This is a genomic window from Streptomyces sp. NPDC002853 (assembly GCF_053591915.1).
Window position 1 is genome coordinate 1 of record NZ_JBSFUS010000005.1, and the last position, 56072, is coordinate 56072.

The 56072-nt window shown below is 70.9% G+C and carries 52 protein-coding genes (1 of these 52 running past the window's edge); 25 read left to right on the forward strand and 27 right to left on the reverse strand.

Annotated elements, in window-relative coordinates; all coding sequences use genetic code 11:
- Positions 1-176: 176 nt before the first annotated feature.
- Positions 177-1073 carry an endonuclease/exonuclease/phosphatase family protein gene (locus ACWD02_RS14330; RefSeq protein WP_451209260.1) on the reverse strand — a complete coding sequence of 299 codons (897 nt, stop codon included), beginning with the start codon at positions 1071-1073 and terminating at the stop codon, positions 177-179.
- Positions 1074-1292: 219 nt separating this feature from the next.
- On the opposite strand from ACWD02_RS14330, the gene ACWD02_RS14335 reads away from it, so the two are divergent.
- On the forward strand, positions 1293-2585 hold the full coding sequence (locus ACWD02_RS14335) for a DUF6986 family protein (protein ID WP_451209263.1): 1293 nt from the start codon (positions 1293-1295) through the stop codon (positions 2583-2585).
- A 75-nt stretch (positions 2586-2660) separates the two neighbouring features.
- Positions 2661-4355: a serine/threonine-protein kinase gene (locus tag ACWD02_RS14340; RefSeq protein WP_451209266.1), complete on the forward strand. Its 1695-nt coding sequence runs from the start codon at positions 2661-2663 to the stop codon at positions 4353-4355.
- Between the two features lie 27 nt (positions 4356-4382).
- Here the strand turns inward: ACWD02_RS14340 and ACWD02_RS14345 are convergent, their stop codons facing one another.
- Positions 4383-5429, reverse strand: a complete 1047-nt coding sequence (locus ACWD02_RS14345) for a LacI family DNA-binding transcriptional regulator (protein WP_451209269.1) — start codon at positions 5427-5429, stop codon at positions 4383-4385.
- Positions 5430-5603: 174 nt separating this feature from the next.
- Here ACWD02_RS14345 and ACWD02_RS14350 point away from each other — a divergent pair, with 174 nt between their 5' ends.
- Positions 5604-6569 carry an ROK family protein gene (locus tag ACWD02_RS14350; RefSeq protein ID WP_451209271.1) on the forward strand — a complete coding sequence of 322 codons (966 nt, stop codon included), beginning with the start codon at positions 5604-5606 and terminating at the stop codon, positions 6567-6569.
- A gap of 154 nt (positions 6570-6723) precedes the next feature.
- Here the strand turns inward: ACWD02_RS14350 and ACWD02_RS14355 are convergent, their stop codons facing one another.
- A complete protein-coding gene (locus ACWD02_RS14355; RefSeq protein WP_451209274.1) occupies positions 6724-8832 on the reverse strand; it encodes an NPCBM/NEW2 domain-containing protein in 2109 nt (702 codons plus the stop codon).
- Positions 8833-9042: 210 nt separating this feature from the next.
- Here ACWD02_RS14355 and ACWD02_RS14360 point away from each other — a divergent pair, with 210 nt between their 5' ends.
- The 4 genes from ACWD02_RS14360 (at position 9043) to ACWD02_RS14375 (ending at position 12526) form a co-directional block, all read left to right on the forward strand.
- Positions 9043-10368, forward strand: a complete 1326-nt coding sequence (locus ACWD02_RS14360; RefSeq protein ID WP_451209277.1) for an ABC transporter substrate-binding protein — start codon at positions 9043-9045, stop codon at positions 10366-10368.
- A gap of 24 nt (positions 10369-10392) precedes the next feature.
- Positions 10393-11307, forward strand: a complete 915-nt coding sequence (locus tag ACWD02_RS14365) for a carbohydrate ABC transporter permease (RefSeq protein WP_451209280.1) — start codon at positions 10393-10395, stop codon at positions 11305-11307.
- Positions 11304-12236, forward strand: coding sequence for a carbohydrate ABC transporter permease (locus tag ACWD02_RS14370; RefSeq protein WP_451209283.1), 933 nt, complete (start codon positions 11304-11306; stop codon positions 12234-12236). Before ACWD02_RS14365 ends, ACWD02_RS14370 begins: the two co-directional genes overlap by 4 nt.
- Positions 12237-12349: 113 nt before the next feature.
- Entirely contained in the window at positions 12350-12526 is a 177-nt protein-coding gene (locus tag ACWD02_RS14375; protein ID WP_451209286.1) for a hypothetical protein, read from the forward strand.
- A gap of 162 nt (positions 12527-12688) precedes the next feature.
- Here ACWD02_RS14375 and ACWD02_RS14380 read toward each other — a convergent pair whose 3' ends face one another.
- Complete coding sequence (locus ACWD02_RS14380; RefSeq protein WP_451209289.1) at positions 12689-13087, reverse strand: STAS domain-containing protein; 399 nt, start codon at positions 13085-13087, stop codon at positions 12689-12691.
- 282 nt (positions 13088-13369) lie between these two features.
- On the opposite strand from ACWD02_RS14380, the gene ACWD02_RS14385 reads away from it, so the two are divergent.
- A complete protein-coding gene (locus ACWD02_RS14385; RefSeq protein ID WP_451209292.1) occupies positions 13370-14413 on the forward strand; it encodes an NUDIX domain-containing protein in 1044 nt (347 codons plus the stop codon).
- 92 nt (positions 14414-14505) lie between these two features.
- Here the strand turns inward: ACWD02_RS14385 and ACWD02_RS14390 are convergent, their stop codons facing one another.
- On the reverse strand, positions 14506-15867 hold the full coding sequence (locus ACWD02_RS14390; RefSeq protein ID WP_451209295.1) for a M20/M25/M40 family metallo-hydrolase: 1362 nt from the start codon (positions 15865-15867) through the stop codon (positions 14506-14508).
- Between the two features lie 135 nt (positions 15868-16002).
- On the opposite strand from ACWD02_RS14390, the gene ACWD02_RS14395 reads away from it, so the two are divergent.
- A complete protein-coding gene (locus tag ACWD02_RS14395) occupies positions 16003-17205 on the forward strand; it encodes a geranylgeranyl reductase family protein (protein ID WP_451209299.1) in 1203 nt (400 codons plus the stop codon).
- Positions 17206-17232: 27 nt separating this feature from the next.
- Here ACWD02_RS14395 and ACWD02_RS14400 read toward each other — a convergent pair whose 3' ends face one another.
- Positions 17233-17724 carry a nitroreductase family deazaflavin-dependent oxidoreductase gene (locus ACWD02_RS14400; protein WP_451209302.1) on the reverse strand — a complete coding sequence of 164 codons (492 nt, stop codon included), beginning with the start codon at positions 17722-17724 and terminating at the stop codon, positions 17233-17235.
- Positions 17725-17898: 174 nt separating this feature from the next.
- On the opposite strand from ACWD02_RS14400, the gene ACWD02_RS14405 reads away from it, so the two are divergent.
- The gene (locus tag ACWD02_RS14405) at positions 17899-18597 is read left to right on the forward strand and encodes a TetR/AcrR family transcriptional regulator (RefSeq protein ID WP_451209303.1); all 699 of its coding nucleotides are present in this window, start codon (positions 17899-17901) and stop codon (positions 18595-18597) included.
- A 22-nt stretch (positions 18598-18619) separates the two neighbouring features.
- On the opposite strand, the gene ACWD02_RS14410 is transcribed toward ACWD02_RS14405, so the two are convergent.
- Positions 18620-19180: an AfsR/SARP family transcriptional regulator gene (locus ACWD02_RS14410; RefSeq protein ID WP_451209305.1), complete on the reverse strand. Its 561-nt coding sequence runs from the start codon at positions 19178-19180 to the stop codon at positions 18620-18622.
- Here ACWD02_RS14410 and ACWD02_RS14415 point away from each other — a divergent pair.
- Both ACWD02_RS14415 and ACWD02_RS14420 read left to right on the forward strand, forming a co-directional pair.
- Positions 19179-20435 (forward strand): sensor histidine kinase, encoded by a 1257-nt coding sequence (locus ACWD02_RS14415; RefSeq protein ID WP_451209308.1) that lies wholly within the window; start codon positions 19179-19181, stop codon positions 20433-20435. The two genes, ACWD02_RS14410 and ACWD02_RS14415, sit on opposite strands and share 2 nt — an antisense overlap.
- The gene (locus ACWD02_RS14420) at positions 20432-21097 is read left to right on the forward strand and encodes a response regulator (RefSeq protein ID WP_451209311.1); all 666 of its coding nucleotides are present in this window, start codon (positions 20432-20434) and stop codon (positions 21095-21097) included. Before ACWD02_RS14415 ends, ACWD02_RS14420 begins: the two co-directional genes overlap by 4 nt.
- On the opposite strand, the gene ACWD02_RS14425 is transcribed toward ACWD02_RS14420, so the two are convergent.
- Entirely contained in the window at positions 21058-21333 is a 276-nt protein-coding gene (locus ACWD02_RS14425) for a DUF6332 family protein (RefSeq protein WP_451209315.1), read from the reverse strand. The genes ACWD02_RS14420 and ACWD02_RS14425 overlap by 40 nt on opposite strands.
- Positions 21334-21408: 75 nt before the next feature.
- Complete coding sequence (locus tag ACWD02_RS14430) at positions 21409-22911, reverse strand: MFS transporter (protein ID WP_451209318.1); 1503 nt, start codon at positions 22909-22911, stop codon at positions 21409-21411.
- Between the two features lie 89 nt (positions 22912-23000).
- On the opposite strand from ACWD02_RS14430, the gene ACWD02_RS14435 reads away from it, so the two are divergent.
- Positions 23001-23468, forward strand: coding sequence for a MarR family winged helix-turn-helix transcriptional regulator (locus ACWD02_RS14435; RefSeq protein WP_451209320.1), 468 nt, complete (start codon positions 23001-23003; stop codon positions 23466-23468).
- A gap of 32 nt (positions 23469-23500) precedes the next feature.
- Here ACWD02_RS14435 and ACWD02_RS14440 read toward each other — a convergent pair whose 3' ends face one another.
- Entirely contained in the window at positions 23501-24229 is a 729-nt protein-coding gene (locus ACWD02_RS14440; protein WP_451209323.1) for a maleylpyruvate isomerase family mycothiol-dependent enzyme, read from the reverse strand.
- A gap of 127 nt (positions 24230-24356) precedes the next feature.
- Entirely contained in the window at positions 24357-25598 is a 1242-nt protein-coding gene (locus ACWD02_RS14445; protein WP_451209326.1) for an MFS transporter, read from the reverse strand.
- 436 nt (positions 25599-26034) lie between these two features.
- Here ACWD02_RS14445 and ACWD02_RS14450 point away from each other — a divergent pair, with 436 nt between their 5' ends.
- On the forward strand, positions 26035-27267 hold the full coding sequence (locus tag ACWD02_RS14450; protein ID WP_451209329.1) for an ROK family protein: 1233 nt from the start codon (positions 26035-26037) through the stop codon (positions 27265-27267).
- A gap of 30 nt (positions 27268-27297) precedes the next feature.
- Here ACWD02_RS14450 and ACWD02_RS14455 read toward each other — a convergent pair whose 3' ends face one another.
- The 4 genes from ACWD02_RS14455 to ACWD02_RS14470 all read right to left on the reverse strand — a co-directional run bounded on the left by ACWD02_RS14455 (position 27298) and on the right by ACWD02_RS14470 (position 30890).
- On the reverse strand, positions 27298-28560 hold the full coding sequence (locus tag ACWD02_RS14455; RefSeq protein ID WP_451209331.1) for an MFS transporter: 1263 nt from the start codon (positions 28558-28560) through the stop codon (positions 27298-27300).
- Positions 28561-28924: 364 nt separating this feature from the next.
- The gene (locus tag ACWD02_RS14460) at positions 28925-29521 is read right to left on the reverse strand and encodes a TetR/AcrR family transcriptional regulator (RefSeq protein WP_451209334.1); all 597 of its coding nucleotides are present in this window, start codon (positions 29519-29521) and stop codon (positions 28925-28927) included.
- 86 nt (positions 29522-29607) lie between these two features.
- Positions 29608-30261 carry a DUF4865 family protein gene (locus ACWD02_RS14465; protein WP_451209336.1) on the reverse strand — a complete coding sequence of 218 codons (654 nt, stop codon included), beginning with the start codon at positions 30259-30261 and terminating at the stop codon, positions 29608-29610.
- A gap of 56 nt (positions 30262-30317) precedes the next feature.
- Complete coding sequence (locus tag ACWD02_RS14470) at positions 30318-30890, reverse strand: TetR/AcrR family transcriptional regulator (protein WP_451209340.1); 573 nt, start codon at positions 30888-30890, stop codon at positions 30318-30320.
- Positions 30891-31143: 253 nt separating this feature from the next.
- Here ACWD02_RS14470 and ACWD02_RS14475 point away from each other — a divergent pair, with 253 nt between their 5' ends.
- From ACWD02_RS14475 to ACWD02_RS14485, 3 genes are read left to right on the forward strand one after another with little or no spacing between them, the layout of a single operon-like run.
- Entirely contained in the window at positions 31144-31443 is a 300-nt protein-coding gene (locus ACWD02_RS14475) for an SHOCT domain-containing protein (protein ID WP_451209343.1), read from the forward strand.
- Positions 31440-32273, forward strand: coding sequence for an ABC transporter ATP-binding protein (locus tag ACWD02_RS14480; RefSeq protein ID WP_451209345.1), 834 nt, complete (start codon positions 31440-31442; stop codon positions 32271-32273). Before ACWD02_RS14475 ends, ACWD02_RS14480 begins: the two co-directional genes overlap by 4 nt.
- Positions 32274-32278: 5 nt before the next feature.
- Positions 32279-34840 carry an ABC transporter permease gene (locus ACWD02_RS14485; protein WP_451210757.1) on the forward strand — a complete coding sequence of 854 codons (2562 nt, stop codon included), beginning with the start codon at positions 32279-32281 and terminating at the stop codon, positions 34838-34840.
- Positions 34841-34878: 38 nt separating this feature from the next.
- Here the strand turns inward: ACWD02_RS14485 and ACWD02_RS14490 are convergent, their stop codons facing one another.
- Positions 34879-35418 (reverse strand): ATP-binding protein, encoded by a 540-nt coding sequence (locus ACWD02_RS14490; RefSeq protein WP_451210760.1) that lies wholly within the window; start codon positions 35416-35418, stop codon positions 34879-34881.
- Between ACWD02_RS14490 and ACWD02_RS14495 the strand changes: the two genes are divergently transcribed.
- Positions 35390-35554 carry a hypothetical protein gene (locus ACWD02_RS14495; protein WP_451210843.1) on the forward strand — a complete coding sequence of 55 codons (165 nt, stop codon included), beginning with the start codon at positions 35390-35392 and terminating at the stop codon, positions 35552-35554. The genes ACWD02_RS14490 and ACWD02_RS14495 overlap by 29 nt on opposite strands.
- Positions 35555-35621: 67 nt before the next feature.
- Here the strand turns inward: ACWD02_RS14495 and ACWD02_RS14500 are convergent, their stop codons facing one another.
- Positions 35622-35951, reverse strand: a complete 330-nt coding sequence (locus tag ACWD02_RS14500) for a hypothetical protein (RefSeq protein WP_451209348.1) — start codon at positions 35949-35951, stop codon at positions 35622-35624.
- Between the two features lie 330 nt (positions 35952-36281).
- On the opposite strand from ACWD02_RS14500, the gene ACWD02_RS14505 reads away from it, so the two are divergent.
- Positions 36282-37376, forward strand: coding sequence for a PLP-dependent cysteine synthase family protein (locus ACWD02_RS14505; RefSeq protein ID WP_451210763.1), 1095 nt, complete (start codon positions 36282-36284; stop codon positions 37374-37376).
- 24 nt (positions 37377-37400) lie between these two features.
- Here ACWD02_RS14505 and ACWD02_RS14510 read toward each other — a convergent pair whose 3' ends face one another.
- Positions 37401-37889: an SRPBCC family protein gene (locus ACWD02_RS14510; protein WP_451209351.1), complete on the reverse strand. Its 489-nt coding sequence runs from the start codon at positions 37887-37889 to the stop codon at positions 37401-37403.
- Positions 37890-37953: 64 nt separating this feature from the next.
- The gene (locus tag ACWD02_RS14515) at positions 37954-38847 is read right to left on the reverse strand and encodes a DeoR/GlpR family DNA-binding transcription regulator (RefSeq protein ID WP_451209354.1); all 894 of its coding nucleotides are present in this window, start codon (positions 38845-38847) and stop codon (positions 37954-37956) included.
- Between the two features lie 205 nt (positions 38848-39052).
- On the opposite strand from ACWD02_RS14515, the gene ACWD02_RS14520 reads away from it, so the two are divergent.
- Positions 39053-41428 (forward strand): hypothetical protein, encoded by a 2376-nt coding sequence (locus tag ACWD02_RS14520; RefSeq protein WP_451209357.1) that lies wholly within the window; start codon positions 39053-39055, stop codon positions 41426-41428.
- Here ACWD02_RS14520 and ACWD02_RS14525 read toward each other — a convergent pair.
- The 4 genes from ACWD02_RS14525 to ACWD02_RS14540 form a co-directional block, all read right to left on the reverse strand.
- Entirely contained in the window at positions 41388-43805 is a 2418-nt protein-coding gene (locus tag ACWD02_RS14525) for a right-handed parallel beta-helix repeat-containing protein (protein WP_451209359.1), read from the reverse strand. The two genes, ACWD02_RS14520 and ACWD02_RS14525, sit on opposite strands and share 41 nt — an antisense overlap.
- Positions 43806-43992: 187 nt before the next feature.
- On the reverse strand, positions 43993-44598 hold the full coding sequence (locus ACWD02_RS14530) for an Rv1733c family protein (protein ID WP_451209360.1): 606 nt from the start codon (positions 44596-44598) through the stop codon (positions 43993-43995).
- 141 nt (positions 44599-44739) lie between these two features.
- Entirely contained in the window at positions 44740-45564 is an 825-nt protein-coding gene (locus ACWD02_RS14535; RefSeq protein ID WP_451209363.1) for an MOSC domain-containing protein, read from the reverse strand.
- A 46-nt stretch (positions 45565-45610) separates the two neighbouring features.
- On the reverse strand, positions 45611-46039 hold the full coding sequence (locus ACWD02_RS14540) for a DUF6643 family protein (protein WP_451209365.1): 429 nt from the start codon (positions 46037-46039) through the stop codon (positions 45611-45613).
- A gap of 293 nt (positions 46040-46332) precedes the next feature.
- On the opposite strand from ACWD02_RS14540, the gene ACWD02_RS14545 reads away from it, so the two are divergent.
- On the forward strand, positions 46333-47634 hold the full coding sequence (locus tag ACWD02_RS14545) for a TerD family protein (protein ID WP_451209368.1): 1302 nt from the start codon (positions 46333-46335) through the stop codon (positions 47632-47634).
- A 1-nt stretch (position 47635) separates the two neighbouring features.
- On the opposite strand, the gene ACWD02_RS14550 is transcribed toward ACWD02_RS14545, so the two are convergent.
- Positions 47636-48811: a glycosyltransferase gene (locus ACWD02_RS14550; RefSeq protein WP_451209371.1), complete on the reverse strand. Its 1176-nt coding sequence runs from the start codon at positions 48809-48811 to the stop codon at positions 47636-47638.
- A 58-nt stretch (positions 48812-48869) separates the two neighbouring features.
- Here ACWD02_RS14550 and ACWD02_RS14555 point away from each other — a divergent pair, with 58 nt between their 5' ends.
- Both ACWD02_RS14555 and ACWD02_RS14560 read left to right on the forward strand, forming a co-directional pair.
- Positions 48870-49655 (forward strand): glutamate racemase, encoded by a 786-nt coding sequence (locus ACWD02_RS14555; protein ID WP_451209374.1) that lies wholly within the window; start codon positions 48870-48872, stop codon positions 49653-49655.
- Positions 49656-49795: 140 nt separating this feature from the next.
- Positions 49796-50350, forward strand: coding sequence for a hypothetical protein (locus tag ACWD02_RS14560; protein ID WP_451209376.1), 555 nt, complete (start codon positions 49796-49798; stop codon positions 50348-50350).
- Here ACWD02_RS14560 and ACWD02_RS14565 read toward each other — a convergent pair.
- Positions 50307-51374, reverse strand: coding sequence for an O-antigen ligase family protein (locus ACWD02_RS14565; RefSeq protein WP_451209379.1), 1068 nt, complete (start codon positions 51372-51374; stop codon positions 50307-50309). The two genes, ACWD02_RS14560 and ACWD02_RS14565, sit on opposite strands and share 44 nt — an antisense overlap.
- 221 nt (positions 51375-51595) lie before the next feature.
- Between ACWD02_RS14565 and lnt the strand changes: the two genes are divergently transcribed.
- Together lnt and ACWD02_RS14575 are read left to right on the forward strand one after the other, a co-directional pair.
- Positions 51596-53212, forward strand: a complete 1617-nt coding sequence (lnt, locus tag ACWD02_RS14570; RefSeq protein ID WP_451209381.1) for an apolipoprotein N-acyltransferase — start codon at positions 51596-51598, stop codon at positions 53210-53212.
- A 10-nt stretch (positions 53213-53222) separates the two neighbouring features.
- The gene (locus tag ACWD02_RS14575; RefSeq protein WP_451209383.1) at positions 53223-53696 is read left to right on the forward strand and encodes an NUDIX hydrolase; all 474 of its coding nucleotides are present in this window, start codon (positions 53223-53225) and stop codon (positions 53694-53696) included.
- Between the two features lie 18 nt (positions 53697-53714).
- Here the strand turns inward: ACWD02_RS14575 and ACWD02_RS14580 are convergent, their stop codons facing one another.
- Both ACWD02_RS14580 and ACWD02_RS14585 read right to left on the reverse strand, forming a co-directional pair.
- Positions 53715-55277: a GMC family oxidoreductase gene (locus tag ACWD02_RS14580; RefSeq protein ID WP_451209386.1), complete on the reverse strand. Its 1563-nt coding sequence runs from the start codon at positions 55275-55277 to the stop codon at positions 53715-53717.
- A 22-nt stretch (positions 55278-55299) separates the two neighbouring features.
- Positions 55300-56072, reverse strand: partial view of an APC family permease gene (locus tag ACWD02_RS14585; protein ID WP_451209389.1) — the 3' end only. It continues 817 nt past the right edge of the window; 773 of the gene's 1590 nt are visible here — the last part of the coding sequence; its start codon lies beyond the right edge, outside the window — the gene reads right to left on this strand; its stop codon occupies positions 55300-55302.

Genomic DNA, 56072 nt, shown 5'->3' on the forward strand with positions numbered 1-56072 from the left:
CCGATCTTCGACCTGGTCGACTACGGCGTGGTCGGCGACCTCTTCGACGTCGTCCCCGCCCTCACCGAAGAGGTCAACACCCGCAAGGGCTGAGCTTCTTCAGGCAGTACAGGCAGCGCAAGAGGCAGTACGAGGCCTTCGCCACCGCACGCAGCGGTGGCGGAGGCCTCGCCGCGTCACAGCGTCAGTGAGGCCTGCACCGGCAGATGGTCGCTCGGGAACTGTCCGTTCTGCGAAAAGGTGTTGATGGCCGCCGAGTGGACCCGCACGTCGGGCGTCGCCAGGATCCAGTCGATCCGGTCGCCGCCCGGCACCAGGGGCCGGTAGCCGTGGAAGGTGGCGTACGCCTTGCTGCGCTCCTCCGCCGCGTCCCAGGTGTCGACGAGACCGGCGCCCAGCATCGTGTCGTAGACCGGATTCTTGTGTGCCGCGACATTGAAGTCGCCCGTGACCAGGAGCGGCAGGGACGGGTCGAGACGGGTGATCCGTTCGGTGATCAGACTCGCGGCACGCGCGCGTGCGTACTGGCTCGCGTTGTCGAGGTGGGTGTTGAGGACGTACAGCTCGGTGTCCGTGCGCAGGTCGTGGAAGCGGACCAGGGTGACCATGCGGATGGAGCCGCCGCCCCAGGTGTTCGACCCGATGACGTCCGGGGTGTCGGAGAGCCAGTAGTGGTCGTACTCGACCGGCGCGAGTCTGCGGGTGTCGTAGAAGACGCTCATGAACTCGTCCCGGCTGCCGCCCGCGCGGCCGGTGCCGATCCAGTCGTAGTGCTGGCCCAGATCCTCGGCGATGTCCCGTACCTGCTGGTAGAGGCCTTCCTGGGTGCCGATGACATGAGGGCGCGCGCGGCGAAGCAGTTCCCGGGTCACCGGGCGGCGGTCGGCCCAGGTGTTGGGCGGCGTGGTGCTCGCGTAGCGGAGGTTGAACGACATGACCTCCAGGCGGCGCCCCGAGCGTTCCACCGCGTGGGCGGGCGATGCGGCCAGCGCGGTGGTGAACAGGGGCACGGCCACCGCGGCGAGCGCGGTCTGCAGGCCGAGGCGGCGCGTTACTCGGGTGTCATTCGGCACGCGGTCTCCTTCAGTGGGTGGCGGTCAGGATGAGGTGCGGGCACGCGAGTGCGGAAGCAGGATCTGAGACATGGGTGAACGGACGAGGTCCGGCAGACGAGAGGGTGTTGACCAGCGGGAAGGTCGCCGGATAACTTCGCCATACGGATTGTTGATTCCGTGAAGCGGAAACATCGAGTGGGCCGAGTGAGTGGTCCCGATCGTGTGGAGGGTGCAGGAATGGGTCAGCAAGAGAAGGTGGCAACGAGCCTCGCGGGCGCGGTCAGCGAGGGCATCAGCGCTTCCCTCGCCCCGGTGGACGCGGAGCTCGAGCGCCGCTACCCCGGCGACCCGGGCACCCGCCAGCCGGTCCACACCGTGTACGTCCCCGGTGAGCTCTTCAACGCCGACACCATCCGTACGTGGGGTGACCAGGCACTGAAGGCCCTCGACGAGCACGCCCCGGACGCCGCGTCCTTCGCGTCCGTCCTCGGTCTCTCGGACGACCTCGCCGCGCCGGTGTACGACCGCGTGCGCGCCAAGCTGGAGCGCGAGCCGATCGAAGACCTGCGCATCGACTTCGAGGACGGCTACAAGGGCGCGGACGAGGACCAGGACGCCGCCCGCGCGGCCCGGCTGATCTCCGAGGCGTACAAGAACGGCACCGCGGCCCCGTACATGGGCATCCGCATGAAGTGCTTCGAGGAGAACGTGCGCGACCGCGCCATCCGCACCCTCGACATCTTCCTGTCGGGCCTCATGGAGGCGGGCGGCCTGCCCGACGGCCTCGTCCTGACCCTGCCCAAGGTCACGTACCCCGAGCAGGTCACCGCGATGGTGCGTCTCCTGGAGGAGTTCGAGAAGGTGCGCGGCCTGGAGCCGGGCCGGATCGGCTTCGAGATCCAGATCGAGACCAGCCAGTCCATCCTCGCCGCTGACGGCACCGCCACCGTGGCCCGCATGATCGGCGCCGCCGAGGGCCGCGCCACCGGTCTGCACTACGGCACCTTCGACTACAGCGCCTGCCTCGGTGTCAGCGCCGCCTACCAGACCAGCGACCACCCGGCCGCCGACCACGCCAAGGCGATCATGCAGGTCGCCGCGGCCGGTACCGGCGTGCGCGTCTCGGACGGCTCCACCAACGTCCTGCCCATCGGCAGCACCGAGAAGGTGCACGACGCCTGGCGGCTGCACTACGGCCTCACGCGCCGCGCCCTGGCCCGCGCCTACTACCAGGGCTGGGACATGCACCCCGGCCACATCCCCACGCGCTACGCCGCCGTGTTCGCCTTCTACCGCGAGGGCTTCGAGCAGGCCGCCGCGCGCCTGTCCGCGTACGCCGCCCACCGCGAGGGCGGCGACGTGGCGGACGAGCCGGCGTCGGCCAAGGCGCTCGCCGGATACCTGCTGCGCGGCCTGGACTGCGGCGCCCTCGACGTCGGCGAGGTCACCCGGCTCACCGGCCTGACGCTGGCCCGCCTGCAGCACTTCTCGGGCCCGCGCCGCGGGGACCTCACGCCGCACGGCAAGTAACTCCCGGCACGTGCTGTCACCCCTGCCCCGTAGTCTGTGAGCCACGCACAGTGGTGTCACAGGAACGGGGCAGCGGTGACTTCGGGGGATCAGGAACAGACCGGCGGTGTGGGCCGCCTGCTCGCCGGGCGCTATCGCGTGACCGCGCAGCTCGGCTGCGGCGGCATGGGCGTCGTGTGGCGCGCCGTCGACGAGGTGCTCGGCCGCGAGGTCGCCGTCAAGGAACTGCGCACGTACACGGACGCGGCCGGGCCCGAACTGGCCGACCTGCGCGTACGGATGCAACGCGAGGCCCGCGCGGCCGCCCGGGTGCGCCACCCCGGAGTGGTCGCCGTGCACGACGTGGCGGAGGTCGACGGACGGCCCCTGATCGTCATGGAGCTGGTCGAAGGGCCTTCTCTGGACGACGTGCTGCGTGAGCGCGGCACCCTCGACGCCCGCGAGGCGGCGGCCATCGGCGCCAAGGTCATGGAGGCGCTCGCCGCCGCCCACCGCGCCGGAGTCCTGCACCGCGACGTCAAGCCCGGCAACATCCTCCTGGAGACCGGTGGCCGCGTCGTCCTGACCGACTTCGGCATCGCCACGATGGACGACCCGGGCGACGGCTCCGCCACCCACCTCACGCGCAGCGGCGAACTCGTCGGCTCCCTGGACTACTTGGCGCCCGAGCGCGCCCAGGGCCAGGACCCGGGCCCCGCATCCGACGTCTGGGCCCTGGGCGCCACCCTGTACGCGGCGGTCGAAGGCGCATCGCCGTTCCGCCGTACGTCGACGTGGTCCACGCTCACCGCGATCGTCACCGACCCGCTTCCCGAGCCGCAGAGGGCCGGGCCCCTGATCCCCGTGCTGCGACAGCTGATGCACAAGGACCCGCGGGTACGCCCGGACGCGGAGCAGGCGGCCCTGATCCTCGCCGACGCGGCCGACGGCGCCGTCACGGCCCCGCCGCGCGAGCCCGCGTCCCGGCCGAGGGAGGCCACCGAGCGCAGCATCCCCAGCGGCCCACCGCCGGGCTTCGGACCGCCGCCCGCCGTCGGGGCGGTGCCCTCCGGGGCCGTGCCGCCGCCCGCCGTCGCGCCCCCTGAGCGTCGCCCGCGCCGCGGCCGGGCGCTGCTCGCCGCGGTGGCCGTGGTCGTCGTCCTCGCGGCGACCGGCGTCACCGTCGCCCTCCTCAACGGCCAGGAGGACGGCGGAAGCCGGGCCGGGCGATCCGCCGCCTCCGGGGAAGTGGCCGAGCCCGCAGACGACAGCAGCCGGGGCGCGCTGGAGGGCACGGAGGCCCCCAAGCCCTCGAAGCAGGGCGACGAGAAGTCCCGCAAGCCGGAGGCGAAGCCCTCCGCGGGCAAGGACGACGACCCCAAGTCCACCGACAGACCGGCGACCCGCCCCAAGCCCACCACCGAGCCCACCGGCGACGGCGGCACGACAGGCGGTGGTTCCGACGGCTCCGGCGGCACCACGGGCGGCGGTGACGATCCGGCCCCCGAAGCCGCGTGCCACGCCGCGGGCGGCGGCAAGTACGACTGCTCGGTCTGGCGTACGGCGACGTCGTACACCGCGTCGGGCGCCGAGGCGGGTGTCCTGAACGCGGGCACGAACTATTTCTACTGCCAGCAGAACCTGGGCCGCCGCGAGACGCACGGCGAGTGGACGAACGTCTGGTGGGCCAGGACGGACGACGACAGCGGCAACAGGGACGTCTTCATCAGCGACGTCTACATCAAGGGCGGCGACAACGACAAGCCGCTGCCCGGCCTCCCCGTCTGCTGACCGCGCCCGCACCCCGGTCGCCGGCCGTCAGCCCGCGGGCGGCAGTTCGCCCGACCCGCGCTGGATGAGCCGCGTCGGGAGTTCGATGCGCTCCGGGGCGTCGGACGCGCCGTCCAGCTGACGGAACAGGCGCTCCGCGGCGGTCCTGCCCAGCTGCGCGGCGTCCTGGGCGACGACGGTCACGCCGGGCTGCAGCAGGTCCGCGAGCTCGATGTCGTCGAAGCCGACGAGGGCCACGGGACGGGTGAGCCCGGCGAGGACGCGCACGACGGTCACCGTCACACGGTTGTTGCCCGCGAAGATCGCCGTGACGGGGTCGGAGCCGCCCAGCATCGTTCTGGTGGCCTGCTCGACGCGGTCCGGGGCGGTGGGGCCGAGCGACATCCACTCGTCCTCGATGTCGATGCCCGCGTCCTCCATGGCGGCGCGGTAGCCGCGCAGGCGCTCTATGGCGGTGTGGATGCGCGGCTGGTCGCCGATGAAGCCGATGCGGCGGTGGCCGTGGGCGATGAGGTGGGCGACGCCGTCGCGGGCGCCGCCGAAGCTGTCGGAGAGCACGACATCGGCGTCGATCTTCCCCGCGGGCCGGTCGACGAAGACGGTCGCGACACCGGCGGCGATCTCCGGCTCCAGGTAGCGGTGGTCGTCACCGGCCGGAATGACGACGAGGCCGTCGACCCGGCGCGCGCACAGCGCGAGCACCAACTCCTGTTCGCGGTCCGGGTCTTCGGCGCTCGAACCGTTGATGAGGAGCGCGCCGTGGGCACGGGCCACTTCCTCCACGGCGCGGCTGAGCGGGCCGTAGAAGGGGTCGGCGAGGTCTTCGAGCACGAGGCCGATGCTGGCCGTGCGGCCCTTGCGCAGGACGCGCGCGCTGTCGTTGCGCCGGAAGCCGAGGGCGTCGATGGCCTCCTGGACGCGGCGTTCGGTGTCCGGGGTGACCCCCGGCTCGCCGTTCACGACGCGGGAAACCGTCTTGAGGCCGACTCCGGCGCGGGCGGCGACGTCCTTCATGGTCGGACGGTTGCCGTAGCGGGGTTCGGGTCGCTCGGGTCGGCTGGCGGTCTCGGCCACGGTGCGCTGTCCTGTCGTCGACGAAGGTGAGCTGAAGTGGTGCTTAAGTGATGTGGCGTCGAGCATAGAACCTGGACAACGTTGTCAGATGCAAGAGAGACTGTCCATCACATTCTCCGGCCTGCCCTTTCACCAGGAGAGCGGCCTGCCCTTTCACCAGGAGATCTGACACTGATGCACACGGACCTCGTCGCCGCAGTCGACATCGGCGGCACCAAGATCGCCGGCGCCCTGGTGGACGGGCGCGGCCGGATCCTGCTGCGCGCCCAGCGGCCCACGCCCGCGCGCGAGGACGGCGACACCGTGATGCGGGCGGTCGAAGAGGTCATCGGCGAGCTCACGCGTTCCCCGATGTGGGGCAGGGCGCGCGCGGTGGGCATCGGCAGCGCGGGGCCCGTGGACGCGTCGGCGGGGACGGTCAGTCCCGTGAACGTCCCCGGGTGGCGCGGCTACCCGCTGGTCGAGCGGGTGCGCGCGGCCACCGGTGGCCTTCCGGTCGAGCTGGTCGGGGACGGCGTCGCGATGACGGCGGCCGAGCACTGGCAGGGCGCGGCCCGCGGGCACGACAACGCGCTGTGTCTGGTGGTGTCCACGGGCGTGGGGGGCGGACTGATCCTCGGGGGCAAGCTGCACCCTGGCCCCACCGGGAACGCGGGGCACATCGGTCACATCAGCGTCGACCTGGACGGTGACCCCTGCCCGTGCGGGGCGCGCGGGTGCGTGGAACGGCTGGCCAGTGGACCCAACATCGCCCGGCGTGCGCTGGAGGGCGGCTGGCGGCCGGGGCCCGACGGCGACACGTCCGCCGCCGCGGTGGCCCTCGCCGCGCGCACCGGGGACCCGGTCGCCGTCGCGTCCTTCGAGCGGGCGGCGCAGGCGCTGGCCGCGGGCATCGCCGCGACGGCGACGCTCGTCGAGATCGACATCGCGGTCATCGGGGGCGGGGTGGGCAAGGCGGGAGATGTGCTCTTCGACCCGCTGCGGCGCTCCCTGAAGGACTACGCCACGCTCTCGTTCGTACGCCAACTGACCGTGGCCCCGGCCTTGATGGGCACGGACGCCGGTCTTGTGGGGGCCGCGGCCGCCGCGCTCAGCCAGGAGGAAAGGAGCGCGGACCTGCGGCCCGCGGTGGGCAGCTGACCGTTCCGGGATCGACAAGGCGCCTTTCGTGTCCACGGGCCGGGTCCGTGACCGCGAGCAAGGCTGGGCGCCACCGGCCGATGTCATGACTGCGGGCCGGGCTGAAGTGCCGTAACCCGGCCCGCAGTTGACGTCCCGTCGCCCGGTCGACGGCTCAGCAGCTGAGAACCGGGTCCGCCCAGTCGGCGTGATCGGAGTCCCTGCCGTCGCCGCCGTCCGTGACGACGAGGCGTACGACCTGGGCGCCGGTCACATCGGCCGAAATCCTCTGTGCGGCATCGGCGTTGGTGAGGACACCGGTGGACGCGGCCCTCTTTCCGTCCGCCCAGATCTCGAAGGTCACCGATCCCTTCGGGTCCTTCTCGTCGTCCACGCCCACCTGCGCGGTGAACCTCTCGCAGGACGCTCCGGTGTAGTACTCGACGGCGCTGTCGGCGTGCACCCCGAGCCCCTTGGTGTGGACGGCCCCGCCGATGGTGAGCGGATTGCCGTCGCCCGCCTCGCTCTCGCCGTTGCTGGTGTCCTTCTCGACCGGGCCCCATCCGTTGACCGTCGACATCCACGGAAGGTCGCTGACCGCCGAGTCGCCCGCGGGCGGCGCCACGACGACATGCGCCGTCAGCGGCAGCTCACTGTCGGCGCGGGTGCCCGCGGGGGAGCGGTAGGTCGTCCTGAGCGTGAGGTCGTACGCTCCCGGGGCCGCGCCCCGCGGTGCGGTCACCGACCATGACGTGCTCAGCGTCTTGTCCGTACGCAGGGAGCTCGCGGTCGAGGGTGATGCGGCCTCGATCCGCCAGCCGGAGGGGCCGGTGAAGGCGGTGGACACCTTCCGCGCGGGGGTGCGGCCGAGGTTGGTGACCTTCGACGTCAGCGTCGCGGTCCTGCCGGCTTCGACCAACGGGTCACCGCCCAGGCCGAGTTCGACCGCGGGCGGGTTCTTGGCCCACTTGCCGTCCGCCGCGACGCGCAGCAGTACGGTGCCGTGCGCGGGGACGGTCGCCGCGATCTTGCCCGCCGTGTTGTAGCTCTTGTGCTTCCACAGGTCCCGCAGCGTGTACGCGTCGGCGTCCGGGAGCCCTATGGCCTTCGCCGACGTGGCGATCGACTGGGCGGTGCCCGTCTCGTTGAAGAGCGCCACAACCCGGCTGCCGTCCTTCATCTCCTTGGCGACCACCCAGCGGCCGTTCTCCGAGGACAGGACCTCGCCCTGCTTGCCCAGCGGGTCCTGGTCGACGGCGATGACTTCCTTGTTGCCGATGATCTCGAAGGTCTCGGGTGTGGCCTTGCGCAGGTCGGAGCCGATGAGCAGGGGCGAGGCCATGATGGACCACATCGAGAAGTGCGTGCGGTACTCGGTGTCCGTCATGCCGCCGTTGCCGACTTCGAGCATGTCCGGGTCGTTCCAGCGGCCCGGGCCCGCGTGCTCGGCGAGCGGCAGGTTCTGCTTCATGATCGACAGCATCGACGACCAGTTGTCGCTGATGTCGCCGGTGGTGCGCCACAGGTGACCGACGTCGGCGGCCCACTCCCAGGGCTTGTTCTCGCCCCACTCGCAGATGCTGTAGACGATGGGGCGGCCGGTGGCCTTCAGCGCGTCGCGCATCGCGACGTACCGCTTCTTGGCGTCGACGCCTTGGTTGTTGCAGTTGTCGTACTTGAGGTAGTCCACGCCCCAGTCGGCGAACTGCCGCGCGTCGCTGACCTCATGGCCGAGCGCGCCCGGGAAGCCGATGTCGCTGCAGGTCTTGGTGCCCGCGCTGGTGTAGATGCCGAGCTTGAGTCCCTTGGCGTGCACGTAGTCGGCAACTGCCTTGATCCCGTTGGGAAATCGCTTGGGGTCTGGTACCAGCTTGCCGTTCGCGTCCCGCTCGGGAAGCGCCCAGCAGTCGTCGAGGTTGACGTACTGGTAGCCGGCGTCCTTGAGGCCCTTCTCGACGAAGATGTCCGCGATCCCCTTGACCATCGACTCGTCGAACTCGGCCCTGCAGTGCGTGGAGTTCCAGTTGTTGAAGCCCATGGGAGGGGTGAGGGCGAGAGAGCCGGGGAGCTTTGCCCCGGCGGTGCCGGGAAGTTCCGCGCCGACGGCGGAGGGCCTTGCGGCCGCACTCCGGTCGCCCGTGTCACTCGCGCCGCCCGCGCCGCTCATGTCGCGTGCCGCCGCCGGTGCCGCGAGGCCCGCGGCACACAGCAGTGCGGCGGCCAGGCATCCGACGACTCTTCGACGCGTGGTGCGGGATGAGACGCGGCGTGTGAGTTGACGCATCGTTACATTCCTCCGTACTCGCAGAAGTTGGGGGCTGCATGTACGTGTCAGAGGTGCGCGCTTACGGTAGGCCTTGTTGGACTCTGTTGGAAGAGGAGCCGTAACGGTTCGAGCACCCGGACGCCGAAACCCTTGACTGCGGTGGCGCTTGGGAGTGGGATCGCAACCCTTGCGTTCGGTTGTGTTCGTTTGCACCCCGAGGAGGGGGACATGGCACAGTCATCGTTCATGGGTCCTGCCACGCCTCGCAGCATGTCAGGACATCGGATCTCCCGGCGGAATGTCCTGCGTGGTGCCGCTGCCGGAGCCGGCGCGGTCACCCTTCCGGCCCTGCTCACGGCGTGTGGTGACGGCCCCGGCGGCAACAAGGACGAAGTCTCGATGGGGTCCAATTCCTCGGACGCGGTGCCCAAGAAGGCGTTCGCCACCGCCTTTGACGCCTATGAGAAGAAGTCGGGGAAGACCGTCAAGGTCAACACGACAGAGCACAACGAGTTCCAGCAGAACATCACGCGCTATCTGCAGGGGACCCCGGACGACGTCTTCATGTGGTTCGCCGGATACCGCATGCAGTACTTCGCCGAGAAGGGACTGCTGACCGAGATCAGCGATGTCTGGAAGGGATTCAAGGGCTTCTCGGGCGCGCTGCGGGAGCAGTCCACACACGAGGGCAAGCAGTACTTCGTGCCGTATTACTACTACCCATGGGCCGTCTTCCACCGAAAGAGCCTCTTCGAGAAGCAGGGCTACGAACAGGCCAGGACGTGGGACCAGTTCATCGCGCTGGCGAAGAAGACGAGCAAGGACGGCATACCGGTCGCCTTCTGCGACAAGGACGGGTGGCCCGCCATGGGCACCTTCGACTACATCAACATGCGCCTCAACGGATACGAGTTCCACAAGAACCTGATGGCCGGCGAGGAAGCCTGGACCGACCCGAAGGTGAAGAAGGTCTTCGACCTGTGGCGTGAACTCATGCCGTACTACCAAAAGGGAGCGCTCGGCCGTACCTGGGAAGAGGCGGGCCAGGGGCTCCAGCAGCGCAAGACCTCCATGGCCGTCTTCGGAATGCCGCACCCCGGCCAGCAGTTCCCGGCGGACGAGCGCGACGACATCGACTTCTTCGCCTTCCCCGAGATCGACCCGGCGCACGGTCAGGACGCCGTGGAGGCGCCGATCGACGGATTCCTGGTGGCGAAGAAGTCGAAGAACGTCGACGGCGCCAAGGAACTCCTGAAGTGGCTCGGGACGCCGAAGGCCGAAGACATCTACCTGGCCGGTGACCCCAACAACGTCGCGGTCAATGACGGCGCCGACACCAGCAAGTACAGCCCGCTGCAGAAGAAGTCGGCCGAACTCGTCTCCGGGGCCAGGCAGATCTCGCAGTTCCTCGACCGGGACACCCGGCCCGACTTCGCACAGACCGTCATGATCAAGGCGCTGCAGGACTTCATCGACGATCCCAAGGACGTCGACGGTCTGGTCAACAGCATCGAGCGCCAGAAGAAAGACATCTTCTCCTCCGACGTCAGCTGAGCAGCGAGAGAGGGATCGCGCCCCGTGCCGCAGAAAACCGCGCGGCGCGCCGGACGGCGGGGACCACGGCGTTTCACACGCCGTGACATCGCCGTGCTCGGCGTGCTTCTGGGAATCCCCGTCCTCCTCGACATCTTCATCATCTGGGGTCCGACCCTGGCCTCCGTCGGTCTGTCCTTCACGTCCTGGGACGGCATCGGCGACGTCCGGTGGGTGGGCGGAAAGAACTACGAGAACCTGGTCGACAACTACCCGGCGTTCTGGCCCGCCGTCCGCCACAACCTGCTGTGGATCGCCTTCCTCGGCCTGGTGGCCACGCCGTTCGGGCTGCTTCTCGCCGTCGTCATCGACCGTGGGGTCCGCTTCAGCCGCTTCTACCAGTCCGTGCTCTACATGCCGGTGGTGCTCTCGCTCGCCGTGGTCGGCTTCATGGCCCAGCTGATCCTCGGCACCGACCAGGGCGTGGTCAACGCCATTCTCGCCAACCAGAACGATCCGATCGACTGGCTCGGGAACAGCGACATCAACATCTGGATGATGATGCTGGCCGCGAGCTGGCGGCACACCGGCTACGTCATGATCCTCTACCTGGCCGGGCTGAAATCCGTGGACCCCGCCCTGAAAGAGGCCGCGCAGATCGACGGCGCGAACGCCCGCCAGACATTCTTCCGCGTCGTCTTTCCGGCCCTGCGCCCGGTGAACGTCATCGTCGGCGTCATCACCGTCATCGAGGCACTGCGCGCCTTCGACATCGTCTACGCGGTCAACAAGGGCCGCAACGGACTGGAACTGCTGTCCGTCCTCATCACCGACAACATCATCGGCGAGGCGAGCCGCATCGGATTCGGCTCCGCCATCGCGGTCGTACTACTGACCGTCTCGGTCGGATTCATCGTGACGTTCCTGGTCCAAGAGCTGCGAGGTGCGCGCGACCGATGACCGCCGACATCCACACCATGCCGCTCGACGGGAATTCCCCGCCCCTTGCGGAAAAGCCCGCCCGCCACGGCCGCGCCCGCCGACCCGGACGTTTCGGGGTGCACATCTTCCTGATGGCGGTGACCCTCGGATTCCTCGCGCCCCTCCTCCTCGCCGTCTACGCCTCCTTGCGTCCGTACGAGGAGACCGCGGAACACGGCTATTTCTCGTTCCCCAAGAGCCTGTCGTTCGACTACTACCGCCAGGCCTACAGCGATTCCGGCATGGGCAAGTACTTCACCAACACGCTGCTCATAGCCGTGCCCGCGGTCCTGATCACGCTCTTCCTGGCGGCGTTCGTGGCATTCGCCGTGTCCCGCCTGAGGATCCGCGGCGGAATGATCCTCCTGATGCTCTTCACGGCGGGAAACCTGCTGCCGCCCCAGGTACTGGTGACCCCCCTGTACGTCCTCTTCCTCAAGATCCCCCTCCCTTGGTGGATGTCCGACTCGCTGACCCTGTACGACTCGTACTGGGCGATCATCATCGTCAATGTGGGTTTCCAGGTCGGGTTCTGTGTCTTCGTGCTCTCGAATTTCATGCGGACGCTGCCGCAGGAAATACTGGAGGCGGCGATCGTGGACGGCGCGGGCGTGTGGACGCAGTTCTGGCGCATCACTCTTCCCCTGTGCCGCCCGGCGCTGGCAGCGCTGGGCACACTGGAATTCACCTGGATCTACAACGACTTCCTCTGGGCGCTCATCTTCATCTCCAACCCCGACAAGCTCCCGATCACGTCTTCCCTGAACAACCTGAGGGGCCAGTTCTTCACGGACTACAACCTCCTGGCGGCGGGCTCGGTCCTGGTGGCGCTCCCCACGGTCCTGGTCTTCCTGCTCCTGCAGCGGCACTTCATCGCGGGGCTGACGCTGGGGTCCGGCAAGGGGTGAGCCGTCCGCATGACCCGGTCCGTGTCATGGGCTGTCATGTCCCGCTCGGACCAGCGGGATTGAGAGTGTCGGGGCGTGGCCACCGACAACACTCAGCAGACGGAGCGCTCCGCATGAAAGCCCCGAAGCACGCCCGCGACATTCCCGGCCTGTGCTGGGACGAGAGGCCCGGTGATGTCCTGCACTGCACCCTCGGGCAGGACCATGCGGGCGACCACTTCCACGCCTACACCCGGACCAGGTGGCCCAACCGTGCCCGCGCGACCCGGCCCGCGGCGAAGCCACGGTGAGTGGGCCGTTCACACGGGGTGTGAACGGAATGCATATATGCACCGTGCGCGCCTACTCCCGGCAACGGCGTCCGCGAGGCACGCTCTTGGTGCTGCCCGGACCCCGCAGCACCCCTGAGCCCGTCCGGCGGCCGCGGAGAGCCCGCGGCCTCTGGTGCGGGCTCACTTCTGCCGCAGTGCCTCTTCCAGCGTGGGGACCGGCGCCAGCATGGGAGTGAGGCCCGTGAGCCGCAGGACGCGGAGCGTCAGGGAGTCGGTGCAGACCACGGCGAGGCGGGCGTTTCTCTCCTGCGTGCGGCGGCGCGCACGCACCAGCAGCCCGAGTCCGGAGCAGTCGAAGAACGTGGTGTGGGTGAGGTCGATGACCACGGTGGTCGCCGTGCCGCCGGTGATGGGGTCGAGGAGCGGGACGATCTGCTGGTAGGCCAACAGGTCGATCTCACCGTGCAGTTCGACGACGACCGCGCCGTTGTGGCCGTACACGCGGGGCTGGTGATCGGAGTCCTCGAAGGCGAATTCGTTCAATGCATCGAGTTGCACGTGTCCCCCAGTTTCGAGCATCGGCCGGTTCCTCGCGTGAGCGGGGTGCATCGGAAGAGCCGGATTCAGGAGGTCACCAGGGGCTGGGGCGCCTGGCGGATCACGCTAGTGGGGGAGCGCCTGCCCCGCAGTGAGGGAACGATTCATGCAGGGCGACTGCCACTCGATGGGGTGAAGTGCATGAAAGTCGCTTGACAGTTTAGAGCGCCTTTCGGTCCAGGGAATGGCGGCCTCATCAGGGCCTGGTTTCCGTGGCAGGGTGTTGCGGGCAAGCCACAGGGGGCCAACAGAAGAGGGGGAACCGTGATCGTCTGGGTCAACGGCGCGTTCGGTGCGGGCAAGACCAGCGCCGCACGGGAACTGATCGAGCTGATCCCGAACAGCACACTCTTCGACCCCGAGGTCATCGGCGGCGGCCTGCACGAACTGCTGCCCGCCAAGCGCCTCGCCGAGGTGAGCGACTACCAGGACCTGCCGCTCTGGCGGCGGCTCGTCGTGGACACGGCGGCAGCCCTGCTCGCCGAGGTCGGCGGCGTCCTCGTGGTGCCCATGACCTTGCTCCGGCAGGACTACCGCGACGAGATCTTCGGCGGCCTCGCCTCGCGCAGGATCGCCGTACGCCATGTCGTCCTGGCCCCGGATGAAACGATCCTGCGCGAGCGGATATCCGGACGCCCCGTGCCGGATGTGCCGGCGGGCGAGACCCGCGTGCGGCAGTGGTCGTTCGACCACATCGAGCCGTACCGCGCCGCGCTCGCGGGCTGGCTCGGCGCCGACGCCCACCGCATCGACACCGGCGCCCTCAGCCCCTGCGAGACCGCCGCGCGCATCGCCGACGCCGTACGCACCGGGGAGGCGGCCGTCTGCGAAATCGTGCAGACCCCGGAGCCCACCGCGGAAACGCTCGCGGCCGGCGTGCTGCTCTTCGACGAACGGGACCGGGTGCTGCTCGTCGACCCGACGTACAAGGCCGGCTGGGAATTCCCCGGCGGTGTCGTCGAACCGGGAGAGGCGCCCGCGCGCGCGGGCATGCGCGAGGTGGCCGAGGAGACCGGCATCCAACTCGCCGACGCCCCCCGGCTCCTCGTCGCCGACTGGGAGCCGCCGAGGCCGCCCGGCTACGGAGGCATGCGGTTCCTCTTCGACGGTGGGCACCTCGACAGCGCCGAGGCACGCCGGATGCTGCTGCCCGGCCCCGAACTGCGCGACTGCCGCTTCGTCACCGAGCAAGAGGCGGCCCGGCTGCTGCCCTCTGTGCGCTACGAACGGCTGCGCTGGGCCCTGCGCGCGCGGGAGCGCGGAGTCACCCTGTACCTGGAGGCGGGGGTCCCGGTCGGCCCCGAATGATCCACGGGTCAGCCCTCGGCGTACCTCTCGACGGCGACCCGCAGCGCAGCCGACGCCGGGATTTCCCCCTGCCCCGACCGTCGCCCGGTGGCTCAGCCGGCCGCCGCCGCGTACTTCCGCAGGAACAGTGCCTCGGCTACCGAGAGCCGCTCCAACTCCTGGGGCGACACACTCTCGTTGACCGCGTGGATCTGCGCCTCGGGCTCGCTCAGGCCGATCAGCAGGATCTCCGCGCGGGGGTACAGCGCGGCGAGGGTGTTGCACAGCGGGATCGAGCCGCCCTGCCCCGCGTACTGCATCTCCTCGCCCGGGTACGCCTCGCCCATCGCCTCCGCCATCGCCGCGTACGCCGGGCTCGTGGTGTCCGCGCGGAACGGCTGGCCCTGCCCGATCTGCTCGGTGGTCACCTGCGCACCCCAGGGAGTGTGCGTCTCCAGGTGGGCCTGAAGCAGCTTGGTGGCCTCGGCCGCGTCCACGCCCGGCGGCACCCGCAGGCTGATCAGGGCCCGCGCGCCGGCCTGCACGGACGGGGTCGCGCCGACCACCGGCGGGCAGTCGATGCCGAGCACCGTGACCGCGGGGCGCGCCCAGATGCGGTCGGCCACCGTGCCCTTGCCGACCAGGCGCACGCCGTCGAGGACCTTGGCGTCCTTGCGGAAGTCGTCCTCCTCGTACTGAAGCCCGTCCCACACCTCGTCGCCGGTGAGCCCGTCGACCGTCGTCGAGCCGTCCTCCGCACGCAGCGAGTCGAGGACCCGCACCAGCGCCGCGAGAGCGTCGGGAGCCGCGCCGCCGAACTGTCCCGAGTGCAGATTGCCCGCGAGGGTGTCGATGCGGACGCGCACGAGGGTCATGCCGCGGAGCGTGGCGGTCACCGTCGGCAGGCCGACACGGAAGTTGCCCGCGTCGCCGATGACGATGGTGTCGGCCGCGAGGAGGCCGGGGTGCTGCTCGGCATACCGCTCGAGGCCGCCCGTGCCCTGCTCCTCGGAACCCTCGGCGATCACCTTGACGGTCACCGGGATACCGCCGTTCGCCTTCAGGGCGCGCAGCGCGAGCAGGTGCATCAGGACGCCGCCCTTGCAGTCGGCGCTGCCGCGTCCGTACCAGCGGCCGTCGCGCTCCGTCAGCTCGAACGGCGGGCTGGTCCACGCCGCCTCGTCGAGCGGCGGCTGCACGTCGTAGTGCGCGTAGAGCAGCACGGTGGGAGCGCCCTCGGGGCCCGGCAGCAGGCCGTACACCGACTGGGTGCCGTCCGGGGTGTCGAGGAGGGCCACGTCCTGGAACCCCTCGGCGCGCAGCGCGTCCGCCACCCAGTTCGCGGCGGCCTCGCTCTCGCTCCTGGGGAACTGGTCGAAGTCCGCCACCGACTTGAAGGCCACCAGTTCGGTGAGCTCCGCCTTCGCCCTCGGCATGAGTGAGGCGATGGTCTCGGTGATCGGATCCGGCGACATGGGCACGCTCCTCGTGGGTGCGACGTTGTACGTACGTGGGTGTTGTGATCCTCCCACAGCAGGGTGCCCGAGGTGCCCGCCGTAGGATGCCTTGGAAAGCGCGGCCAACAGCTGGATCGGGAGCGGTAGACCAACGTGAGCAGCGAGAACTCAGCGGACGACGCGCAGTACGTATGGGACGTCGTCGTGGTGGGAGCAGGGCCCGCGGGGGCGTCGGCGGCCTATGCGGCAGCCGTCGCGGGACGCAGCGTCCTCATCCTGGAGAAAGCCGAACTGCCCCGGTACAAGACGTGTGGCGGCGGCATCATCGGCCCCTCGCGTGACTCGCTCCCGCCGGGGTTCGAGTTGCCCTTCAGGGACCGGGTGCACGCGGTGACGTTCTCCCTGGACGGCAAGTTCGCGCGTACGCGCCGCTCGAAGCAGATGCTCTTCGGGCTGATCAACCGCCCCGAGTTCGACCAGCAACTGGTCGAGCACGCGCAGAAGGCGGGCGCCGAGCTGCGTACGGGCGTCACCGTCGCGCGCGTGGAGCAGCACGGCTCCGTGGTGCCCGACCGGCGGACGGTCGCGGTGGTCCTGCAGGGCGGCGAGACGGTGCTGGCGCGCGCGGTCGTCGGGGCCGACGGCAGTGCGAGCCGCATAGGAGCACATGTCGGCGTGAAGCTGGACCAGGTGGACCTGGGCCTCGAGGCCGAGATCCCGGTGCCGCAGAGCGTCGCCGAGGACTGGGCGGGCCGCGTGCTCATCGACTGGGGTCCCATGCCGGGCAGTTACGGCTGGGTGTTCCCCAAGGGCGACACCCTCACCGTCGGTGTCATCTCCGCCCGCGGCGAAGGCTCGGCGACCAAGCGGTACTTGGAGGACTTCATCGCCCGCCTCGGGCTCGCGGGCTTCGAGCCGAGCATCTCCTCCGGCCATCTGACGCGCTGCCGCAGCGACGACTCGCCGCTCTCGCGCGGCCGGGTCCTGGTCTGCGGTGACGCGGCGGGGCTGCTCGAACCGTGGACCCGCGAAGGCATCTCCTTCGCGCTGCGCTCGGGGCGGCTCGCGGGGGAGTGGGCGGTGCGGATCGGTGAGGCGCACGACGCGGTCGACGCCCGCCGCCAGGCCCTGAACTACGCCTTCGCGATCAAGGCCGGCCTCGGTGTCGAGATGAGCGTGGGCAAGCGCATGCTCGCCGTCTTCGAGCGGCGTCCGGGCGCGCTGCACGCGGCGATCACCGGGTTCCGGCCCGCGTGGAACGCGTTCGCGAGGATCACCCGCGGTTCGACGACGCTCGGCGAGCTGGTGCGCAACCATCCGCTGGCGGGACGGGCGCTGAGCGCCTTCGACCGGTAGCCGGGGTGCGCCCGCGGGCGCACGGCCTCATTTGCTGACGGTGACGCGGAAGACGGGGTGGTCGGCCGCGGCCGCCTCGATCTCCGCGTCCGTGGACTTCGCGGTGACGCCCTTGAAGTACTGGTTGACCTCCCAGCCCCACTTCTCCAGGTAGCCGCGCAGCAGCGGCAGCTTCTGTGCGTCCGGGACCTCCTCGACCGTGAACGCGCGCACCTTGCGGCCCACGCGCAGCTCGCCCCCGCCCGCCGCGCGCATGTTGCGGACCCACTGCGAGTGGCCGCGCGCCGAGACCAGGTACTGGGCGCCTTCGTGCGTGAACGGGTTGACCGGGATGCGCTGCATCTGGCCGCTCTTGCGTCCCCGTACGGAGAGCTCGGCCGAGCCCATCAGGCTGATTCCGTGCCGCGCCAGCCAGCCGATCACGCTGTTCAGCCGCAGGGCGAGGGGGCTGCCCTTGAGGTAGTAGGGGGTGGGGGAGCCGGAGGAGGAAGCAGAGGAGGAAGCGGAGGACGAGGACATGGTGACCGCCAGGTTCGGGAGAGTTTCCGAGAGCACCGCTCTCGCTTAAGAGCAGTGTGCACGAGACGGGTGCTCCATTTCAAGAGCAGTGCTCTCTAATTTGTGCGGGCGTCACTCAGTAGTGCGCTGCTCACGTTTTGGTGCACTGCTCCGAACCCATGGCACACTGCCCGTATGAGCAGCGCCACCAGCGGGGCCAGGGCCCGCGCCCGAGTCGAAGTCACCGCCGCCATCAAGGACGAGGCCCGCAGACAGCTGGCGGCCGACGGGGCGGCCAAGCTCTCGCTGCGCGCCGTCGCCCGCGAGCTCGGCATGGTGTCCTCCGCCCTCTACCGCTACTTCCCCAGCCGCGACGAACTCCTGACCGCGCTCATCATCGACGCGTACGACTCACTCGGCTCCGCCGCCGAAGCGGCGCACGCCGAGGTAGCGACCGCCGAGCCCGTGCGGCGCTGGACGGTCGTGTGCGAAGCCGTGCGGACCTGGGCGCTCGCACATCCCCACGAGTACGCCCTCATCTACGGCTCTCCCGTCCCCGGGTACAGCGCGCCCGCCACCACGATCGAAGCCGCCGCCCGCGTCGGGCTGCTGCTCATCGGGATCGTGCGCGACGCCCACCAAGGGCGAGGTGTCGCCGTGCGGCCGCTGCCGGAAGGGCTGCGCACGGAAGGCGAGCGCATTGCCGCCGATCTCGCGCCCGACCTGCCGCCCGCGGTGATCGCGGCGATGGTGGCGGCGTGGGCCCAGCTGTTCGGGCTCGTCGGCTTCGAGGTGTTCGGGCAGTTCAACCGCGTCGTCGAGGACCGCGCGGAGTTCTTCTCGTACGCGGCGACGCAACTCGCCCACGGGGTCGGACTGCTGGAGCAGAAGTAGGCCCACAACGGCAGGTGCGCTCTCAGGCCGCCGTCACGGGGGCCTGAGAGCGTGTGGCGAGCAGCTCGGGGTCCTGGCGCAGCATCCGTTCGTGCAGGGAGCGCAGCGCGGGGCCCGGGTCCGCGCCCATGGCGTCCGCGATCCGGCGCCGTGCCGCTTCGAAGGCGAGCAGGGCGTCCGAGGAGCGGCTGGTGCGGTACAGGGCGTTCATCAGGAGCTCTACCGGGCGCTCGCGCAGGGGGTGGGCGGCCACCAGCCGGATGAGTTCGTGGACGTACTCGAAGGAGCGGCCGAGCTCGATCTCCCCGGCGATCCTGGCCTCCACGACGGTGAGCCGCTTCTCGCGCCACCGGAGCCGTTCGGCCGCCAGGCAGGGGGCGTTCAGGCCCTCGGCGAACTCGCCGCGCCACAACGCCTCCGCCCGGTCGACGAGTTCACCCGCGCGCCGCAGCTGCCCCGCCTCGCGGGCGGCGAGTGCGTCATCGATCAACTGCCGCCGCTCGCGTACTCCCGCGGGAGTACGCGTGATCACCGCGTCGGGCTGACGCCCGGCGGCCGCCTCTCGGTCTAGCGTTGCCGCCATGGACGAGCAGCGCGAACGCGGGTGCGCCGGTCCGCCCCTGTCCCGGGGCGGACCGGCGATGTGGCGGCAGGGTTCGCCCTGGTGGAACCGGCGGGACGACGCCGGGGGCGCCGCCAGGCTGCCGTGGCTGACGACGCTGGCGATCACCGTGTTCGTGCAGATCGGCTCGAAGTTCGCGGCGGAGGGCCAGCTCGACCGGCAGCCCCTCGATGTCTACGCCCGGCTGATCCTGCTCGCGGGCACGGCCTCGCTCCTGCTGCGTCACCGCCACCCGGTCCCGGTCGCGTACGTCACGGCCGGGACCGCACTGGTCTACCTGGGAGCCGGGTACGCGTACGGCCCCGTCCTGATCACCGTCGCCGTCGGCTGCTTCGCAGCCGTCGTCTCGGGGCACCGGCGCGCCGCGTGGGGCGCCGTCGGGATGCTGTGGGCGGGGCATCTGCTGGTCGCCCACTGGCTCTACCGGTGGCTGCCGCCCGACGGCGACAACGAACGGACCTGGGGCGAGGAGACCGTCGTCGCCGTCTGGGTCGTCGCCATCATCGCCGTGTCCGAACTGGCCCGCGTACGACGTGAGCAGTGGATGAAGGAGCGTGCGGAGCGCGCGCGGGCGGCCGAGCGGCGGGCCGACGAGGAGCGGCTGCGCATGGCCCGCGAGCTGCACGACGTCCTCGCGCACAGCATCTCCGTGATCAACGTCCAGGCGGGTGTCGGCCTCGCGTTGCTCGACTCCGATCCCGAGCAGGCCCGCACCGCCCTGATCACCATCAAGGCCGCGAGCAAGGAAGCCCTGGGGGAGGTCCGCCAGGTCCTCGACACCCTCCGTACGCCCGGTGACGCGCCACGCGCCCCGGCCCCCGGGCTCGACCGGTTGCCCGAACTCGTGGAGCAGGCGGCGAGTGCGGGGCTCACGGTCGACGTCGACACGCAAGGAAGCCGGCGGAAGCTGGCACCCGGCGTCGACCTCGCCGCCTTCCGCATCGTCCAGGAAGCCCTGACGAACGTCGTACGCCACTCCGGCTCACGGCACGCGCGCGTACTGGTGCGGTACGAGGCCGCGGCGCTCACCCTGCGGGTCGACGACGACGGCCCGGCCACCGGCGCCGACGCGGGCGGCAGCGGCAACGGACTCGCGGGAATGCGGGAGCGCGCCGCCGCCCTCAATGGCACGATCGACGCGGGCTCGCGCCCGGACGGGGGCTTCCGGGTCACCGCCGTACTGCCCATGCGCACGGCACCTCAGGAGGACCAGTGATCCGCGTACTGCTCGCCGACGACCAGTCGCTGGTGCGGGCCGGTTTCAAGGCGCTGCTCGACGCCCAGCGGGACATCGAGGTCGCGGGTGAGGCGGCGGACGGTGAGGAATCCGTGCGCATGGTGCGTGAACTGCGCCCCGACGTCGTCCTGATGGACATCCGCATGCCGCTGCTCGACGGTCTCGCCGCGACCCGGAAGATCACCGACGAGCCGGACCTGAACGACGTCAAGGTGGTCATGCTGACCACCTTCGAGCTGGACGAGTACGTCTTCGAGGCGATCCGCGCCGGGGCCTCGGGCTTCCTCGTGAAGGACACCGAGCCCGAGGAACTGCTGCGTGCCGTCCGCGCGGTGGTCCATGGCGACGCGCTGCTCTCGCCGGGTGTCACGCGCCGCCTGATCTCCGAGTTCGCGGCCCGCTCCAAGGAGCCCGCGGGCGCCGAGCCGCTGGGTGAACTCACCGAGCGGGAACGGGAGGTGATGGCCCTTGTCGGCATCGGCCTGTCGAACGAGGAGATCGCCCGCCGTCTCGTGGTCAGCCCGCTCACCGCGAAGACGCACGTCAGCCGCACCATGGTGAAGCTCGGCGCCCGCGACCGGGCCCAACTGGTCGTCCTGGCCTACGAGTCGGGCTTGGTGCGCCCCGGATGGCTCGGCTGACGCGGCGCGCGCCGGTGGCGTACGAGGATCGTCACCAGGACCGCGACGAAGACGACGATCCCCACGATCTTCCCGGCCAGGACCAGCGTGCCCTGGCCGGGGGACGTCACGCCGAAGAAGAACGCCGGTGATGCCACGGCCAGCATCGTGGCGCCGGCCAGGGACGTCGCGGCGAAGAGCGCGAAACCGATCTCCACGGTGTTCGCGTCGCGCTCGGCCTGTGTCCTTCGCCCCATCTTCGAAGTGTGCGGTGCGGGCTCCCGGCGGGCAAGCAACTGCGCGCCGGGAGCGGCCTGTTGAACTGTCCGGCTTCAGTCGTTGGCGGCCACCGGCTCCTTCTGTGCCGTCTTCTCTTCCGCGTTCTGGGACGCCGACTTGGTGACCACGACCGTCTGCTGCGTCCGCCTCGTCCGCACCCCGGTGAGGGTGATGAGCAGGCCCGCGACCGCGATGGCCGTCACCACGATCAGGCCGGGCCGGTAGCTGTCGAGCACTGCCTGCGGTGAGGCGTCGGCGCCGTGCGAGGACGCGGTGATCACTGCCGTGACGACGGCGAGGAAGATCGCGCCGCCCACCTGGATCGAGGTGTTCAGGAGGCCCGACACCATGCCCTGCTCGTCGTCGTCGACGCCGTTGGTCGCCTGGATGTTGAGCGAGGGGAAGACCAGGGCGCACGCGAAGCCCAGCAGGATCATGGACGGCAGCACCATGGACGCGTACGACGGGGTGAGGCTGACGCGCAGGAACAGCACGTACGAGGCGACGAGCAGGACGAAGCCCGCCACGATGACCCGCGGTGTGCCGAACCGGTCGATCACCGAGCCGACCTTCGTGGACGACAGGGCGACCAGGGCGCCCGCGGGCAGGAAGGCGAGCGCGGTCTCCAGGGCGGACCAGCCGAGCAGCGTCTGGAAGTACTGCGTGGCCAGGAACTGGAAGGAGACGTAGCCGCCGAAGAACGTCATCGCACCGATCTGGGCCCGGAGCTGGGACCCCGAACGCAGGACACCGAGGCGGATCAACGGGCTCGCGGAGCGCAATTCGATGCGCACGAAGACGGCGAGCAGCACGGCCGCGGCGAGGAACGACAGGAGGGTGCGGGCCGACGCCCAGCCCGCCTCCGGTGCCTCGACGACGGTGAAGACGAGCAGCAGCATCGCCGCCGTGCCGGTGACGGCGCCCGGCACGTCGTATCCGCCGACGTTCTTCTCGCGGGCGCTGCGCGGGATCAGCTTGAGTCCGGCGATCAGCGCGATGACGGCGATGGGCGCGGGCAGCAGCATCGTCAGGCGCCAGCTGGCCTCGGTGAGCAGTCCGGAGAGGACGAGACCCATGGAGAAGCCGGTGGCGGCGCAGGTGGTGTAGATGGTGAGCGCGCGGTTGCGGACCGGGCCCTCGGCGAACGTCGTGGTGATGATGGACAGGCCCGCGGGCGCGGTGAACGCGGCGCTCAGACCCTTGATGAAGCGGCTGGCGATCAGCAGCGGGCCGGAGTCGACGAACCCGCCGAGCAGCGAGGCGAGGGCGAAGACGGCGAGTGCGATCAGGAAGACGCGGCGCCGCCCGAGCAGGTCGGCCGCTCGGCCGCCCAGGAGCAGGAGGCCGCCGTAGCCGAGGATGTAGCCGCTGACGACCCACTGAAGGGTCGAGGTGGACAGGTTCAGTTCGGAGCCGATGGAGGGCAGCGCGACGCCGACCATCGATACGTCGAGTGCGTCGAGGAACATCGCGGCGCAGAGCACGAGCAGAGTGCCCCACAGACGCGGGGACCAGCGCTCCGGGGACGCGGAGGCAGCTGTGAGCGGAGAAGTCATGCGGAGGACAGTACATGCATGTGCATATGCTGCAAGTGCATTTAATTCCGATGCAACAAAGAGCGGATTCTCTGCTACCGTGCGATGTCATGGCGGCGAAAAAGGCCGGGCAAGAGCGCAAGACGGTCGAGCAGGAGCTCAAGACGGTCGAGCAGGAGCCCAGGACAGCCGAGCAGAAGCTCGTGGACCAATGGCGCGACATCCTCGCGGTGCACGCGCGCACCCTGTGCGAACTCGACGGCGCCCTGCGTGAGCACGGCCTCGGGGCGAGCGACTTCGAGGTCCTCGACGTGCTGTCCGAGGGCGCCGCGTCGGACGGCGACTGCGCCTACCGCGTGCAGGACATCGCGGGCCGGATCCATCTGAGCCAGAGCGCGCTGTCCCGCCTCATCGGCCGCCTGGAGAAGGACGGCCTGGTGGAGCGCGCCATGTGCAGCGAGGACCGGCGCGGGGTGCGGGTCGTGCTCACCGACAAGGGGAGCCGACTGCACGCGGAGGTACGGCCGTTGCAGCGCGCGGTCCTTGAGCGGATGCTGACGGGACACGACTCCCGCTAGCCCACCTTGGCCCGCTCTCTCACGCCCCCTCCTTAAACACCCGACGCCTCGCTCCACAGCGTGCTCAGTGCGGTGTCGCCGGTGACGTGCGGGAACGGTGCGCGGTTCCACAGCGCGAGGTAGAGGTGCTCCGCGGGTCCCGACACCTCGCAGTCGGCCCGGCCGTCCTCGCCCCGCTCCGTGACGGGCGGCTCCTGCGAGAGGCGTACGGTCCACACCGCGTCCGCGTCCGTCGCGCGCACCCGCAGGACCCGAGGTTCCTCCGTACGCACCCTGCTGCGTTCCCGCGCGTGGAAGCCGCGGAGCAACTCGTCGATCCCGTCCGCGGCGAACTCCGTGCCGATCGGCGACCGCGCGCTCCCGAGCGCGGACTCGGCGTCCACGCGATGAATCGTCGTCTCGTTCGCCTGCCTCCGCGCCCAGAAGGCGAGCGGAGAGGGCGCGGGCAGGAACGCCCAGCACTGAACGTCGGGCGCGGCGGCGCGAAGGGTCGTGACCAGGTCGGCGTGCGCCTGCCGGTACCAGTCGAACACGGCGGCGCCGTCGAGCTCCGGCGGTTCGGCGATGGGGCTCGGTGAGGTCTGCTTGTCGGCGACGAACGCCGCGGCCCAGCGGTGCACCGCGCCCGTGTGCCCCAGCAGATCGCGTACCGCCCAGCCGGGGCAGGTGGCCACCTTGGCGTCCGCCCCGGCCGCTTCGGCGGTGCGGGCCAGCAACTTGCCTTCCGCGTCGAGAACTTCAAGGTGCTCGGAGATCTCCATGGCCGGGATTCTGCCGGATGGAGTCGGCTCAAGGGGAGGCGCGGTGCCTCTGGGGGAGGCGCGGTGCCTTCGGGGGAGACGCCCGGCGAACAAGTCGTACGACCGTGATCGCCCGCCCCCGGGAGGGTCAGCGACGGGCCGTGTAGCCGATGGCGGCAGCGAGGGCTGCGAGAACCGCCACGCTGGTGAGGGCTATCGGCAGGGTGAACCAGTCGGCCATGAAGCCGATGGCCGGTGGGCCGAGGAGCATGCCGCCGTAGCCGAGGGTGGAGGCGGTGGCGACGCCGCTGGGTCCGGCCAGTGCGCCTGCCCGTTCGACGGCGACGGGGAAGATGTTGGCGAGTCCGAGGCCGGTGACGGCGAAGCCCAGGAGGGCGAGCCAGACGGTGGGGGCGAGGGCGCCCAGGAGCATGCCGGCGGCGGCTATGGTGCCGCCGCCCACGAGTATCGGGGTCTGGCCGAGGCGTTCGAGCAGGGTGGTTCCGCTGAGGCGGCCGACGGTCATGGCGAGGGCGAAGCAGGAGTAGCCGGCGGCTGCGATGCCGGGATGGGCGGCGAGGTCCTGTTCGAGGTGCAGGGCACCCCAGTCGGCGAGTGCTCCTTCGCCGAAGGCGGTGCAGAGGGCGATGAAGCCGAAGACGATGACCAGGCGGCGGGTGCGGGGGGCCAGGCGTCGGGGGTTGTCCTGCTCGGCGTGCCCGTCGTCCGTGGGGTGGGTGTGGCCATCGTCCGTGGGGTGGGCGTGCCGGTCATCCGTATGTGGGGCGGGGGGTTCGAGGCGCAGAAGGGTTCGTCCCGCGACGGCGGTGACGATCAGGCCGATCACGGTGAGGCCGAGCAGGTGGCGCGTGGGGGAGAGGGAGCTTGCGATCAGCCCGCCGAGCCCCGCGCCGACCATGCCGCCCAGGCTGAACGCGGCATGGAAGCTGGGCATGATAGGGCGCCGCATGGCGGCCACCAGGTCGACGGCGGCGCTGTTCATGGCGACGTTGATCCCGCCGTAGGCGGCACCGAACACCAGGAGCACGAGCCCGAGCGCGAGTGCCGAATGCGTCAGCGGCGGCAGCGCGATGCTCAGCGGCATCAGGACTCCGCAGGCGACAGTGACCGGATGGCTGCCGAAGCGGCGGCAGAGCCGTCCGGTGAGCGTCATCGTGATCACGGCACCGGCGGAGACGCCGAGCAGCGCGAGCCCGAGATCGCTGGCCGACGCGCCGGTCTGTTCCTTGATGGCGGGGATGCGGACGACCCATCCGGCGAAGATGAAGCCGTCGAGCGCGAAGAAGACGGTGAGCGCGACACGGAGCCGGACAAGGCCCGGGGGAGTGGCCCGCGACGCTGCGGACGTGGTTTTGTTTACTAGCGGCACAAAGTCAGGGTAGAGGTGTGCCCCCGTGGCGTACAAGACGGTTCGTGTGAGGTGGCGATCACCCGTGGGCGGAGGGTTCTGGTGGAACGGCAGTGCAGGGCCACTCATCGGAGTGCGAGTGGGGCGGTGGTCGGGGAGTGCTCGGGGGCGTGCGAGTGGGGACAGTCGGCGGAGTGCTCGCGGGCGTGCGAGTGGGGCGGCAGTCGGGGGAGTGCTCGTCGGTGTGCGAGGAAATCCCGGTGGGCGGGTCGGTAGCCGGTGTTGAGTGGGATTTCCTTGCGTTCGTCGAGGGGGGAGTGGCTCGCGTGAGGCGGCGGGCCTTCGGAATCGGAGATCTTTTTGTGAAGCGGCAGGGGAAGGGAAGTGGGCGGGCGGTGTACGGGCAGATGACGGCTGAACGGCGAGGCGGCGTACGGATCATGGGAGACTCGCCCTCATGAACGGCAAGGCTGCCCCCCGCGTCGAGGGGGATCTGTCCACGCGTACGCGCCTGGAACGAGGGCGCGGAGCGCTCGGGCCCGCTCTTGAGCTCGTCCACACCGGACGCGCCCCGACCCGCGCCGTACTCACCGCCGAACTCGGCGTCACCCGCGCCACGGCGGGCGCCGTCGCCGCCGAGCTCGAGGCGCTCGGTCTCATCAGGATCGACGCGAGGCCGAGTGCGCCGGCCGGTTCGCAGGGCCGCCCCTCGCACGGCCTTTCCATCGCGGAGGACGGCCCTGTCGCGCTCGCCGCGCAGGTGCACTCCGATGGTTTCCGGGCCGCGCTCGTCGGGCTCGGCGGCCGGATCGTCGCCACCGCGCCCGGCTGCGAGACGATCGACGCCGACCCCGCGCAGGTGCTCGGCTCGGTCATCGACGCGGGTGCGCAACTGCTGCGGGAGACCGGCAGGCGGTGCGTGGGTGCGGGCCTCGCCGTGCCGTCGGCCGTAGCCGAACCGGAGGGCACCGCGCTCAACCCGCTGCACCTGGCGTGGCCCGCGGGCTCGCAAGTCCGCCAGATCTTCGCCGACTGCGTACGGGAGGCGGGGATCGCCGGACCCGCGTTCGCCGCCAACGACGTCAACCTCGCCGCGCTCGCCGAGCACCGGCACGGCGCCGGGCGTGGCGCACGCGATCTGCTGTGCGTCGCGACCGGCCACCGAGGGGTCGGTGGCGCGCTCGTACTCGACGGGCGTCTGCACACCGGCAGTTCGGGACTCGCGCTCGAAGTCGGCCACCTGACCGTCAATCCGGAGGGCCGCCCCTGCCACTGCGGCAGCCGGGGCTGTCTGGACGTCGAGACGGACCCGCTGGCCTTCCTCACGGCTGCGGGCCGCGAGCCGGGCCCCGAAGGGCTGTTGCTGCAGGCCCGCGAACTGCTCCGTGACGGGGGCGGGGACCGCGCGGTCCGTGCGGCGGCCGAGGAGCTCATCGACCGCCTCGGCCTCGGGCTCGCGGGCCTGGTGAACATCCTCAACCCGGACCGCATCATCCTGGGCGGCCTGCATCGCGCACTCCTCGAGGCCGATCCCGAGCGGCTGCGCGCCGTCGTCGCCGACCGGAGCCTGTGGGGGCGCAGCGGAGGCGTACCGATCCTCGCCTGCACGCTGGACCACAACAGCCTGGTGGGGGCCGCCGAACTGGCCTGGCAGCCGGTGCTCGACGACCCCCTCGCGGCGTTGGGCTAGGGCCTTCCGGCGGATCTCCGCCAGGAGGTTCTAGGCTCGGGCGGTCTCCTGCGCGGGAGCCGCATTCCGAGTCTCGGTGGCTGGATCGTGGAGCTCGACTTCCTCAGTGGCGGCTGTTGTTCGCTCCCCACGCAGCCGCTTCAAGTCGGGCAGCAGCGTGACGAGACCGAACACCGCGAGGGCGGCGCCGATCCAGAGCGGCGCCCGCAGGCCGAACCTGTCGATGGCGGGCCCGCCCACGGATGTCGCGATGATGATGCCGAGGGTGATGAACGAGGAGTGCACGGTGTTGACCAGCGGCCGGGCGTTGCCCGCACGCTGTACGCGGGTCACCAGGGCCGGGTTCATGGTGACCCCGACCAGTCCGATGCCCATCATCAACACCACTGCGGCCAGGCTCAGTTGGGCGAACATGGCGAAGCCGGCGAGGAACGCCAGGTTGAGCAACAGGCCGGTGAGCAGGACCGGCACGGTGTGCTTGTCGGCGAACCGGCCCACGACGGTGTTGCCGATCAGCGTGGCCGCTCCGTACGCGATGAGCAGGAGCGGGACGGTGCCCGCGGAGAAGCCGGTGACCTCGGTGAGAATCGGGTTGAGGTAGCTGAAGGCGGAGAACGTGGCACCGATGACGAAGGTGCTGGTGGTGAGCGTGAGCCAGAGCCGGGGGTTGCGGAAGACGCCCAGTTCCTGGCGCAGGCCGGGGCGTGTCGCGCTGCCGACGCCTTCGGCACCTTCGGCACCGGGGCCTTCCGTGCGGGGCACTCCGGCGAGGGTGGCGAGCGCGGCGATGACGGTCAGGCCGGTGATGGCCCAGAACGCGGCACGCCAGCCCAGGTGTTCACCGATGACGGTGGCGAGCGGCAGGCCGAGGAGAGTGCCGAGCATCAGCCCGTTGAGGGCCACCGCGATGGCTCTGCCCCGCACTTCGGGGCGGGTGAGCTCTGAGCACATCGAGATGGAGACGCCGAAGAAGGCCTGCGACGCGATGCCGGTGATGATGCGGGCCGCCAGCATGGTGCGATAGTCCGGGGCCAGGGCGGCGAGGACGTTGCCTGCCAGGAAGACGCCGAACAGCACCATCAGGGCTGTCTTGTGACGCACTTTCAGCAGTGCGATCGTCAGGATGGGCCCGCCGAAGGCCATCGCCGCGGCGAAGGCGGTGATCAGGTAGCCGATCTCCGGAATCGTGGCGTCGAGTCCGTCGGCCATGTGCGGCATCAGACCGGCGACCACGAATTCACTGGTCACCATGGCGAAGATGCCGAGGGCCAGTAGATAGACGGCGCGGGGCATGGTGGCTCCTGTCGGGGGTGGGTGGTGAGGTGGTTATGCACTGATCGGTACAAAACAAGGGCATGCGGCGTGCCGGGGCAGCGCAGATAGCTCAGGCAGCCTGGGCAGCCCAGGCGTGAAGGGAGTGATGGTCGACGGGGCGATCGCGGCAACGAGGAACGAGGCTCGACTCGGCACGTCGGCCTGCTGTCGCGTCAAGGCGTCAAGGCGTCAGGGTGTTACAAGCCGTCACGACGTCAGACCGTCACGGCATCAAGCCGTCACGACGTCAGACCGGCACGGCATCAAGCCGTCACGACGTCAGACCGTCACGACATCAAGCCACCACGGCGTCAGACCGGCACGGCATCAAGCCGTCACGGCATCAAGCCGTCAACGCATCCAAGGCGGTATCGGCGATGGCCGTCAGGGCCGCGCGGTCGGCGCCGCCCTGCGCGGAAACCCGCATGCCGCCGATGACGGCGTTCAGGAACTGCGCCAAGGCGCCCGCGTCCCGCGTGGACGTGATGTCGCCGCCGCTCTGTCCGGTACGGATGACGGCGCTGATGGCGGCCAACCGCACCGCGAGGTCGCCTGCGAGCATCTCGGCGGCATCGGGGTCGCGCCCGGCCAGCTCCACCGTCGTGTTGACGGTCAGGCAGCCGATGCTGTGTCCGTGCTCGCGGCACTGGAACTCGGTGTCGATGACGCGCTCGAACAGTGCGCGAAGACGCTCCATCGGGGGGCGTTCCGCGTCCTGAAGGATCTCGACCTGGTCGGACGTCATGGAGTCCATGTAGCGGGCCAGGGCTCGCCGGAACAGTTCGTGCTTGCTGCTGAAGGTGTTGTAGATGCTGCTGCGGCCCAGGCCGGTGGCTTCGCACAGATCCTGGGTCGAGGTGGCCTCATAGCCATTCGCCCAGAAGGCGTGCATCGCCGCGTCCAGGGCCCGTTCCTCGTCGAAGGTTCTCGGTCGGGCCATGTCGGTACCGTATAGGTTTTGGAACGCTCAGTGCAATACGTTGAGGGGTGCTGCCCCTCGGCGAGTTGTCGGCGAGCCGTGCGCGTTCACCAGTGCCTGCCCGAGGTGAGCAGATGCCGCTCCGGCGCCGACACGTGCAGCACCTGGAAAACGTCCCCCACTCCCTTGGGTGACTCGTGGTCCCATACGGAGAAGTGCAGCGCCTCCCAGGTTCGCGGGTCGATGGCCGTCGCCGCGAAGAGCGCGCCCTCCTGTCGGGCCAACCGGGCTGCCTCAGCCGCCAGTTCATCCGCGAAGCCGCCCAGGTGGGTGCGGGCCGGGATGCGCATACGGCGCCGTATCGCCGTCTTCACGGAAGCCCTCACGTCCGACGCTGCCGCCCCCGCCCCCTCCCTTGACACCGCCCCCTTCTCCGACGCCCCGTCCACCTCCGGCACCGCTCCCTCCGTGAACGCGAGGCCCGACCAGTGCTGCACCTCCGGTCGTCCGAAGTCATCGACGATGCCCTGGAAACCGGGGCCCCAGAGGAAGGAGTTCATGCCCTCGGGGGTGTTCCAGAGATAGAACGGTGCGTACTGGTTGACGGGGGAGTCGTCGACGCCACGTTCGCGTATCAGGTACGCCTTCGCCCCGAGGCCGGGGTAGCCGTCCAGCAAGTGGCCCTTGGTGGCGACCCTTTTCCGGATGATGCCCATGTCGTAGTCGGCCGGAAGTGTGATCTCGTACTGCATCGCGTGCATGGTGCTGCGCTCCTGGTTCTCGAATCGCCGGGTACTCGTATCCGCCCTCAAGTCCCCTACGGCGAGGGGCTGGTGGCGGTGAACAGGAGAGCGAGCAAACCCCGCACCCCAGTGTCGAAAGCCGCGGGTGACCCCGAGGCGCGGGCCAGCACGTAACCGCCCTGGGCCGTCGCGACGACCGTCGCCGCGATCGCCTGCGCGTCGAGCGTTGCCGCGAACTCGCCCCGTTCCATGCCCTCTTCGACGATTCCCGCGATGCGGTCCCGCAGCCAGTCGAGGGTCTCGGTCACGGGTGCGCGCAGCTCGTCGCTCGTGACGACGTCCGGGTCCATGGTGAGCCGCCCGATCGGGCAACCGCGCAGTACGTCGCGTTCACGCAGCAGGTATGCCTCGATGCGTTCGTACGCCGATCCGGTGCCGCCGAGCACGCCCTCGGCCGTGGCGCGCATTTCGTCGGCCGTGCGCCTGATCGCGGCGAGCGCCAGGTCGGGCTTCCCGGTGAAGTGGTGGTACATGCTGCCCTGTCCGGCGCCCGCGTGCTGCTGGATCGCCTTGGGGCTCGTGCCCACGTACCCCCGTTCCCACAGCAGTTCACGGGTGGACTCGATCAGGCGCTCCGGGGTGCTCATGGGCCTCACTGTACATACTAGTAGGTACAGACGTGTAGAAAGCCAGAAAGCCAGAAAGCCAGAAAGCCAGAAAGCCAGGAAGCAGCCCCGCAGCCCCCACGTACTCCCGCAGTGGTACGCGCACTGCCGCTGGCCGTACGACGACTCGGACCCCCTCGGAGCGGGAGTCTCGAGACACCGAGCAAGACAACAAAGCGCCCCTGAACAGCGCCCCTGAGGCCACCGGCGCATCGCTCCCAAGGAGATGGACACCATGAACACCCTGGCTCACTTCGACGGCGGGCCCGGCCCGTGGATCCTGTTCTTCCCGCTCGTCTGGGCGGCCGTCGTGATCGGCGGCGTCACCCTGCTTCGCCGCACCGTCCGGCGGGGCCGTCGCGCGCCGTGGCAGTGGGACGGCGCCGAGCGGAACGTACGCATCGACGAGAACTCGCCCATCGCCGTGCTCGGCCGCCGCTTCGCCTCGGGTGAGATCGACGAGGACGAGTACTGGCGCCGGCTGTCCGTCCTGAACGAGGAGTTCGGACGCACCTCCAAGGGCGGTGCGGCATGACCACCGCGACCGGAACCGGACACCGTGGCACCACCACTGCCGACGCCGCCCGTGTCACGGACGCCGTCAAGGTCTACGGCAGCGGCGACACCGCCGTACGGGCCCTGGACGGAGTGAGCGTCGGCTTTCCCGCCGGGCGTTTCACCGCGATCATGGGCCCTTCGGGTTCGGGCAAGTCCACTTTGATGCACTGTGCCGCGGGCCTCGACACCCTCACTTCGGGAGCCGCCCGCATCGGCGACACCGAGCTCGGCTCGCTCGACGACCGGCGGCTCACCCTTCTGCGCCGCGACCGTATCGGATTCGTCTTCCAGGCCTTCAACCTGGTGCCGACGCTGACCGTGGCCGAGAACATCACGCTCCCGATGGACCTCGCGGGCAAGCACCATGACGGGGCGTCGGCGGAGTGGACCGACGCGCTCATCGATGTGGTGGGGCTGCGCGACCGGCTGCATCACCGGCCCGCCGAACTCTCCGGCGGCCAGCAGCAACGCGTCGCCGTGGCACGGGCGTTCGCGGGCCGGCCCGACGTGGTCTTCGCCGACGAGCCGACCGGCAACCTCGACTCGCGCTCCGGTGAAGAGGTGCTGCGCCTGCTCGGCCGCGCCGTGCGGCAGATGGACCGCACCGTCGTCATGGTCACCCATGACCCGGTGGCCGCCGCCCACGCCGACGAGGTCGTCTTCCTGGCCGACGGCCGCCTCGTGGACCGGATGGCGGACCCGACCGCCGACAAGGTCCTTGACCGGCTCAAGGCCTTCGACACGAAGTCGGCCGCCGGTTCCGACGGCTCCCGTACCGCATCTCAGGCCGAGGGAGCGCCGTCATGAGTTCCCTGCGGGCCTCCACGCGCATCAGCCTGTCCTCGCTGCGCGGCCACAAGCGGCGCTTCGCGGGTACGTTCCTCGCGGTCATGCTCGGTGTCGCCTTCCTGGCGGGCACGCTCGTCATGGGTGACACCCTGCGCGGCAGCTTCGACACGATGTTCGGCAACGCGACGCGCGGCACCGACGCCGTCGTCCGCAGCGCCGACGCCATCACCACCCCCGACGACAACCAGGGCACCCGGCAGCCCGTGAAGACCTCGCTCGTCGAGAGGATCGAGCGGACCGAAGGCGTCGCGGCCGCCGCGCCCGGCATCCAGGGCGCGGGCCAACTCCTGGGCAAGGACCGGGAACCCATCGGCGGCGAAGGCCCGCCCACGCTCGCCGGCAACTGGATCGACGACAAGGAGCTGAACGCCTACCAGCTGGCCGAGGGCCGCGCCCCCGCCAAGCCGGGCGAGGTCGTCGTCAACCGCGGCGCCGCCGAGTCCGGTGACCTGAAGATCGGCGACACGACCACGCTGCGCACCCCCGACCCCGTCCGGGTGACGATCGTGGGCCTCGCCACCTTCGGCGGCGAGGACGGCATGGCACAGACCACCTTCACCGGCATGACGCAGGCCGACGCCGAGAAGTACCTGACGCCGAAGCCCGGCGAGGCCGCGACCATCCAGGTGCGGGCCGGGCCGGGCGTGAGCGAGCGGGAACTCGTCGACGCGCTGAGTCCCGTACTGCCCAAGGGAGTTGAGGCGATCACCGGCGAGGCGTCGGCGGCGGAGAACACCGAGAACCTCTCCGGACAGTTCCTGACGCTCTTCACCAGCTTCCTGCTCGTCTTCTCCGGGGTCGCGCTGCTGGTCGCCACCTTCAGCATCCACAACACCTTCGCGATCGTCGTCGCCCAGCGCACCCGCGAGAACGCCCTTCTGCGCGCGCTCGGTGCCTCGCGCAGGCAGGTCACCGCCGCCACCCTGGTCGAGGCGAGCGTGGTCGCCGTGATCGCGTCCGTCGCGGGTCTCGCGGGCGGCATCGGGATCGCGGCCGGGCTCCAGGCGCTCTTCCCGGCCATCGGATTCCCCTTCCCCGAGGGCGACTTGGTGATCAGCGGCCTGTCGATGCTGCTGCCACTGGCCGTCGGCATCGTGGTGTGCCTCGGCTCCGCCCTGCTGCCCGCCGTACGCGCCGGGCGCACCGCGCCCCTGGCCGCGCTGCGCGAGACAGCGGTAGACCACTCCGGGGCCTCGCGCAAACGCGCGGTCGCGGGTGCGGTCCTCGCGCTCACCGCCGTGGGTCTCTCGCTCGTCGGCGTCCTCGTCAGCCCGTCCGTGTGGCTGGCAGGGGCGGGGGCGGTTCTCGCGCTCGTCGCGTTCGTGGTGCTCGGGCCGGTGGCGTCCTCGCGGGCGGTACGTGTTCTCGGCGGGCCCCTCGACCGGTTGCGCGGCGTCACGGGCGCACTCGCCCGGCGCAACGCCCTGCGCAGTCCGAAGCGGACCGCCGCCACCGCGAGCGCCCTGATGATCGGCGTGGCGGTCGTCTCGCTCTTCACGGTCTTCGGCGCCTCCCTGAAGGCGACCATGGACCAGACGGTGAACCGTTCCTTCGCCGGTGACCTCGCCATCAGCACCCCGGGTTTCGGCGCGGGCGGCAGCGGACTCAGCCCCAAGCTGGCCCCCGCGCTCGCCGAGCGGCCGGAAGTGGCGACCGCGGTCGGGCTCGGCAAGGGCGCGGCGGAGGTCGGCGGCGAAGGCCGCGCGCTGACGGTCACCGACCCGGGCCCCTTCGCCAAGTCCTTCGACCTCGGCAAGGTCGACGGGACACTGGACGGCCTCGGCGCCGACGGCATCGCGATCACCCGGGAGGAGGCCGAGAAGCAGGACCTGAAGGTCGGCTCGAAAACCGAGCTCGCCTTCGCCGACGGCGAGAAGGCCACCTTCACCGTCCGCGCGCTGTACGGCCGCTCCGAGCTCGCGGGGGACTACGTCATCACCCGCGAGGCCTGGGCGCCGCACCGCATGCAGGACGCCGACAGCCTCATCTCCGTCAGCTTCAAGGCGGGCGTGGGCGCGGACGAGGGCAGGACCGCGGTCTCCGAGGTCGCCCAGGAGTACGGGAATCCGGATGTGCAGACGCGTGGTGAATACGCGCAGTCCGCGGCGGGCGGCATCGACATGATGCTCACGCTGGTCTACGCCCTGCTGGCGCTCGCCGTCCTGATCGCCCTGCTCGGCATCGCCAACACACTGACCCTGGCCATCCATGAACGGACCCGTGAGCTGGGCCTGTTGCGTGCCGTCGGGCAGACCAGGGCGCAGCTGCGGGCCATGGTCCGCTGGGAGTCGGTGCTGGTCGCCGCCTTCGGCACGGCCGGCGGCCTGGTGCTCGGCGGCTTCCTCGGCTGGGTGCTCGTCAAGGCCTCGGACGGCGCGACGAGCAGTGCCTTCGCGTTCGCGGTGCCACCCGTGCAGTTGACGGTGGTCGTCCTGGTGGGCCTGACGGCGGGAGCTCTCGCGGGTCTGCGTCCGGCACGGCGGGCCGCACGCCTGGACGTGCTGCGTGCCATCGCCACCGAGTGACGTAGGACGCGCGCTTCACGGAGCCTGTCACCGCCCGGTCAGCCGACAACGGCCGACCGGGCGGGAGCATGTCCGGGCGCGTGCCCGTCGGCGAGGGACCGCGGCCCCGCGCCCAGGTCCGCGAAGGGACCCGCGGCGGCCGCGCCGTACGCCGGGTAGGTGGACGGCAGCGCGACGGTGGTCGTAGGGGCCGGGAGGGTGAACCAGACGACCTTGCCCGTGTCGCCGTGGGGGCGCACCCCCCAGCTCTCGCTGACGGCGGCGATCATGGCGAGCCCGCGGCCACAGGTGGCGAACGGTTCCGCGTCGCTCACCTCGGGGAGGCGGGGGTCGTGGTCGTGCACGGAGACCGTGAGGCGGTCGAGCAGCAGCTCGATCTCCACGGTGCACACCTTGTCCGGCTGTGCGTGCCGGTGCACGTTGGTCAGGAGCTCGGTCACACCGAGCGCGGCCTGGTCTATCAACGGATCGAGATGCCAGTAGCGCAACTGCGCCGATACGATTCTGCGGACCTGGCCGATCCGCGACGGCTGAGCCTGGAGCTCCACCGTGCAATACCTGCTTGGCTGGCTGATCACGACTGCGGCTCCCCGAATTGTGGTCCGGAAGAAGACGACGATCGGATCCAGCAGCGGCCGCGGGGTCTGCCGGTCGCTGTTCGTGACCGGCGGGCTGGTTCGCAGCGTCATCGCCGATGAACCCAGAGTGATGTGAGACCAGAGTGACTCAGGGGGTGCGGGCGTGCAACTCGCACCATCTCGGCCGTGAGCTCACGGGCTCCTCAGGCAGGCGCCCCGTGGCCTTTGGCCCTGCGTACCGCGTCGATGAACCTGCGGACCGTGGGCGGTCCCGCCTTGCCGGGCGCCGGCTCGTGATCGGCGAGGGTGAGGCGATAGCGCGTGCCGTTCAGTTCGGCAAGGGCCCGGTCGTCGGCGGCGAACCATGGCTTGCCGGCGCGCACCGTCTGCACGGGCGCGCTGTCGATCTCCCTGCCGTAACTGGTCAGCAGCTCGAACCTGCCGTCGGTGATACGGATTTGACCCGCCCGGGTGAGGGAGCGCAGCCGTCGTCCGATCCGCACGCCTGTGGCCGTGAACTCCGGCTCCGCCATGACGTTCCGCCCCCTTGAGCGCTTCGATGTGTCGTTCCGTACGGGACCGCCTTCCCGTGCGGTGCAGTCTGCACGCACCAGACGTCGAGCACCAGTGCGTATGAAGACGGGGTCACAACTGGACCACGCCCTCTCCCCAGTGTGCCGTGCCCCCGTGCCGGTCGACTGTGCCAGGTGTGCCTTTGAGGTGCTCAAAGGTGTGTTTATGCAGGTGAGAAGCGTGCGGAAGGTGCCTATGATCGAGGTGTCCGGCCCGCTCCGAGCGCGGCCAGGTTGACGTCAAGGAGCCGCGCGGTGAGCACCACACAGCAGGAACAAGCCGACGAGCCGATGACCACGCTCGACGTGGACCGCAGCGACGCGGAGTACCGGGCCTGGCTCAAAGAGGCCGTGCGCAAGGTGCAGGCCGACGCCAACCGTTCCGCCGACACGCACCTGCTGCGCTTCCCGCTGCCGGAACAATGGGGCATCGACCTGTATCTCAAGGACGAATCGACCCACCCGACCGGCAGCCTCAAGCACCGTCTGGCCCGTTCGCTCTTCCTCTACGGCCTCTGCAACGGCTGGATCCGGCCGGGACGGCCGGTCATCGAGGCGTCCAGCGGCTCGACGGCCGTCTCCGAGGCGTACTTCGCAAAGCTGATCGGGGTCCCCTTCATCGCGGTGATGCCCCGCACGACCAGCGCCGAGAAGTGCCGCCTGATCGAATTCCACGGCGGCCGATGTCACTTCGTGGACGACCCCCGCACGATGTACGCCGAGTCGGCCGCCCTCGCCGTCGAGACCGGCGGGCACTACATGGACCAGTTCACCTACGCGGAACGGGCCACGGACTGGCGGGGCAACAACAACATCGCCGAGTCGATCTACCAGCAGATGAGGCTCGAGCGCTATCCGGAACCCGCGTGGATCGTCGCCACGGCGGGCACGGGCGGCACTTCGGCGACCATCGCCCGCTACGTCCACTACATGCAGCACGACACCCGGCTCTGTGTCGCCGACCCCGAGAACTCCTGCTTCTTCGACGGCTGGACCCACCACGACCCGGACGCGACCAGCGACTGCGGGTCCCGCATCGAGGGCATCGGCAGGCCGCGGATGGAGCCGAGCTTCGTGCCCGGCGCGATCGACCGCATGATGAAGGTGCCGGACGCGGCGAGTGTCGCCGCCGTGCGCGCCCTGGAGGAGGCGATCGGCCGCAAGGCGGGCGGATCGACCGGCACCGGCCTGTGGAGCTCCTTGAAGATCGTCGCCGAGATGGTGGCCGAGGGCCGCACGGGCAGCGTCGTCACGCTCATCTGCGACCCGGGCGACCGCTACCTGGACAAGTACTACTCGGACGCGTGGCTGGCCGAACAGGGGATGGACATCACGCCTTACTCCGCCGCGATCAAGTCGCTCCTGGCGAACGGAACCTGGACCTAGCCGCCCGCAACCGCCGTGTGGTGCTCAGGCGTTGGCCGCGGCAAGGCGCCGGTCGAGGGCGGTGACGGCGTCGCGGAAGGCGCGGCCCATGCCCGGCCTGCCGAGCTTCAGCGCGAGGCGGAACGGCGCCACGCCGTCCGCGGCGAACGTCCACTGCACGCGGGTGCCGGTCCCGGCCGGGGTGAGCCGCCACTCCTCGAGCAGGGCCCGCAGGCCCGGGGCGTTCGTCTCGTCGACGCGGTAGGCGTACCGCTCGGAGGCCTCGGCCGCGACGATCGTCTCCCAGAAGCGCGTGCCGCCCTTGAGCCGGACCTCGCGGCCCTTGGCTCCGTCCGCGCAGTCGATGGGCCGGCACAGGGTGACAGCGGCGAACCACTCCGGCCAGGCGGTCATGTCCTCGGCGAGCGCGCGGTACACCGTCTTCGGGGGCGCGCTCACCTCGCGCGCGAACACCAGACGCACTGGAGCGGACTGGGTGAACTCCGGTCCCACGGGCCTCAGTCGGCGTGCCATCGAACTCAGCCCCCAAGTGGAATCGGGTCGTTGACCGGGCACCGACACCATAGCTGGCGGGGCGTCAGATGTCTGCGGTGCTCCCGGCGTTCTCCGCCCGCCCCGCGTCCACACCGTCTGCGGCCCGTTCGTCGGCTCCCGGGTCCTCGGACTCGCCCGTGATCACCAGACGGCGCAGACGCTCGGAGATCTCCGTCCGCGCCTCCGGGGGCAGCCCCGCGTCCGTCACCAGCGTGTCGACCTGATCCAGGCCGGCGAACGAACTGAGGCCCACCGTGCCCCACTTGGTGTGATCGGCGACCACGATGACGCGGCGCGCCGACTGCACCAGACGCCGGTTGGTCTCCGCCTCCGCGAGATTGGGCGTGGACAGACCGGCCTCCGCCGATATGCCGTGCACGCCAAGAAACAGCACATCGAAGTGCAGCGCGCCGATCGCCTGGTCGGCGACCGGGCCGACCAGCGAGTCCGACGGGGTGCGCACACCGCCCGTGAGGACGACGGTGGCCGCCCCCTGGCGCTGCCCCGAGGTGCGCTGCGCGGAGTGGAAGACATCCGCGACCCGCACCGAGTTCGTCACCACCGTCAGATCCGGCACGTCGAGCAGATGATGGGCCAGCGCGTACGTCGTCGTGCCGCCGGAGAGCGCGATCGCCGTGCCCGGCGCCACCAGGGAGGCCGCGGTGCGCGCGATGTCCTCCTTGGCGTTCAGCTCGAGACCCGACTTGGCCTCGAACCCCGGCTCGTGCGTGCTCGCCTCCACCACCGGAACGGCACCGCCGTGCACCTTCTCCAGGACACCCTGGCGGGCGAGGGCGTCGAGATCGCGGCGGACCGTCATGTCCGACACACCCAGCTTGCGGGTCAGTTCATTGACACGGACCCCGCCCCGGCGGCGTACCTCATCGAGGATCAAGGCGCGGCGCTGCTCCGCGAGGAGGTTCTGATTCTCACTCACGTCCGTCCCGGCCCTTCTGCCTCGTCACACCCGTCGCGCCCGTCCATCACGCTGCCTCATCCTCGCATGTGCGACCGACAGGCGGCCCACCGCCCGATTCCGCGCGGTCACCCGGAACGGGGAGATTACGTGATGGCCGGTGTGGACGGGGTCAGGAGTGGAGATCCTTCTCCCCTGACCACGCGCACATCGGGGGAAGCGAACAGTGGCAGCTGACCACAGAGAAGAGACAGCTCTCGAACTCCTCGTCCACGGGGTGGGGGGCACGACACCCGAAGAGATGCTGGGCGATCCGCGGACCGTCCGGATCTCCGGCGACGAGACGGCGGCCGTGTTCCGCCGCACCGAGGACGCCGACGCCGAGAAACGCCCGGACGACTACCGGGGCAAGCCGGTCCCGGAGGCGTACGTCTGGTGCAATCTGACCTCCGGAAACGGCTCGCGGGCCCTATGGCTGCTGCTGCTTCCGTTCATGGTGGTCAACCTCGCGCACTGGATGCGCCCCACCTCACGGCGCATGCGCAAGACCGTCCGGACGTACGGCCTCCTGGTGCGCCTGACCGGGCTCACCCTCACCGTCCTGCTGGTCGCCGCCGCATGTGAGGTCGCCATCGACCTGATCGCCTGGCAGTGCGCGGGCACACCCGAGTGCGCCGCCGAACGCTCCTGGCTGGGCTTCCTCGCGGCCGACGCCTCCGGACACGGCGGCTGGTGGAGCCAGCCGGGACGCCGCCTCGCCTTCGCCGCCCTGCTGCCGGCCGCGCTCACCGGCCTGCTCTGGTACCTCTCCCAGCGCACCTGGAGCGCGTACGAGTCCCAGACCCCGCTGCCCCACCAGGACGACCCGGAGGAGGAGGCCGGCCGCACCGCGCTCGGCAAGCCCGGCTTCTGGTACGGACGCCGCCTCGTGGCCCGCCTGCGCGCCGCGCACACGGCCGCCGGGTTCCTCACGGTGGCCGCCGCGGTCGGCGCGGCGGCCGCGCGCCACGACCGGCGGCCCGGCGGACCCGTGCTGCTCGACGCCCTCGGCTGGCTCCTCGTCGTGACGCTGCTCCTGGGAGGCGGCTTCGTCGCCCTGGTGGTCTGGCGCAGGGGACGCAGCGAGAGCAGGCTCGACCGGCACCTCGACGAGAAACTGATCCGAAGGCTGCCCCTCGGGGCGCTCACCCTGCTCGTCCTGACGCTTCTGTACGCGGGATGGTCACGCCCCGAGTGGACCTCCGAGGGCAGGCTGCCGGGCAACGCGACCTTCGGCGGCATCACGCTGGTCCAGGGGCTCCTGGTCATCGCGCTCGCGGTGGTCGCCCGCATGCTCTACCGCACGGCCCCCGACCCGCGCACCGCCCTGCGGGGCTTCGCGGGCCCCTCCGTCGCCATGCTCGCCTGCGCGCTCGGCGGTGTGATGTCCGGAGGCGGCGCCCAACGCGTCGCCGACTGGCTCGACGGCGCGGGGGAGCCGGGCTCCGGCGGCACCATCGACGGCCCACCCGTGCTCCTGACCTGGCAGGCATCGGTCATCCCGCCCCTCCTCGTGGTCGTCGCGGCACTCTGCGGCTGGCTCGGCGTCCGCACCTGGCGGCGGGCACGCCGCGACCGGGAGGACATCCCGCTCGAATACCCCGGCGAGCCGAAGGACGCGGCACGCAGCCGCCGCATCGCGGGCACCCGCGCGCGTGCAGCCCTCACCGACCGCGCCCCCCTTCTGGTGGGCATCACCTCGGCGGTGACGCTGCTGCTCGGCGCGGGCGCCCTGGTCGGCGCATGGGTGAGCGAGGAAGTCCCGAGCAAGGCCGCGCAAGGGCTGCCGCTCTTCTTCGAGGGCGCGGCCGAGACCTCGCAGGCGCTCGGCTCCTGGCTGATCGGCTTCGGATTCATACTGTTCGTGACATGGGGCCGCCGCGCCTACCGCGACGCCTCCGCACGGCGCACCATCGGCATCCTGTGGGACGTCGGAACCTTCTGGCCGCGCGCCGCCCACCCCTTCGCCCCGCCCTGCTACGCCGAGCGTGCCGTACCCGACCTCACCTGGCGCATGCACACCTGGACCCGCGCGACGCGCGCCACCGGCGGCAGACTCGTCATCTCCGGCCACTCACAGGGCAGTGTCCTGGCTGCCGCGGCCGCCTGGCAGCTGTGGCCGTCCGTCCGCAAGAGGGTCGCCCTCCTCACCTACGGCTCACCCCTGGAGCGCCTCTACGGCCGGTGGTTCCCCGCCCACTTCGGCCCGGCCGCCCTCGGCTCCCTGCACCGCGAGGTCGACTGCTGGCGCAACCTGTACCGCAGCACTGACCCGATCGGCGGCCCCGTCCGCGTACAGCCCGACGACGACGGACCGAAGGTCGACCACGACGCCCTCAAGGACCCCCTGGTCTACGGACGCACGGAGGAACACCCGCTCCCCGCGCCGATCCTGGGCCACTCCGACTACCGGGCCGACCCCGCCTTCGCCGAGGAGCGCGCACGGCTGCTCGCCCGGCTCAAGCCCGCCGTTCCGGCCCCGCGCCCCCGGACCGAGGAGCCCCCCGTGCCCGCCGAGGCGGTCACGGCAGCTCCGGCAGATCCTCCGGATACAGCAGGGTGAGGTCGTCCTTGCTCGGCTCCTCGAACTGGGCGACCCGGCCCGCGTGCCGCTCCACCATCGCCTCGAACGTCTGGCGCGCGGTGCGGCCGTTGCCGAACGCGGGACCCTTGGGAAGCGCCGTGAAGTACTTCAGGAGGGCCTCGCCCGTCCCCGAGTCGAGGCGGTACTCGTGCTCCTCCGCCTGCTGCTCGACGATCCGCAGCAGTTCCTCGGGGGCGTAGTCACCGAAGGTGATGGTCCGTGAGAAGCGGGAAGCCACACCGGGATTGACCGAAAGGAAGCGCTTCATCTCGGCCGTGTAACCCGCGACGATCACCACCACGGCCTCGCGGTGGTCCTCCATCAGCTTCACCAGGGTGTCGATCGCCTCCCGGCCGAAGTCACGCCCGGAGTCCTCGGGCGAGAGCGCGTACGCCTCGTCGATGAACAGCACTCCTCCGCGCGCCCGGTCGAACGCCTCCTGGGTGCGGATCGCCGTCGACCCGATGTGCTCGCCCACCAGGTCGACCCGTGACACCTCGACGAGATGTCCGCTCTCCAGGACGCCGAGCGAGGCGAGGATCTCGCCGTAGAGCCGCGCCACGGTCGTCTTGCCGGTGCCGGGGGAGCCGGTGAACACCAGATGGCGGCGCACGGACGCGGCCTTGAGACCGGCGAGCTGTCTGCGCCGCCCGACCTCGATCATGTCCGTGAGGGCGCGCACCTCGCGCTTGACGCTCTCCAGGCCGACCAGGGTGTCGAGTTCGCCGAGCACGTCCTTGGAGGAGCGGGAGGGCGGCTCGGGAGCGGTGTTCTTCTCGGCCGCCGGGTCCGTGGCGCGCTGCCCGGGGACCGTGCCGAGCAGCCCCACGGTCTGCGTGGCCGTCTGCGGGGCGGACTCCGGTGCCGCGGTCGCCGCCGTCCGCACCCCGCCGCTCTCGTCGCTCGTGCAGTCCTCGACGAGCGGCCCGTCCTCCGCGAACTCGAAGCCGCCGCGCGCGCACCGCTCCGTGCGGCACTTCTTCAGCGTCGTACGGCAGCCGTCGATGACGTGGAAGCCGTACCCTCCGCTGTCGGTCACCCGGCAGCCGTGCAGGCTGCCGCGGCCGCCCGCCGAGACGTAGAAACCCGCCTCCGCGGGTGAAGTGACGGTGCAGCGCTCAAGGGTGGGGTCGGCGCCCTTGGTGACGATGACGCCCGTCTGGACGCCGTCGACCGTGCAGTTGGCCAGGGTGCCGCCGCTGCCGTGGTCGCGGAACCACGCGCCGGTGGCGGCGTCGCGGATGCGGCAGTCGTCCAGTTGCGCCGTCGCGCCGTCGCTCACGGACACCGCCGTGTTGCGCACCTGGGAGAGATCGCTGTCGACGACGTCGGCGCGCGATCCGCGGTCCAGGACGAACAGGGCATCGGGCACGTCGTGCACCCGGCAGGACTCCAGGACGGCCGTCGCGCCGTCACTGACCCACACCGCGGGGTAGTCGCCGGTGCTGTCGTGGATCTCGCACTGGTTGGCGTCCACGCGTGTGCCCGGGTCCCACACCGAGAGGCCGTTGCGCCCGAACTGCCGCACGGTGGAACGCGTCAGGGTCAGGACCGAGCGGGAACGCAGGTCGATCGCGTTCTCCGGGATGTCGTGGATGCGGCAGTCGGCGAGCGTGAGCACCGCGTCCGTGTCGAGCGTGACGCCGTCCGACGTCGTGCGGTGCACGTCGCAGTCCGTCAGATGCGCCGCGGCCCGTCCGGTGATCTGCACGCCCGAACCCTTGACCTCGTACACCTCGCAGCCGATCGCCTCGAGCCCCGAGTGCTCACCGGTCACCGAGAGGCCCGCACCTGACGCGTGATGCACCCGGCAGCGCTCGAGACGGGGGTGCGCGCCGCCGCGCACCGCTATGCCCGACTGCCCGGCCGAGACGACCTCGCACTCCTCGAAGACGCCGCCCCCGCCGTCGAGCACGGCGATGCCGATGCCGCCCGGGTTGTCGACCGTGCAGCGCCGCACGGTCGGGCGCGCTCCGCCGCGCACCTCGATGCCGCTCGCGGAACGTGTCACCACGCGTACGTCGATGAGTTCGGGGGCCCCGTCCTCGACGAGCAGCGCGGGCGCGGCCGAGTCCTGGCCCTCGACATGCAGGTCCTGCACCACGGCGGAGGACCGGACGGTGAGCGGCACCCCGTCGGAGGGCGCGATGCGGACGGAGCCGGGGGAGCCCTCGGGGCCGCGCAGCGTCACCGCCCGCTGGACGACGAGATTCTCGCGGTACGTGCCGGGGGCGATGGTGAGGACGTCCCCGTCGCTCGCGGCCTCCAAGGCGGCAGCGAGCGATGCGTACTCACCCGTGCGGCGCCGCCACCGCGAGGTACCGGTGTGCGTCACCTGGACCGTGCCCTGTGCCATGGAGTTGCTCTGCCCCCACCTTGTCGTACGCGGGACCTCACGACCTCGCGCAAGGCGCCGAAGAGTTCGGCCGGTCCACCGTAGCGCGCGCGGCGAGGGCGAGTTGACCCGATCGCCAGGCTCTCACCTGGTCATCGCCGCTCTCTCACCGGACCCGGGAGTCCGTTTCGGTGCCTCGATCAGGGGTTCATGAGCCGGTGCCGGTCCGTCCCCAGTCCGGTCCCGCCTTCTCCCATGCCTGGTCCCAGCGGTCGTGACGCCGCACCACCATCCGCCAGACGACGATCCGGCGGGCCCCCTCGACGAGTCCGGCGACCGCCACGGCGGCGCCGATCCCGGCCAGTGCCGCGTGCGTGCTCGCGGTCGCGTCGTCCAGTGGTCGGCCGACCACCTGGCCGTGCGCGTCGGTCCAGAGCCGGAAGCGGTCGCCGGGGTCGGGGGACTCCAGGGCGGCCACCACCGTGCCGGTGTGCGCCGTGCCGTCCGGAGCCGTCCACTCGGCGAGCACCCGGCTGTGCCTGTCGCGCGCGGAGGACGTCTCGGGATCGGGGTCGACCGGGGGTCTGGAAACCTTCTTGATCACCGTGCCCGCGACCGCGTGCCGCACCTCTCGCTGTTCCCGCACCGACTGGAGCAGGGCGTCCCGCGAGAGGTTGCCGACCGTGAAGCCGGCCAGCGGCATGGCGACGGCGATGAGCAGCACGGCCACGAGGGCCACCCAGGCTTCGACGAGGTCGGTCTTGCGGCGCAGCGGATTGTGCTGCCAGCGCCACAGCCCGACGAGTGCTCGCACAGTCCTGCACCCCCTTCCGCGTCCGTCATAACCACGAGCGGCACGGCCCACGCGCCTGCGGGGAGAAGAGAGAGGCACATCACCCTTCTCATCCACGCTCAACGACCGTGCCGGGCCTTCGAGTTCCCGTGCGTACGACTCTCAATCGAGGACGGTGAACGCGTCACCGACCCGGATCGATCCGGTCGTCTCCGGCACCAGATTCTGGCCGAAGACCAGCTGGTCGCCGAAACGGCGGTGCTTGGCCAGGGTGCGCAGCGGCTCCTTGCCGCGCTCCGCGCTGCGCTGGTCGGTGGTGGTCACGACACAGCGGCCGCACGTCTTGGCCACCCGGAAGGTGACCTCGCCGATGGCGACGCGCGACCAGTCGTCCTCGGCCCAGGGCGCCGTCCCGTCCACGACCACGTTCGGCCGGAAACGGTTCATGGGGAGCGGCCCCTCGTCGGAGTGGTCGCCCTGTGCGATGAGGGAGTTCAGGGCGTCGAGGGAGGAGAGCGTGGTCAGGAGCAGCGGATACCCGTCGGCGAAGGAGACGGTCTCGCCGTCCTTGGCGTACGCCGGGTCGATGGGGCGCTTGGTCGCGGGGTCGTCGAGGTGGACGAGCCGGGCGTCCGTGTCCAGGTAGGCGCTGAACCAGGCGTGCGCCGCGGCGTCGGCGGGCACCGCCTCGACCATGTCCTTCCAGATGTCCACCGTGACGGTCTCGCCGGGGGGCGGCACGGCGACCGTCAAGGGCTCCCGGCCGGGCGCGGACATGCGTATGCCGCCGCCGGGCAGGAGCTCGGCGGCGGCCAACGCCAGCCTCGGATGCGGTCGTTGCGTGATGATGCGTCCGCCGCTGTCCACCAGCACCCACCGTCGGTCACCCGCGAGCCCCCAGGGCTCGACGACGGCCTCACGCGGAGCGTGTCCCCCGACCGCCTTGAGCGGGTAGAAGTGGATCGAGTGCAGCGCTGGATTCGGCATGCCGCCATCCTGCCAGCAGCCACTGACAGGGAGGCGGGCGGTCGAATCAGTAGCCGCGGTAGGGGCGGTTGTACGGGTCCTCGTACGTCGCCGGGGCGGGGCGGGGTGCCGCGGGGCGCATGGCCTCGTAGCCCGTTCCGGCCGGGGGACGCTGTTGTTGGTGCTGCTGGGGGCCCGGGTATCCGCGCGGCGCCGACGGCTGCTGCGGGATGTACGGCGCGGGCGCCTGCTGCAGCGGTGCGGGCTGCTGCGCGTAGCCGTACGAGGGGTTGTGGTGGGACGGGGCTGCGGGCAGCGCGGGCAGGGCTGACTGCAGTGCGGGCAGGTGACTGCCCGTGTCGTACGCGGAGGGGACCCGGATCGGGGCGATCTGAGGAGTACCCCGCTCGGCGACAAGGGAGTCGTAGATCGGAGTGTCCGGGAAGGACGGCGCGGAGTAGTAACCGCCGCCATAGGTGGAGCGGGGGGAGGTCATGACACATAAGTTAAGCCCACGATGTGCTGGTTGGGGAGACCGATAAGAGGGTTGTTTTACGTGTCGGTAGTGACCGGACGTCCCCAATGTGAGCGAACTTAGGAAAAATCGGTCGCGCAGCGGCGTAGGGATCCTGTAAAAGCCAAGCTCCGTACGGGTTACCGGCGGTTGACGCACGGTTGACGTGCGGGCCGTGCGGCAGGGTGTCGACGGTGGACATGGGCCTCGCGGGGGTCCGGGTAATAGGTTGGTCATGAACGGGACGGCGGCCTGGCCGGACGTGGCGACTTGCGATGGGGGCGGACATGACAATGCCTAAAGGATCGAATGTTCCCGTGCCGGCACCTGCCGTGCGCGTCGAACTGGGGTGGGCTTCAGGAGCCGGGGTGCCGGACGCCGACGCGTCGGCCCTGCTGCTCGCCGCTTCCGGGAAGGTCCGCTCGGACGACGACTTCGTCTTCTACAACCAGGCGGTCCACACCTCCGGCGCGGTGCGCCACGAGGGCAAGAAGAACGACGGCGGCCGGGTGACCGACGCGCTCGTGGTGGACCTCGCGCGCGTGGAGCCCGCCGTGGAGACCGTGGTGCTCGCCGCCTCGACGGACGGCGGCACGTTCGGCCAGGTCCCCGGTCTCTTCATCCGGGTCGTCGACGCGGCGAACGGCGCCGAGATCGCGCGTTACGACAGTGAGGACGCGACCGTGGAGACGGCGTTCGTCCTCGGCGAGCTCTACCGCCGCCAGGGCGCGTGGAAGTTCCGCGCCGTCGGGCAGGGGTACGGCAGCGGACTCCAGGGCCTGGCCACCGACTACGGCATCTCGGTGGACGAACCGCAGCAGGCGCCCGCGCCCGCCCCGGCCGCGGTCCAGCCTCCCCCGGCTCCGGCCCCGGCGGCTCCCGCGGCCCCCGTCCAGGCCCCGCCGCCCGCCGCGGCCCCCGCCCCCGCGGGACAGCCCGTGCGCCTCACCAAGGTCACGCTCACCAAGGAGGCGCCGTCCGTCTCGCTGACCAAGCAGGGCGGCACATCCGGGGCGATGCGCGTGAACCTCAACTGGGAGGTGCGCAAGCAGTTCAAGGGCTGGGCCAGCAAGCTCGGCCGGGCCGTGGCCATGCACGCGGACCTCGACCTGGACCTGTGCGCCCTGTACGAACTGAGCGACGGCCGCAAGGGCGTCGTCCAGGCGCTCGGCAACGCCTTCGGCTCCCTCGACCAGCCCCCGTATCTGCTGCTCGACGGCGACGACCGCACCGGAGCCGTGGCCAGCGGCGAGAACCTCACGGTCAACCTCGACCACATCAAGGACTTCAAGCGCATCGTCATCTTCGTGACGATCTACGAAGGCGCGCGCAGCTTCGCCGACCTGAACGCCACGGTGACCCTGCAACCGCAGCACGGCGCGTCCATCGACTTCTCGCTGGACGAGTGCACGGTGCCCTCCACGGTGTGCGCGCTCGCGCTGCTCACGAACAACAACGGCGACCTCTTCGTCCAGCGCGAGGCCCGCTATCTGGTGCCGGAGCGTGGCGTGAGCCCGCAGCGCACCATCGACTACGCGTACGGCTGGGGCATGAACTGGACGCCCGGCAGGAAGTGACTCAGCGCTGCTCGGGAGCGGGATCGGGGCGGGTGTAGGTCCGCCCCTTCCACGCCGCTCCGCGCCCCCTGTAGTGCTGCACCGCCGAATCCACCGTCATGAGGAGGTAGAGGAAAGCGGTGAACGGCAGCAGGGGAGCGAGCCAGAGAGTCTGCCGGTAGTAGCGCAGCATCGGGACGTACGTCGCCGTCATCACCAGCCACGCGATGCCGCCGAGCACGGCCGGGCCCGCGCTGCCCGTGGCCAGCCCGCCGAACAGCGCGACCGGGGGCAGCAGATAGATCAGGGCGAGCCCCAGGACGGTGCCGAGCAGGATCAGCGGGTTGTGGCGGAGCTGGGAGTAGGCGCTGCGCGAGACCATCCGCCAGAGGTCGCCGAGCCCGGGGTAGGGGCGCACGCTGTCGACGCGCTCGGCGAGCCCCAGCCAGATGCGGCCGCCCGAACGCTTCACCGCCCGGGCCAGCGTCACGTCGTCGATCACCGCGTGCCGGATGGAGTCGGGGATCGCCGCGCGCTCGGCGGCGGCCGTGCTCAGCAGGACGCATCCGCCGGCGGCCGCGGCCGTGCGCGAGCCCTTCGCGGCGATCCAGCGGAACGGATACAGCTGCGCGAAGAAGTAGACGAACGCCGGGACGACGAGCCGCTCCCACATGGTCACGACGCGCAGCCGCGCCATCTGTGAGACGAGTTCGAGACCGGCGGTCTCCGCCGCCGCGACCAACTCCCGCAGACTGTCCGGCTCATGGGCGATGTCCGCGTCGGTGAGCAGCAGATAGCGGGGCGCACGCGCGCGTGCCAGGCCGATGCCGTGCCGTACGGCCCACAGCTTGCCGGTCCAGCCCGGCGGCGGCTCTCCCGGTGAACCCACGGTCAGCGGCAGGCCGCCGTGCCGGTCGGCGAGGGACCTGGCCAGCGTGCCGGTGCCGTCCGAACTCCCGTCGTCGACAAGGAAGATCTCGGCCTGGCCCGGATAGTCCTGGGCGAGCAGCGAGGGCAGGCTCTCGGGCAGCACGGCGGCCTCGTCGCGGGCGGGGACGACGACGCAGACCGAGGGCCAGACGTCGGGTTCGCGGCGCGGTGGCAGCCGCAGGTCCGTGCGCCAGAAGAAGCCCTGTCCCAGCAGCAGCCACAGCCAGGCGGCAAGCGATGCGGCGGCGGTCCACACAACGGCGCTCATCCGCCGCAGTCTGCCCCACGCCGCCGGGCTCAGGAGGCCGATCGACTATGGTGACCGGGTGAAGATCGCGCTCATGGACTCCGGTATCGGCCTGCTCCCCGCCGCGGCGGCGGTACGTCGTCTGCGGCCGGACGCCGATCTCGTCCTCTCCTCGGACCCCGACGGACTGCCCTGGGGGCCGCGTACCGCCGAGGACATCACGGAGCGCTCGCTCGCCATCGCCGAGGCGGCCGCCGCACACCACCCCCAAGCGCTGATCGTGGCCTGCAACACCTCGTCCGTGCACGCCCTGCCCGCCCTGCGCGCCCGCTTCGAACCCGACTTGCCGGTCATCGGGACCGTACCGGCGATCAAGCCGGCCGTGGCCGGCGGTGGCCCCGTCGCCATCTGGGCCACCCCGGCCACCACCGGAAGCCCCTACCAGCGCGGCCTCATCGAGGAGTTCGCCGGCGGCGTCGGTGTCACCGAGGTGCCCTGCCCCGGTCTGGCGGACGCCGTGCAGTCCGCTGACGAGGCGGCCATCGACAGTGCGGTCGCCGCCGCGGCAGCGCTCACCCCGCGTGACGTAAGGGCCGTCGTCCTGGGCTGCACCCATTACGAACTGGTCGGGGAGCGCATCCGCGCCGCCCTCCAGCAGCCCGAGCTGCCGCCGCTGATCCTGCACGGCTCCGCGGGAGCGGTCGCCGCCCAGGCGCTGCGCCGGGCCGGAGAGCTTCCCGGCCCCGGCACCGGCACGGAAGGCGGCCTCATGGTCATCCTCAGCGGCCGCGCCGCCGAGCTGCCCCTCGCCGCCCACACGTACGCCGAAGGCAGGCTCCTCGCGGCGGCCACTCCCGCACGCTGAGTCCCGTACGGGCGCATGACGGGCCCGCACGCCGGGCCCCGGTCGCATCCCACGTACAGAACGGAACCATCCGTACAGCCGCAGTGGTGACGCTCCGCGATGCCGTGCCTTCCCACCGGAACGTCGGTACTCTCGGTCGCATGAGGGACCACACCCACGGCGAGCGGGGCAGCACAGCCGACGCCCCGCCGGAAGTCTGGACCGGAAGCGCGACCAACCGCGTGCAGTGGCTGCTGGCGTTGGCCGGCGCCGCCTGCCTCGCGCTGGGGATCGAGCTGGCCGTCGACAACATGTGGACGTCCGGGATCGCCGCCCTCGCCATGTCCGTCGTGGGGTGCATCGCCGCCGGGCTGCTGATCCTTTTCGGCACCCTCGCCTTCGTCCACGTCGCCGTGACGGTCGACGAGGACTGCCTGGAAGTGCGCTGCGGGCACATGGGCCTGCCGCGCCGCCGCATCCTCCTCTCCCACGTGGTGCGGGCCGAGTTCGCGCAGGTCGTCTGCCCCAGGCAGTGGGGCGGCTGGGGCTACCGCTCGCGGCCCGAGCTCGGCACCGCCGTCGTCGTCAGGCGTGGTGAGGGCCTGGTCCTCAGCCTGGGCGACGGCCGGAAGTTCACGGTCACCGTCGACGACGCCGAAGCGGCCGTACGGATCATCCGCCACCGGCTGTCCCTGGCGGGGCGCCAGGCAGCCTGACCTGCGCCGGTTCATCGCCCAGCGGTCGCGCCGTGGCGATGCCCGCGAGATAGCCCGCGCCCGTCGTCACCGCCGTGAGGCTCAGCGCGTTGCCGACCGACGCCACCGCGGCCAGCGCCGTCAAGGCCGCGCCCGCCGACAGGACGACCTGGGTGGAGCGCGGCGAGCGGTACAGGGCGTACAGAAGCCAGCAGAAGACCGCCGCGAGAAGGACCACACCCACCAGGCCCTGCTCCGCCACCTGCTGCAGTGGCGCCGAATGGGGCTTGCCGTCGGTCAGGAGATGCTCGGCCACCGTCGGGCTGGAGTCGGCGAACCGGCCGGGGCCCACGCCCACCGCGGGTTCCTGGCCCGCGAGCGTCAGCGCGTCCTGCCACAGCTCGACCCGGTGCCCGTCGAGCTGACCCTCCAGGGACGCGCTCAGTCCCTCCGGCAGCACGTCATCGGCGATCGCCCAGGTCAGACCGGTCACCACCGCCGTCGCCAGGGCAAGACCCGCAAGACCGAGCACCCTGCGCCGCATCAGCGCGGTCGCCAGCGAGCACAGCAGGATTCCGGTGCAGGCAACCACGCCGGCCACGGAACCCAGCGCCGCGGCGGCCACCGCGATCCCCACGGCCAGCAGCCGCATCGCCAGCCGCGCCGAAGCACTGCGGGCCGCCCACGCCGCGGAGCAGGCCGCCCCCGAGGCCAGGATCAGGAGCGCGGCCGTGGCTCCGGTGTGGCCGAGCGGCGCCGCGCTGACGGGACCGGGCGAGAGCTGCGGGGCCGCCGCCGCGAGGCCCACCCCGGCCAGCGCGCCGGCGCAGGGCGCGGCGACCGGCAGGAGCGCGCCGCATATGCGCCCGCCCGCGTAGCCCGCGGCCACGGCGAGCACCGCGAGGAGCACGCCCTCGGGCCGGCCACCGTGCACCCCCGCTGTGATCAAGGTCCAGGCGGCGCACACGCCGAGCAGCGCGCAGCCCGTCGCGTCGGACGCGCTGCGCCGTTCGTATGCCCCTGGCGGCCCGGCCGTAGCGGCCATCCCCGTTGTCCCCACCCCGTCGCCCCCCGCCGTATGACGGCGCCCCGAACGCTGTGGCTCGATCCGGCCGCAGGTCAGGGACTCGGGCACACCGTAGTCGCTGGAACCGTGAGATGTGGACATCTTGCGCAGGAACGATCCGTCGAACGCGCGGACAAGGCCCCGGCGACCGGGCACGACCGTCCTGTCTTTGTCCAAGTGACGCGCCGTACACTCCCCGAGTGACCGCCACCACCACCTCCGTAGACGAGTCGGAGCAGCTCGAACCGCAGCCCGCGCCCGTATCGCGCACGGCGCGCTTCCTGCGAGCGCTCGTCCCGGCCGCCGCGGCGGCACTCTCCGGAGTGCTGCTCTACGTCAGTTTTCCGCCACGCACCCTGTGGTGGCTGGCCCTGCCGGCCTTCGCGGTGTTCGCCTGGTGTCTGCACGGCCGCGGCTGGAAGGCGGGCCTCGGGCTCGGGTACGTCTTCGGCCTCGGCTTCCTGCTGCCGCTCCTGGTGTGGACCGGGGTGGAGGTCGGGCCCGGGCCGTGGCTGGCGCTCGCCGCCATCGAGGCGATGTTCGTCGCCCTCGTCGGAGCGGGCATCGCCGCCGTCTCCCGACTGCCGGGGTATCCGCTCTGGGCCGCCGCCCTGTGGATCGCCGGTGAGGCGGCACGCGCGCGCGTGCCGTTCAGCGGATTCCCCTGGGGGAAGATCGCCTTCGGGCAGGCGGACGGCGTCTTCCTGCCTCTTGCCGCGCTGGGCGGCACGCCGGTGCTCGGGTTCGCGGTGGTCCTGTGCGGCTTCGGTCTGTACGAGATCGTCCGGCAGGCGCGCCAGGCCCACGGCACCCGCACCGTACGCCGCGGTGCGGCGGCAGCGGCCCTGCTCAGTGTGCTGCTCCCGGCCGCCGGTGCCTTTGCCGCGCGCCCGCTCGTCAGCGACGACGCCGAGGACGGCACCGCGACCGTCGCCGCCATCCAGGGCAACGTCCCGCAGGCGGGCCTGGAGTTCAACGCCCAGCGCCGCGCCGTGCTCGACCACCATGTGCGCGAGACCGAGCGGCTCGCGGACCGGGTGAAGGCGGGCAAGGCCGAGCAGCCCGACTTCGTCCTGTGGCCGGAGAACTCCTCGGACATCGACCCGTTCACCAACCCGGACGCCCACGCGGCCATCGAGCGCGCGGTCAAGGCGATCGGCGCCCCCATCTCGGTGGGCGGGGTCGTCGAGTCCAAGGACGGCAAGCTCTTCAACGAGCAGATCCTGTGGGACCCGAGGAAGGGCCCCACGGACACCTACGACAAGCGGCAGATCCAGCCCTTCGGCGAGTACATCCCGCTGCGCGACGTCGTCGGCTTCTTCAGCAGCGATGTCGGCATGGTGCGCCAGGACTTCAGCCGCGGCACCGAGCCCGGCCTCTTCACCATGGCGGGCACCAAGGTGGGCCTGGCCACCTGCTACGAGGCCGCCTTCGACTGGGCCGTGCGCGACACCGTCACCCACGGCGCGCAGATCATCTCGGTGCCCAGCAACAACGCGACGTTCGACCGCAGCGAGATGACCTACCAGCAGCTGGCCATGTCGCGGATCCGCGCCGTCGAGCACAGCCGCACCGTCACCGTCCCGGTGACCAGCGGCGTCAGCGCGATCATCAGGCCGGACGGCCATGTCTCGCAGAAGACGAAGTGGTTCACCGCCGACTCACTCGTCGAGGAGGTGCCGCTGCGTTCCTCGCAGACCCCGGCCACCCGGTTCGGCACCCTGCCCGAGGGCATCCTCGTGCTGATCGCCGCGGGCGGTCTCGGCTGGGCGGTGACGGTCGGCGTACGGGCCAGGCGCGCCCGCCAGGCCCGTTAGGGTCGAAGGCATGGCAACTCCTGACTTCATCCGCACGATCCGGGCCGACGCCGGCCACCAGCTGTTGTGGCTCCCCGGCGTCACCGCCATCGTCTTCGACGACGACGGCAGAGTGCTCCTCGGGCGGCGCTCCGACAACGGCAAGTGGTCGGTCATCGGCGGCATCCCGGACCCGGGGGAGCAGCCCGCGGCGTGCGCCGTGCGGGAGGTCTTCGAGGAGACCGCGGTGCACTGCGTCGCCGAGCGCGTCGTGCTCATCGAGGCCTTGGAGCCGGTGACGTACCCCAACGGCGACACCTGCCAGTTCATGGACATCACCGTGCGCTGCCGCGCCGTCGGCGGCGAGGCCCGCGTCAACGACGACGAGTCGCTGGAAGTGGGCTGGTTCGCGCTGGACCGGCTGCCCGACCTGCACGAGGCCGGGATCTTCCGGATCAAGCAGGCCATGGCGGAGGACCAGCCGACGTGGTTCGACCGGCGCTGACGGGCGCCGCGGACCGGCTCAGCTCGCCTTGATCATGTCGGCGCACTTCTCGCCGATCATCATGGTGGTGATGCACGGGTTGACCGCGGGCAGGAACGGCATCACCGAGGCGTCGGCGACCCGGAGCCCGGTGACGCCCTTGACGCGCAGTTGCGGGTCGAGCGGCGAGTTGGCGTCGTCGGTCGCGCCCATCCGCACGGTGCCCGCCGGGTGGTAGACGGTGTTGTGGGTCTGGCGGATGTAGGCGAAGAGCTCGTCGTCGGTCGTGGCGTCCGGGCCGGGAGCGAGTTCGGCGCCCGCCCAGTCCGCCATCGGGGCCTGCGCCGCGATCTCCCGGGCGAGCCGGAGCCCGTACGTCATGACGCGGATGTCGTGCTCGTGCGTGAAGTAGCGCGGGTCGACCTTGGGCTTGTCCCGGAAGTCGCGGGTGCGCAGCCGGACCGTGCCCATCGAGCGGGCCCGGGTGACGTTCGGGGTGAGGCAGAAGGCGTTGTCGGTGGTCGGGTAGCCGCGCCGGTAGGTGTTCATGTCGAAGGGCACCGAGCCGTAGTGGAACATCAGGTCCGGGCGGTCGAGGCCCGGTTCGGTGTCCGCGAAGATGCCGATCTCCCACCACTGGGTGGAGGAGGTGACCATCGGCTGCTTCGCCTCCCACATGATCACGCCCTCCGGGTGGTCCTGGAGGTGGGCTCCGACCCCGGGGGAGGCCACCCGCACCTCCACACCGCACTCCCGCAGATGCCCGGCGGGGCCGATCCCCGACAGCATCAGGAGCTTCGGCGAGTCGATGGCGCCGCAGGCCACGATCACCTCGCGGCGCGCCCCGACGCGGCCGCTGTGAATGGTGTCGGGCTGCAGGTACTCGACGCCCGTGCAGCGCCGGTTGTCGTCGAACAGCAACTGCCGTGCCTGCAGGCCGGTGCGCACCTCGAGGTTGGGCCGCTTGCCGAGGATCGGGTGCAGATACGACACCGAGGCGGACGAACGGGTGCCGTCCGGACGGGAGTTGATCTGGAACCAGTGCGCGCCGCGCTTCACAGTCTTGCCGGTGTTGAACGGGGTGGTGGGGATGCCCGCCGCCGCGCACGCCTCCAACAGGGCTGATCCGCACGGGTCGTTCGGCGGCACGCTCATGATGTTCACCGGGCCCGAGCGGCCGTGGTGGTCACCGGGCGCGTCGTTGGTCTCCAGGCGCTGATACAGCGGGAAGCAGTCCGCCGCGCTCCAGCCCGTGCAGCCCAGGGAACCCCACTCGTCGAGATCCTCGGCGGGTGCCCAGAACGCGATGCAGGAGTTGTGCGAGGAGCAGCCGCCGAGCACCTTGGCGCGGGCGTGCCGCATGAAGCTGTTGCCGTTCTCCTGCGGCTCCACCGGGTAGTCCCAGTCGTAACCGGACTCGAGAAGGGCCATCCAGCCCTCGAGGCGCAGGATGTTGTCGTCGCCGACGTCCGAAGGCCCGGCCTCCAGGACGCAGACGCTGACGTCCGGGTCCTCGGTCAGCCGCGCGGCGACGACGGCGCCTGCCGTACCGCCGCCGACCACCACGTAGTCGAACTCGGCCTGGGGACTCTCTGCGGGCATGGTGACTCCAGATCAGCGGGGTTCAGGGGGCGGCCGGGGGCGACGGGGGCGTGGTGGGGTCGACGGGCTCCTCGAAGCGGTGCTCGGCGAGCACGCCCGCCTTGTGCCGCTGCACGAACCAGTAGTAGGCGAAGCCGCCGCAGGCCACGATGCCGATGAAGACGAACGCGCCCCAGCGCAGGTACCAGTGCTGCGGTCCGGTCGCGTTGTAGACCTCCGCGCGCGGCCAGGCCAGGTTGAGGGACATGGCCGCGCCCCAGAGCACGGCGAGGATGTTGACCGGCAGACCGAACTTGCCGAGCGAGAACTTGCCCTCCGCGGGCTCCCACTGGCCGCGCAGCCGCCTGACCAGCATCGGCAGGGTGACAAGGAGATAGGCCAGGTAGATCATGATGATCGCGATGCTCGTGATCACGGAGAAGATCTGCGGCTGGTTGATGTTGACGACCAGGATGCCGACGCCGACGAGCCCGATGATGATCGCGGGCAGTACGGGGGTCTGGAAGCGCGGGCTGACCTTGGCGAGCAGCGAGGACGCGGGCAGGCAGCCGTCGCGGGCCATGGCGAACGCGAGGCGGATGCCCGCCGCCTGCACCGCGAGCTCGCAGACGGTGATGGCGATGACCACGCACCACAGCACGATCTCGCCGATCGTGGAGCCGAGCGTGCTCAGGACCACGTACTGCAGGCCGTCGACGGACAGTTCCTTCGCGTGCAGGTCCGGCACGGCCAGGAGCGCGAACAGCAGGATGAGCCCGCCGATCAGGAACGAGAAGACGAGCGCCCGCAGGATCG

Excerpts from the sequence above, each read along its gene's own strand:
- ACWD02_RS14335 (WP_451209263.1), top strand. The coding sequence starts at position 1,293 with ATGGGTCAGCAAGAGAAGGTGGCAACGAGCCTCGCGGGCGCGGTCAGC.
- ACWD02_RS14350 (WP_451209271.1), top strand. The coding sequence starts at position 5,604 with ATGCACACGGACCTCGTCGCCGCAGTCGACATCGGCGGCACCAAGATC.
- ACWD02_RS14355 (WP_451209274.1), bottom strand. The coding sequence starts at position 8,832 with ATGCGTCAACTCACACGCCGCGTCTCATCCCGCACCACGCGTCGAAGA.
- ACWD02_RS14360 (WP_451209277.1), top strand. The coding sequence starts at position 9,043 with ATGGCACAGTCATCGTTCATGGGTCCTGCCACGCCTCGCAGCATGTCA.
- ACWD02_RS14370 (WP_451209283.1), top strand. The coding sequence starts at position 11,304 with ATGACCGCCGACATCCACACCATGCCGCTCGACGGGAATTCCCCGCCC.
- ACWD02_RS14375 (WP_451209286.1), top strand. The coding sequence starts at position 12,350 with ATGAAAGCCCCGAAGCACGCCCGCGACATTCCCGGCCTGTGCTGGGAC.
- ACWD02_RS14380 (WP_451209289.1), bottom strand. The coding sequence starts at position 13,087 with ATGCTCGAAACTGGGGGACACGTGCAACTCGATGCATTGAACGAATTC.
- ACWD02_RS14390 (WP_451209295.1), bottom strand. The coding sequence starts at position 15,867 with ATGTCGCCGGATCCGATCACCGAGACCATCGCCTCACTCATGCCGAGG.
- ACWD02_RS14400 (WP_451209302.1), bottom strand. The coding sequence starts at position 17,724 with ATGTCCTCGTCCTCCGCTTCCTCCTCTGCTTCCTCCTCCGGCTCCCCC.
- ACWD02_RS14405 (WP_451209303.1), top strand. The coding sequence starts at position 17,899 with ATGAGCAGCGCCACCAGCGGGGCCAGGGCCCGCGCCCGAGTCGAAGTC.
- ACWD02_RS14415 (WP_451209308.1), top strand. The coding sequence starts at position 19,179 with ATGGACGAGCAGCGCGAACGCGGGTGCGCCGGTCCGCCCCTGTCCCGG.
- ACWD02_RS14410 (WP_451209305.1), bottom strand. The coding sequence starts at position 19,180 with ATGGCGGCAACGCTAGACCGAGAGGCGGCCGCCGGGCGTCAGCCCGAC.
- ACWD02_RS14425 (WP_451209315.1), bottom strand. The coding sequence starts at position 21,333 with ATGGGGCGAAGGACACAGGCCGAGCGCGACGCGAACACCGTGGAGATC.
- ACWD02_RS14430 (WP_451209318.1), bottom strand. The coding sequence starts at position 22,911 with ATGACTTCTCCGCTCACAGCTGCCTCCGCGTCCCCGGAGCGCTGGTCC.
- ACWD02_RS14435 (WP_451209320.1), top strand. The coding sequence starts at position 23,001 with ATGGCGGCGAAAAAGGCCGGGCAAGAGCGCAAGACGGTCGAGCAGGAG.
- ACWD02_RS14440 (WP_451209323.1), bottom strand. The coding sequence starts at position 24,229 with ATGGAGATCTCCGAGCACCTTGAAGTTCTCGACGCGGAAGGCAAGTTG.
- ACWD02_RS14450 (WP_451209329.1), top strand. The coding sequence starts at position 26,035 with ATGAACGGCAAGGCTGCCCCCCGCGTCGAGGGGGATCTGTCCACGCGT.
- ACWD02_RS14455 (WP_451209331.1), bottom strand. The coding sequence starts at position 28,560 with ATGCCCCGCGCCGTCTATCTACTGGCCCTCGGCATCTTCGCCATGGTG.
- ACWD02_RS14460 (WP_451209334.1), bottom strand. The coding sequence starts at position 29,521 with ATGGCCCGACCGAGAACCTTCGACGAGGAACGGGCCCTGGACGCGGCG.
- ACWD02_RS14465 (WP_451209336.1), bottom strand. The coding sequence starts at position 30,261 with ATGCACGCGATGCAGTACGAGATCACACTTCCGGCCGACTACGACATG.
- ACWD02_RS14470 (WP_451209340.1), bottom strand. The coding sequence starts at position 30,890 with ATGAGCACCCCGGAGCGCCTGATCGAGTCCACCCGTGAACTGCTGTGG.
- ACWD02_RS14475 (WP_451209343.1), top strand. The coding sequence starts at position 31,144 with ATGAACACCCTGGCTCACTTCGACGGCGGGCCCGGCCCGTGGATCCTG.
- ACWD02_RS14480 (WP_451209345.1), top strand. The coding sequence starts at position 31,440 with ATGACCACCGCGACCGGAACCGGACACCGTGGCACCACCACTGCCGAC.
- ACWD02_RS14500 (WP_451209348.1), bottom strand. The coding sequence starts at position 35,951 with ATGGCGGAGCCGGAGTTCACGGCCACAGGCGTGCGGATCGGACGACGG.
- ACWD02_RS14505 (WP_451210763.1), top strand. The coding sequence starts at position 36,282 with ATGACCACGCTCGACGTGGACCGCAGCGACGCGGAGTACCGGGCCTGG.
- ACWD02_RS14510 (WP_451209351.1), bottom strand. The coding sequence starts at position 37,889 with ATGGCACGCCGACTGAGGCCCGTGGGACCGGAGTTCACCCAGTCCGCT.
- ACWD02_RS14525 (WP_451209359.1), bottom strand. The coding sequence starts at position 43,805 with ATGGCACAGGGCACGGTCCAGGTGACGCACACCGGTACCTCGCGGTGG.
- ACWD02_RS14535 (WP_451209363.1), bottom strand. The coding sequence starts at position 45,564 with ATGCCGAATCCAGCGCTGCACTCGATCCACTTCTACCCGCTCAAGGCG.
- ACWD02_RS14540 (WP_451209365.1), bottom strand. The coding sequence starts at position 46,039 with ATGACCTCCCCCCGCTCCACCTATGGCGGCGGTTACTACTCCGCGCCG.
- ACWD02_RS14545 (WP_451209368.1), top strand. The coding sequence starts at position 46,333 with ATGGGGGCGGACATGACAATGCCTAAAGGATCGAATGTTCCCGTGCCG.
- ACWD02_RS14550 (WP_451209371.1), bottom strand. The coding sequence starts at position 48,811 with ATGAGCGCCGTTGTGTGGACCGCCGCCGCATCGCTTGCCGCCTGGCTG.
- ACWD02_RS14560 (WP_451209376.1), top strand. The coding sequence starts at position 49,796 with ATGAGGGACCACACCCACGGCGAGCGGGGCAGCACAGCCGACGCCCCG.
- ACWD02_RS14565 (WP_451209379.1), bottom strand. The coding sequence starts at position 51,374 with ATGGCCGCTACGGCCGGGCCGCCAGGGGCATACGAACGGCGCAGCGCG.
- ACWD02_RS14575 (WP_451209383.1), top strand. The coding sequence starts at position 53,223 with ATGGCAACTCCTGACTTCATCCGCACGATCCGGGCCGACGCCGGCCAC.
- ACWD02_RS14580 (WP_451209386.1), bottom strand. The coding sequence starts at position 55,277 with ATGCCCGCAGAGAGTCCCCAGGCCGAGTTCGACTACGTGGTGGTCGGC.